This window comes from Sutcliffiella tianshenii (genome assembly GCF_016908565.1).
GTDB classification, from domain to species: domain Bacteria; phylum Bacillota; class Bacilli; order Bacillales; family Bacillaceae_I; genus Sutcliffiella_A; species Sutcliffiella_A tianshenii.
This window is the reverse complement of record NZ_JAFBED010000012.1, coordinates 1-55,901: the sequence shown is the minus strand read 5'-3', so window position 1 is coordinate 55,901 and position 55,901 is coordinate 1. Positions and strand designations below refer to the sequence as shown.

The window sequence follows — 55,901 nt, the reverse complement described above, 5'->3', positions numbered from 1 at the left end:
TGAAGCGATGGAATTGATGCAGGAGCTGAAAAATGCCGGTGTCAATATGGAATACAAAGGTCCGAAGAAGGTCCGTGCAGAAGATGTGGATTCCTATTTTGCCGGGAAAACCATCGTCCTTACAGGTAAGCTTGAGGAGATGTCCCGTAATGATGCCAAGGCTGCGATCGAACAGCTCGGCGGCAAGGTGACAGGCAGTGTAAGCAAGAATACACACCTCGTCATCGCGGGGGAAGATGCGGGCTCGAAGCTGGCAAAGGCGAATGAGCTTGGCATTGAAGTATGGAACGAGGCGCAAATGCTTGAAGAAATACAATCATAAGAGGTGTTGTAAGGTGAATAGGTTTTTGGCGATTCTCCTTGTTGTTTCTCTTGCGGCAACGGGCTGTGTTCCGGGCTTTGAGAAAGAAGAAGAAGTGATTCAAGATCCAGGCGAACAGGAAACCATGGAAAAGGCGATAGTGCCAAGATACAAAATTTCAGACGACTACTACCAGACGATCCTCCCTTTCAAAGCGGGACAGACCCGTGGACAGGTAGTGGCACGCTTGAATAGCAGAGTGGACGTCGAGCAGTTCGAAACGGGGCTCATGCGTTTATCTCAAGAGCCATTCCCTTCCGACAAGTATTTGTATCAGGAAGGGCAATACATCGACCGCACAACGGTGAGTCAATGGCTCTCGCGTAAACTGACGGATGCTCAGCTGGAGGAAAAGAAAGCGGCTGATAAAGACTATAAAACCCCTAATAATGGGCTAAACCCTGTACTGATAAAAGGGAAAACAACCGAAGAAACGAATGAAAAAAGCCCGATCTATCTGGCTCATATCATGGAGCAGAATTATCTCGTCCGTAAAGATGACGGGACCGTGGAGCTTGGCGGAGTATCAGTGGGCATCGCCCTGAATTCCGTGCACTATTACAACCTGCCGGCAGCGGATGGTGGCTACCCAAGGGAGTATCCAATCCCTGATGCCGAGCTTGAAAAGGCCGGAAAGGAAATAGCCGAAGAGGTTGTCCGCAGAATGCGTAAAATCGAGGGGCTCGGGAATGTGCCGATTGTAGTGGGGCTTTTCAAACAAAGCCCTGCAACATCCATTGTGCCAGGACATTTCATTGCAAAAGCTAACATTCCCTCAGGTGAAGGGTCTGTAAGCAAATGGGAAGAACTGAATGAGGAATATCACCTTTTCCCATCAAAGGATGCGACGGAAAAGTACCGGGACGATGCGGTCCGGTTTGATAACTTCAAGCTCGACATCGATGATTATTTTCCAAACCATACAGGGGTCATTGCAAAAGGATACTACCGTGAACAGGAGCTCCAGCAGCTCAACATCGAAGTCAATATGGACTTTTACGGAAAATCCGAACTGATCGGATTTACACAGTATGTAACGGGACTTGTCATGGAGCACTTCCCTAATTATATTAATCTACAAGTTTCCATCACTTCCATAAATGGCGAGGAAGCGCTGATCGTCAGGGACGCAGGCGCGGATGAACCGTTCGTCCATATCTATTAATAGAGAAATAGCCGCTATCTTACAGATGGCGGTTTTTTTCTATTTTTCGATAAATGGGAGCTCCATTCTGTTACATATTGGATTTTCTAAACAATATTTGAAAGACCAGAAAGGATAAGGTAGAATGAGAATTGTATGCAAGCGCTTTAGAATGCGAAGGAGGCGAATGTAATGGTATTACCTTACAAACATGAACCATTTACAGATTTCACTAACGAGGAGAACAAGCAGGCCTATCTAGAAGGCTTAAAGCTAGTAAACTCCTATTTAGGACAAGATTATGACCTGGTAATTGGAGGAGAGCGTGTTACGACGGAAGATAAAATCGTATCCGTGAACCCTGCTAATAAAGAGGAAGTTATTGGTCGTGTGTCAAAAGCTGATCGCGAATTGGCGGAAAAGGCAATGCAGGCTGCCGATGAGACGTTCAACACCTGGCGCAAAGTGAAGCCGGAAGTAAGAGCGGACATCCTGTTCCGTGCGGCTGCAATCATTCGCCGTCGCAAGCATGAATTCTCTGCATTATTAACAAAAGAAGCGGGTAAACCTTGGAATGAGGCGGATGCGGATACAGCGGAAGCAATCGATTTCCTTGAGTACTATGCTCGTCAAATGCTTAAATTAAAGGACGGTATGCCTGTTGAGAGCCGTGTGGGCGAATATAACCGTTATAACTATATTCCACTAGGTGTGGGTGTCATCATCTCCCCTTGGAACTTCCCATTTGCAATCATGGCTGGTACAGCGGTGGCTGCGATTGTGGCAGGTAACACAGTACTATTGAAACCGGCATCTACGACTCCGATCGTAGCGGCTAAATTTGTAGAAGTGATGGAAGAGGCAGGCTTACCTGCAGGCGTCCTTAACTTCGTACCTGGTAGCGGTGCGGAAGTGGGAGACTATCTTGTTGACCACCCTCGTACTCGTTTCATCTCCTTCACGGGATCTCGTGATGTAGGTCTGCGCATCTATGAGCGTGCATCCAAAGTGAACCCTGGCCAAATCTGGCTGAAGCGTGTAATCGCTGAAATGGGCGGAAAAGATACGATTGTGGTAGACAGCGAAGGCGATCTTGAATTGGCTGCTCAATCCATCGTAAAATCTGCATTCGGATTCTCCGGTCAAAAATGTTCTGCGTGCTCCCGTGCGGTAATCGTGGAAGATGTATACGACCAAGTGTTGAACCGTGCAGTAGAATTGACAAAAGAATTGACGGTTGGAGATCCTACTGACAACTCCAACTACATGGGGCCTGTCATCGATCAGGCTGCATTCGATAAGGTCATGAAATATGTCGGCATCGGTAAAGAAGAAGGACGCATCCTTGCAGGTGGAGAAGGAGACAGCTCCAAAGGCTTCTTCGTTCAGCCTACCATCGTAGCTGACGTAGATCCACAAGGCCGCTTGATGCAAGAGGAGATCTTCGGACCGGTTGTAGCATTCTCCAAAGCGAAAGATTTCGATCATGCGCTTGAGATTGCCAACAACACAGAGTACGGCTTGACTGGTGCGGTTATCACAAACAACCGTGAAAAAATAGAAAAAGCACGTGAAGACTTCCACGTTGGAAACCTTTATTTCAACCGTGGCTGCACAGGCGCGATCGTTGGATATCAGCCGTTCGGCGGATTCAACATGTCAGGGACAGACTCCAAAGCGGGCGGACCTGATTACCTGTTGCTTCACCTTCAAGCGAAGACAACATCTGAAACTTTATAAATCTAGACATACACAAAAAGCTTGGGACATTCCCAGGCTTTTTGTCTTTTATCGGATTCACGTAATTCATAGAGGTTAATTTATACAAAAATACACATAATCCCCATCTTTTCTTCCATACTAACTATTGTGCAAAATACGTTTGCATCATGAAGTGAAGGAGGAAAAAGGATGAAAAAACTTTTATTGGTTGTTGCATTTTTCACGCTGGCAATTGGAACGGTAACCGGCGTACTTGCCGCTGAAAACAGAGCGGATGCAAAGGTGCGGATCGTCCACGCATCGCCTGATGCCCCTGCTGTTGATGTGTATGTCGATGGAACGGCAGTGGTACAGGGTGCAGAATTCAAGGACGCAACAGATTATCTCCCGCTTAAAGCAGGCGAGTACAAAGTGGAAATCTATCCTGCAGGGAAAAAGGACAAGGCGGTTCTTACCCAAAAAGTGAAAGTCGAAGCAGGCAAAGCTTATACGGTTGCTGCAGCAAACAAGCTTGCCAACCTTGAATTGGTGATCGCAGAGGATTCCACAGAAGCCTCCCCAGGCAAGGCAAAGGTGCGTGTCGGCCATCTTTCCCCTGACGCTCCAACAGTGGATGTCGGTCTAAAAGGTGGGGATGCCCTATTCTCTGGAGCTTCCTTCAAGGGAATCACCGATTACAAGGAAGTTGATCCTGGAACGTATGACCTCGAAATCAGGACACCGGAAGGGAAAAAGGTATTGGACCTTACCGGAACAAAGCTCGAGGCAGATACAGTTTACACAGTTCTTGCAGTGAACACGGCAAATCAATTGGAAGTACTTGTACTGATTGATTCTGAAAAATAAGAGGAAGGGCCTTACTTTCGTTTCGTGACGGAGTAAGGCTTTTTTTATTGAGATAGCTTTTTTTAAACAAACGTTTGATTAAGCAATGGTTGGAAGTGAGGAATGGCAAAGGGTTCGGCGCTCCGTACACAAATTAGCTTTTTCAGAAATTATAGTAGAAATTATGTCCCTTTTTGTCTGAATTCTAGGGGGGATGTCGAAAATATTTTCCCGGGAAAGTATTTTTTAAACAAACGTTTGATTAATTTTTTTGCCATCTGAACTGGCACACGGGATTGAAATATTTTTAACAAATTAAATTTTAAAAAAGGAATTTTGATATAACAAAAAGGAGAGCCGTAGTGGCCCTCCTCAATAAATCATTAATCTTCTTTATTATGTTCCTCTACCATTGTCTCTTCCATTTCCGTGAATGTCTCACGGACCATCTTACGAGGGAAGTTTGTCAAGTAACTTACGATGATGACTGCAAGTGCACTTAGGAAGAACCCTGGAATCATTTCATACAAGTATTTGGTTGTCGCAATACCATTAATCTTAAAGGGACCATAGATCCAGATAAGGACGGTCAATGCCCCGACGATCATACCTGCAAGTGCTCCCCAACGGTTCATGCGTTTCCAGTAAAGACTTAGCAGTACAACCGGTCCGAATGCTGCACCAAATCCTGCCCATGCCTGTCCTACAAGATCAAGGATCGTATCGTTTGGCGTGTAGGAAAGCAAGATGGAAACAATGGCAACCAGAAGTACAGACATACGACCGATCAATACAAGTTCCTTATCTGATGCTTCGCGGCGGAAGAAAGTTTTATAGAAGTCTTCCGTCAAGGCACTGGATGTTACGAGCAACTGGGAGGAAATCGTGCTCATGATGGCTGCCAGTATTGCTGCCAGTAAGAAACCAGTGATCAATGGATGGAACAGTACCTGTGAAAAGGCGATGAAAATGGTTTCGGGATTATCCAAATCCATTCCAGTTCGGTTTACATATGCGTAACCGACAAGACCGGTAGCCATCGCACCGATGATGGATACGATCATCCAGCTCATCCCGATGCGGCGTGCAGCCTTGAAGTCACGGATCGACTTGATTGCCATAAAGCGGACAATGATATGCGGCTGTCCGAAGTAGCCAAGCCCCCATGCTAACAGGGAGATGATCCCGAGGACGGTCGTACCTGTAAAGAAGTCCAAGTGAGAAGGATCGATTGCACGGATTTCATCTAACGATGTACCAACTCCACCTAAGCTTGTAAAAGCAACGATAGGTACAAGGACCAAGGCAAGCAGCATGATGACACCTTGTGCAAAGTCAGTTAAGCTTACCGCTAAAAATCCACCGAAAAGGGTGTATGCAACAACTACCCCGGCTGTCACAAATAGTCCTGTCCGATAATCCAAGCCGAATGCACTTTCGAAAAGTGTACCACCGGAAACCATACCGGCAGAAGTGTATAGCGTAAAGAAAATGATTATAACGATTGCAGATACAAAACGAAGGATTCGAGTACCATCGTAGAAACGATTCTCGAAGTAATCTGGGATTGTGATTGAATCATTTGCCACTTCCGTATAGGTTCGAAGACGAGGTGCTACGAGAATATAGTTCAAGTATGCCCCGATGGTTAAACCGATGGCGAGCCAAATGCTTGATATACCGGTTGCATACATGGCTCCAGGCAATCCCATCAGCATCCAGCCACTCATATCGGATGCCCCTGCGGATAATGCAGTAACACCTGGACCTAATTGACGGCCACCTAGCATATATTCGGAAATGTTATCCGTGGATTTTTTATAGGCATAGTATCCAATCGCCAACATCCCGATGAAATACAAGCCTAGTGATATAAATGTTTCAAATTCCAACAAAATCAACTCCTGTTTTCTCTCTCTTTTTTCAGCAATTTCGGCGCCCCAAATTGCTCTGATACCGGTTACGAGTATCTAAGCTAACAAAGTATTTCCCTTAATTCAAGCGAATGAAACTATTTTCAATAGGAAGAAAAGAGTCGTATCCCTTGAGGCTTGGGGGATAGCGGTACATTGGGAAGAAATTAAAGTAAAACTATTCATAATTTTCAATCACGTAATATTCCTGTAATGATACTGACAATTTCAGGACTATTTCCACACGGTTATTTTCCCCAAAAACGGATGAAATACATATAAGTCCTGGAGAATTTTTTGTCTTTGTGAAGTAGCAGGGCCTCGCTATTGCTTGAGCGGGGTAAAGTTTAGTATGATTAATGGATATTGTGCAAGATTCGATATTTTGCGGAGGTGAAAGAGGATGTCCCGTATTTCAGAGGATCAAGTAAAACACGTGGCACATTTGGCCCGTCTTGCAATCAACGAAGAGGAAGCGGTCATGTTCACAAGTCAATTGGATGCAATCATTTCATTTGCAGAGCAGCTGAATGAATTAGATACAGATCATGTTCCACCTACCACTCATGTTCTTCCTATGAAGAATATCATGAGGGACGATGTACCAAAAGAAGGCCTGCCGGTGGATGAGGTATTGAAGAACGCACCTGACCACAAGAATGGCCAGATTCGCGTACCGTCAATTATAGAATAGTCAGGAGGGATACCATGTCATTGTTTGATCAAAAGCTATCGGAATTACATAGCCTTTTACATAAAAAAGAAATCTCTGTTTCAGATCTAGTCGATGAATCCTACAAACGCATAGGTGAAGTGGATGGCAAAGTGCAGGCATTTTTGACGCTTGACGAAGAGAATGCACGCAAGCAGGCCAAGGTGCTTGATGAAGCGCTTGGCAAGGAAAAAGAACATGGCCTATTATTCGGGCTTCCTGTCGGTGTGAAGGATAACATCGTCACAAAAGGGATCCGTACAACATGTGGAAGTAAGATACTTGGCGATTTCAACCCGATTTATGACGCTACCGTTGTAGAGAAGCTTAAAAAGGCAGAAACGATTACAATCGGAAAAATCAACATGGATGAGTTCGCGATGGGTTCTTCCAATGAAAACTCCGCGTTTGCTGCAACCCGCAATCCATGGGATCTGGACCGTGTTCCAGGTGGATCAAGTGGCGGCTCCGCAGCTGCAGTGGCTGCAGGCGAAGTCTTCTTCTCCCTTGGTTCTGATACAGGCGGATCGATCCGTCAGCCGGCGGCATTCTGTGGGGTAGTCGGATTAAAACCTACATATGGCCGTGTGTCCCGTTATGGTTTGGTTGCTTTTGCATCCTCCCTGGACCAGATCGGACCGATCACACGCACCGTCGAAGACAACGCCTATTTATTACAGGCGATCTCGGGTGTGGACCAAATGGATTCCACTTCTGCAAATACCGAGGTTCCTGACTTCCTATCCGGCATGACCGGGGATGTGAAGGGGCTGAAGATCGGTGTGCCAAAAGAATATCTTGGTGAGGGTGTCAGCGAAGAAGTGCGTCAATCCGTGTTGGATGCACTGAAGGTCTTGGAAGGACTCGGCGCAACTTGGGAAGAGGTGTCTCTGCCTCACTCCAAATATGCATTGGCCACTTACTATCTATTGTCTTCATCTGAAGCATCAGCCAACCTGGCCCGTTTTGACGGAGTCCGCTATGGCTATCGTACTGATAATGCGAAAAACCTTTTGGAGATGTACAAGCAGACGCGTGCAGAAGGATTCGGTCCGGAAGTGAAGCGCCGTATCATGCTTGGAACATATGCACTTAGTGCCGGACACTATGATGCATACTACATCAAAGCGCAGAAGGTCCGTACATTGATCAAGCAGGACTTTGAAAAGGTCTTTGAAAAATATGACGTTATCATCGGACCGACAACGCCGACCCCTGCATTCAAGGTGGGCGAAAAGACGAAGGACCCATTAACGATGTATGCGAACGATATCCTGACCATCCCGGTTAACCTTGCGGGCGTACCAGGGATCTCTGTCCCGGCAGGATTTGTGGATGGCTTGCCTGTTGGCTTGCAGATCATCGCGAAGCATTTTGATGAAAGCACCATCTATCGTGTTGCACATGCGTTCGAGCAGGCAACCGACCATCATACAAAAAAACCACAACTGTAAGGGGTGAGACGATGAACTTTGAAACGATAATTGGACTAGAGGTACACGTAGAGCTTAAAACAAAATCAAAAATATTCTCGGCAAGCCCGAACGAATTCGGCGCAGAACCGAACTCCAATACAAGTGTCGTGGAACTTGGGTATCCAGGAACCTTGCCTGTCCTCAACAGACAAGCGGTGGAGTATGCAATGAAAGCCGCGATGGCGTTGAACTGCGAGGTTGCGACCGACACGAAATTCGACCGAAAAAACTACTTCTATCCGGACAACCCGAAGGCTTATCAGATTTCTCAATATGACAAGCCGATCGGCGAAAACGGCTGGATCGATATCGAAGTGAACGGTGAAAAGAAACGCATCGGAATCACTCGCCTTCATCTTGAAGAGGATGCAGGGAAACTGATGCACACAGGAGACGGCTATTCCCTTGTCGACTTTAACCGCCAAGGAACACCTCTTGTCGAGATCGTATCCGAACCGGACATCAGAACTCCGGAAGAGGCGTATGCCTATCTTGAAAAATTAAAGAGCATCATCCAATATACAGGCGTATCCGATTGCAAAATGGAAGAAGGATCCCTTCGCTGTGACGCGAACATTTCCCTTCGTCCTGTTGGACAGGAGAAGTTCGGTACAAAAGCGGAGCTTAAAAACCTGAACTCCTTCAACTTCGTCCAAAAGGGCCTAGAGCATGAAGTGATCCGCCAGGAGAAGGTCCTCCTATCTGGCGGAGTGATCGAGCAGGAAACGCGCCGTTATGATGAAGCGACAAAAGAGACGATCTTGATGCGTGTAAAAGAAGGATCGGACGACTACCGCTACTTCCCGGAGCCGGACCTTGTTTCCCTTCACATCGATGACGAGTGGAAGGAGCGTGTCCGTGCAGAAATCCCTGCCCTCCCGGACGTGCGAAAACGCCGTTACGTGGAAGAGCTCGGCTTGCCTGCGTATGACGCACAAGTATTGACCGTGACAAAAGAAATGTCCGATTTCTTCGACGAGACAATCGCGGAAGGAGCGGATGCGAAGCTTGCATCCAACTGGCTGATGGGCGAGGTTTCCGCATACTTGAACTCCGAGGGGAAAGAACTCGAGGATGTAGCATTGACTCCAGCCGGACTTGCCGGCATGATCAAGCTATTGGAAAAAGGCACGATCTCTTCGAAAATAGCGAAAAAGGTATTTAAAGAGCTGATCGAAAAAGGCGGGGATGCAGAGCAAATCGTCAAGGACCAAGGTCTTGTACAGATCTCTGACGAAGGTACCCTTCGCAAAATCGTAGGCGAAACGCTTGATGCAAACCCTCAATCCATCGAGGATTTCAAAAGCGGAAAAGAACGCGCAATCGGCTTCCTTGTAGGGCAGATCATGAAAGCGACAAAAGGACAAGCAAACCCTCCAATGGTCAACAAGCTGTTGCTTGAGGAGATTAAGCAGAGATGATGTAGTGGGACTCCGGCTTTGGGCTGGGGTTCTTTTTTGTTTTAGTGGGGGCGGGCGGCTGGTATTTTGTTTAACCTGGGAGAATGGGGGGCGTCGGGTTGGATGACGGGCTTTTTTACTAAACGAGCTGGTCGAAAAGCCCATCATAAAGCCGATGAAGGGCTTTTTCACTAACTGAGCGGGGCAAAAAGCCCATCATCCTCCCAAAATCCCGACATCCACCAACCGCAACCAACCCACATCCCCATACACACAAAAATGGCAAGGCACCGCCCTCAAGCGGCACCTCGCCATTTCAACCCTAAAACTCCCGAACATCACCCATATACTCTTCCAACGTAATTCCTCTATTGAATATATCCGTTGCAATTTCCACCCCGACATATCGGTAGTGCCACGGTTCGAAGGCATATCCTGTAATGTTCGTTTTCCCTTTCGGATAGCGAAGGATGAAACCGTACTGATGGGCGTTTGTGGCGAGCCATTTGCCCTCGGCGGTGTTTTCAAAGCTTTCGACTAGCTCCAGACCTACGCTTTTGGCGGTGATGTCCATCGTGAGTCCTGTCTGGTGTTCGCTTGTTCCAGGGCGCGCGACATATAGAACGGCTTGTTCGTAGCCATAGGTGGCAATTTCATTTTTGAAAATGGATTCCTGTGTTTCGTAGGATCGGAATCCGGATCGTGCGTAGAGCTCGATGCCTTCAGAAGCAGCACCGGCAAACATCATCTCCAATGCTTCGGCAGCCTCCTGGCGCAGCTTGGCGCGGTCGCTGTTTTCGTTGCCAAATGAAAATGGTACATTCGGGCGGATCAAATCAGGTGGGCGATATCCATCCGGCAAGGCCCAGAATTTATTGACCATCACATTGATTGCTGTCGGGTTCGCGACAACCGGGATTGCTTCTTCTTCAGGAGGTGCATCCGATGGTTCCCCGGTCACGGGTTCGCTCGGCTCTTCTTCAGCTGGCTCTGCTGGTGTTTCTTCTTCGGGTTCTTCCTCCACAACCGCTACCTCCTTGTTGAAAAATCCTTCCCATTTCTCTTTAGCCGGGGAAAGGTCAGGCGATTTTGAAGCATGTCTACTGCTTATCATTACAGGTTCTTCACCGGACAAGGTTTCAAGTGGGTTGCATGCAGCAAGGAGTGCGATGCAGGATGATCCGATCAGTAATTTTTTTATCATTTTCAATGGTTTTCCCCTCTAGTTTGGTTTATTATGGAAGAGACGTGGTTAATTTTTCGTATATTCACAATAGTCTCTTATCTATTTTACACCTTCCACAAGCTTTTAAACAGTTGGTAAATAATCTTTGCCGATTTTTGAAACCTGGGAGGCGCTTCTTCCGTATAAACTATTGGAAGTACAAATGGGGGAGGAGATCAGTTGACGTGAAGTTTGGGGTGGCCTGAATGCTCTGAAGGAAAAGTGGGACAAGGAACCTGTCCCTAAAAGAAAGGACCGATTGCCTATGACGTTGTTTGGAATGGAAATGATGCAGCTTTACTTTTGGGGCCTCATTGTTTTTGGAAGCTTGACACTAATTTATATCTTGCTGTCTGATATTGTGGATGGAATCTTTGATGTAATACCTGTGGATCCGGCACTTATTTTATCATTTTTGACGGTGTTCAGTGCATCAGGCTATCTGCTGGATAAGTTTTCACCACTGACAGATTGGTTTGTGTTGGGCGCATCCACCGTTATCTCCAGTATCCTGGTCACTTTGCTGCATGTTTTCGTTTTTGTGCCTATCCGTTCTGCCGAGGCTTCACTCGGGTATTCGGATGACGACATGAAAGGGAAGCTTGCCAAGGTCATCATTTCGATACCGAAGGACGGTTTTGGGGAAGTGGTTTTGAGCATTGGCGGAAGCACGGTATCCAAATCGGCGCAGAGCTTTGAAAATGAAGCAATCCCATACGAAACGGAAGTACTGATCATCGATGTCCAAAAAGGGGTAGTTTTTGTGACCCCGTACGAAAAAGTATTAGAATCTTATAATCAATAGGGGGAAAAAGCACATGGTATTTGGAGAAATCGCCATCATTATCGCAGTCGTCGCCATCTTGATTTTTGCACTGATAGTCGTGTTTGTAGCACGCTATAAGACGGCAGGGCCGGACGAAGCACTCATTATCACTGGTAGTTATCTAGGCGGAAAAAATGTACACGTGGACGAATCAGGCAACAAGATCAAGATTGTACGAGGCGGCGGTGCGTTCATCGTGCCGGTGTTCCAGCAATCCGATCCACTAAGCTTGCTATCTATCAAACTTGATGTAAAAACTCCGGAAGTATACACAGAGCAAGGTGTACCGGTTATGGCAGACGGTACGGCAATAATCAAGATCGGCAGCTCGATCGGTGATATTGCAACAGCTGCCGAGCAATTTTTAGGAAAAGCTAAAGAAGACATGGAAAACGAAGCGCGTGAAGTACTGGAAGGTCACTTGCGTTCGATCTTGGGTTCCATGACTGTAGAAGAAATCTATAAAAATCGTGAGAAGTTCTCACAGGAAGTACAACGTGTCGCGTCTCAGGATTTGGCAAAGATGGGTCTTATCATCGTTTCCTTCACAATCAAGGATGTTCGTGACAGCAATGGATACTTAGAATCATTAGGTAAGCCACGTATTGCGCAGGTAAAGCGTGATGCGGACATTGCGACTGCAGAGGCGGATAAAGAAACACGCATCAAGCGTGCGGAAGCGGCAAAGGATGCGCAACGTGCGGAGCTTGAGCGTGCAACGGAAATCGCGGAAGCGGAAAAAGAAAATCAAATGAAAATTGCCGAATACCGCAGAGAGCAAGATATCGCAAAAGCACGTGCCGACCAGGCTTACCACCTTGAGGAAGCGCGCGCAAAGCAGGAAGTAACCGAGCAGCAGATGCAGATCCAGATCATCGAGCGTCAAAAGCAAATCGAGCTTGAAGAAAAAGAGATCCTGCGTCGTGAGCGCCAGTATGATTCCGAAGTGAAAAAGAAAGCAGACGCGGACCGTTACTCTGTTGAGCAGGGAGCGGCAGCAGACAAGGCGAAGCAAATGGCAGAAGCAGATGCAAACAAATACCGCATCGAGGCAATGGCAAGAGCCGAAGCGGAAAAGGTCCGTATCGACGGTATCGCAAAAGCCGACGCACAAAGAGCGCAAGGGGAATCCGAAGCGGAAGTCATCCGTCTGAAGGGTCTAGCAGAAGCGGAAGCGAAGGAAAAGATTGCAGAAGCATTCGAACAGTTCGGCCAAGCGGCTATTCTCGACATGATCATCAAAATGCTTCCTGAATATGCGAAGCAGGTTGCAGCTCCACTTGGAAACATCGATAAGATCACGGTTGTCGACACTGGCAGCAGCGGTGAAAACGGCGGTGCCAACAAAATCACAGGCTACGCAACGAACCTGATGTCCACGCTTCAGGAATCCCTGAAAGCATCTTCAGGCATCGACGTCAAAGAGCTGATCGAAAACTTCTCTGGCAAAGGCAACATCCGCCACAGCATCGACAGCCTGACAAACGAAATCAGCACCACAAAAAGCACCGACAAAAAAGAAACAAACGTCGAAGAGCAAAAATAAGCAGGCGGGTTGAAATAAATTAAAAAAGAGGGCCAGACCCCGGCAGGAATTTGCTACAGAATGTAGTACTCCCTGGGGTCTGGCCATTTTTGTTACAAAGTTTACGGTTCTCGCAATTTTCGTTTTTATTGCATCTGGTGTGTGGAATAGGCTAATATGTTATCTGGGGTCATTTTGAGGTTGACCCAGGCCTTATTGGAAATTATAGTTAAATTAGATTTAGAGTGACTACAAGCATGAGTGCTATCATACATCGACAGAATTTAATATAGAAGCGTTTAAATATAAATATAGGATGATGGGAAATGAAACGAGCGAGAGTTATTTATAATCCAACATCTGGTCGTGAACTGTTTAAGAAACACTTGCCAGAGGTTTTAGTGAGGTTGGAGCAGGCTGGATATGAAGCCTCCTGTCATGCTACCACTGGTCATGGAGATGCGACAGTGGCTGCAAGGCTTGCGGTTGAACGCAGATATGACCTGGTTGTCGCGGCTGGTGGAGATGGAACGATCAATGAAGTGGTCAACGGACTTGCAGAGCAGGACTACCGTCCGCAGCTTGGGATCATCCCGGTTGGGACGACCAATGATTTTGCACGCGCCCTTGACCTTCCGCGGGATGACATCATCGCGTGTGCCGATGTCATTGCTACGGGCGTACCGATGCCGGTCGATATCGGGAAAGCCAATGATCAATATTTCATGAACATTGCTGGCGGCGGGAAAATGACCGAGCTTTCCTATGAAGTGCCAAGCAAGCTGAAAACGATCATCGGGCAGCTGGCCTACTATCTGAAGGGTATGGAAATGCTGCCGTCCATCAGACCGACAAATGTACAGATCGAATATGATGGAAAGATCTTTGAAGGAGAAATCATGTTGTTCCTCGTATCCCTTTCCAACTCGGTTGGTGGATTCGAGAAGCTTGCACCTGACTCCTGCATGAACGACGGGATGTTTGATTTGATCATCTTGAAGAAGGCAAACATCGCCGACTTTATCCGTGTCGCGACACTGGCCCTTCGCGGCGAGCACGTGAAGGATCCGCATGTGATCTACACAAAAGCCAACCGTGTAAAGGTACATACGGACGAAAAGATGCAGCTGAACCTTGACGGAGAGTACGGCGGACTGTTGCCGGGCGAATTCGTCAACCTGTACCGCCACCTGGATGTATTGGTGACGGAAAAGCGCAAAGAGATCGAAATGAATAAGTGTAACTAAAAAGCAGCGGGTCATAGACCTGCTGCTTTATTACGTTACTCCACCTCGATCACATAGGTATAGGACACTTCCCCATTTTTCCACTTCGCCAGCACCTCATAGATGTACCGGCCCTTTTCAGCTGGGGTCCGGAATGTCCCTTCCTGCACTTCCATTTCTTTTACCCGTTCCTGTTCATTCCAGAGATAGGCCGTTAGTGTTGGTTCGCCGACCAGGTTGAAGGACATCTCTGTGTCTGGCGGAGCCGATATCGCTTCAAAGCTTTCTGCTATCTGATTGGGAGAAGCCGCATCTGTCTGGGTGACCTCCGTGGTTAAGCCCTTTTTCACTTCCCAATAGTAATTTCCCTTTTCCATCTTATATTCTTTCCCGTTCATTACTACAAAACCTTGTTCATCAGGCGGAAACAGCTTACTATCCGCAGAGCCGGTTTTGCCGCAGCCTGTTAAAAAAACAACAATAATGATAAATAATAAAAATCTTGATTTCATATGTCCCACTCCTTTACTCCTCTAGACGTCTTTTTCATGAAAAAGTTTCAAAGGAGGGCCTTTATCTGAGCTGCATGATGCCCGTCGTGCCTGGCAAGGTCTACAAAATAATCAAAAAGGTTGATCGTGGTGGTACCGATGGTAATCTCCTGCTCCCAATAGTGTTCCTCGATCTGCTCTATCTCCTCCATAAGCTGTCTTCTTGTAGAAAGAAAGCGGCTGATGGTCACATCTTTTTCTTCCATTCTCGCATCCCTTGCACCTAGTTCATTCACAACATTCGGATTTGGTGCTGCCGGTAATGTTTCACCAGTCAGAAAATAAGGTATTCTTTTATGTAGGACAAATTCATCCCACGGAATCAGATGGCCGATCACTTCTGCGACGGTCCATTTTTCATGTGAAATGGGAGCTCTCCATTGAGATTCAGAAAGTCCGTCGAGCGATCGGGCAAAATTCATGAATGTTTGATGGTGTTGAATGATTTCTGATTTATTCATACGTTGTCCTTCTTCCTGTATTCAGATTGGAGGATGTAGCCCTCACTATTATTCTAGTAATACGGAACTATAAATGCAAAGTTTCAAAAAATCTGAAAATAGGGAAGCTGTCACTCACTATATCAGGAAAAATATGTTAAGATTTACAGGAACGATTCTTTTGCGAAAGAGGAGGCAGTTCGATGAGTACGGTTAATTGTAAGGGCTTTATTATCAGCGTCGTCATGGCAATTCTTTTGGGCGGCTGTATTTCTGAGCCACAGACGGTCGAGCCTCTAGAAGTGAAAATTACAGACACGGCATTTTCCTTTGAAGGAAATGAGGAAAATGGGCATCAGCTTATGACATATGACATCACCATGTCCCATAGCGAGGGAATGACGATAAATGTAGATAGTGTGGAACCGTTGATAGCGGGATGGATTGAAGAGCGGATCGTGGAGCATGACATTCTGGAGCTGGAAACCTTGAAGGATAACCTCCTGAGAATTAAGGGTACTGTACTCTTTGATTCTAGTGAACTTTCAAAAAAAGAAATGCAGGAATTGGCCAGTCAGGATGAATCGGTGCAAGGAATCCTGTTCCGTACGGTAGCGGGAGCAAGCTATCAGGCGGTGAAAATCGGCTCAAAAACAGAATTGATTGAGATTGGGGATTAAATACATGCTGGCATACCCTTCACCCACTTCAAGGGAAGAGAAGATGAAGATGATCCGGACCGTTACGGATAGGTTGATGGATAGGTACGGGGAGGACATCATTGCGGTTGGCGTCTACGGATCCACAGCCTATCAAAAAGAGGGCCGTCATTCCGATATCGAGATGCACGTGGTGACAAAGGACGGCGTATCGATTCCGGTTCAAGAATTCATATATGGCAAATTCAAGCTGGAGCTCAGTTGCCGTGAGAAGAGCAAGCTTTTTGAACGGGCAGCCAGGGTCGATGATAGCTGGTCCATCTGGGCAGGGTCATTCGTCAATGTTCTGGCCATACATGATCCGGAAGGTATTTTTGAACAATTGAAGAGCGTGCCGTTTCAGGCAAAGAAGGAATCGGTGCGCGAGATGATGCGGACATTCATGATCTGGGAGCCGTATGAAACGATGGGCAAAATAAGGAACAATCATGAAAACGGCAATTTTCGGTACATCCAGATGGGGGCAAGAGACCTAGCCTGGCAGACTGCAAAATTGATTGGCCTTGCGAACCGAGCATATTACACGACAAGGGCCAGGACCTTTGAAGAGTCGCTGGATTTGGAGTCAAAGCCATCGGGATACCGGGAGCTAGTGGAGTTTCTTGAGACTGGGGATATTCGTGATAAAGAAACCCTTTATTTGCTCTGTGAAAATTTATGGACCGGACTCAATTCTTGGTTTGATGAGATGGGCATCGACTATAAGTCGCATGAGCTTCCTTTTTAGAATATTGACAATACATACCAAAGTGGATATAATCTTTTCAAATATGAAAACGTGGAAGAGGACCAGTAGGATGGTCGCGTCTATTTAGAGAGGGTGCCGATTGGTGAAAGGTGCCTATGGATGTTCATCCGAACCTGCCTCGGAGTTCTGTATCGATTGAAGATGCAGCGGTTCAAAACCGTTACCATGGAAGAGTGTAAAGCGATGCTTTGAATGAGGGTGGTACCGCCAGAAATGGTCCCTTATACGAGCGTGGCTTTTTTTATTTTAATAAAAGAGGGTGTTTGGAATGAGCAAGAAGTTTGTAGAGAGAATTACCGGTATGGATGAGGATTTCGCGCAGTGGTATACCGATGTCGTGACAAAGGCGGAGCTTGTGGACTATTCAAGTGTGCGCGGGTCGATGATCATCCGTCCTTACGGCTATGCGCTATGGGAAAATATCAGGAATGAGCTGGACCGCCGCATCAAGGAGACGGGACATGAAAATGTTTATATGCCGCTTTTCATTCCGGAGAGCCTTTTGCAAAAAGAAAAGGATCATATCGAAGGCTTTGCACCGGAAGTGGCTTGGGTGACGCATGGCGGTGACGAGAAGCTCGCGGAGCGCCTGGTTGTGCGCCCGACATCCGAGGTTCTGTTTGGCGAGCACTATAAAAACATCATCCATTCCTATCGTGATCTGCCGAAGCTGTACAACCAATGGGCGAATGTGGTGCGTTGGGAGAAGACGACCCGACCATTCCTTCGCACGCTTGAGTTCCTGTGGCAGGAGGGGCACACATGCCATGAGACAGATGAGCTTGCACAGGAGGAAACGGTGAAGATGCTCGAGGTGTATGCTGAGATTTGCGAACAGTTCCTCGCGATTCCGGTCGTGAAGGGCCAGAAAACGGAGAAGGAGAAGTTTGCCGGAGCGAAGCATACTTACACGATCGAGAGCTTGATGCATGATGGAAAGGCGCTTCAATCCGCAACATCCCACCATCTTGGTGACGGTTTTGCGAAGGCGTTCGGCATCCAGTTCCTTGACCGCGAAGGCAAGCAGCAGTATGTCCAGCAGACCTCATGGGGCTTTACGACGCGCATCATCGGCGCGATGATCATGGTCCACGGCGATGACCGCGGCTTGGTCGTCCCGCCGCGGATTGCACCGACACAGCTGATGATCGTTCCGATCGCACAGCATAAAGAGGGAGTGCTTGATTTTGCCTATGACCTGAAGGAGCGTCTGTCTGGTCATTTCCGCGTCGGCATTGATGCGAGCGACAAGAAGCCAGGGTGGAAATTCAATGAGTATGAAATGAAGGGAATCCCACTTCGCCTTGAAGCAGGCCCTCGCGATATCGAACAGAACCAGGTCGTGCTCGTGCGCCGTGATACGGGTGAGAAGCTGACTGTTGCGATGGATGGATTGGAAGAGACGATTGCCTCCTTGCTTGAGGATATCCAAAACAGCCTGCTGGAAAAAGCAAGGCAGCATCGCGAGGAGAAGACAAGTGTCGCAGTGAATTTTGACGAGTTCAAGATACAGCTCGAGGAAAAGGCTGGCTTCATCAAGGCGATGTGGTGCGGCGAGCAGAGCTGCGAGGACAAGATCAAGGAAGAAACGAGCGCAACCTCGCGCTGCATGCCGTTTGAGCAGGAACAGCTCTCCGAGGAGTGCGTGTGCTGCGGTGAGAAAGCGAAGCAAATGGTATATTGGGCGAAGGCTTACTAGGGCATGAGGAAGAATGAGGGCGACATCCCGTACTTTTTGTGTGGGAGGTCGTTTTTTTGTTGGAATAAGGTTTTAGGTAACTTTGTTTTTCGGTTTCGGGTTTAGCTTCATGCATGCGAAGGTTTGGCGGACTGTCGCACTATTTTGTGTGAGGGTTCGCTTTCTTTTTTCTAAATACGGTTTTGGGCAGCTAGGGTTTTCCATTTTTTGTATAGTTGACAGAATGATGCGAAGAGTGGATAGATTGCGGTGGGTTTTGGACAGATTACTGCATGAAGTGGATAGATTATTCATGATTTTGGATCGAATAATCCCGGTAATCGAAAGTTCAACCAAGTTCAAACCAATTAAAACCCCTTAATTACCTACTTAAAAATAATAGAAAGGTGCCCCTGTCCCCCAGGAAGCACCCTTCAAACCGCTATTGCCCATCATAAATCCGTAAATTGGCGTAGATTTTTTCCAAAGTCGGGACAGAAATCTCTTTGTTTGCCGCTATCCCAAGCAAATATCCGAAAAAGTGGTCCGCCTCAACGGATAATCCTTTTTCCATGTCACGCTGCATGGAGGATTTCATGCCGGCTTCGATGCTGTGGAGTTTGTCCCAGTTCAGCTGCACGATATTTTCCGCAATCGGTGCATCGACACTGCGCATCACGGCTGCCACTTCATGCAAGGTATCTTTTATGGTTGCAGCTCCCAGATAATCTTCCCTGATTGGCCCTATCGGGGAGCGGAACAGCGTCGTCACACCAGCCAAAGTGGCGATAAACAGATACTTATGCCACATATCCCGATTGATATTTTCGGATAGGACAAAATTACTCTTCGTTCCGTCAAACACTTCCGCAAGCTTTAACACTCGCTCGGTCTGTTCTCCAATGCGTTCCCCGAAAACGAGATCATGGATGCCGCTTGTCTGCACGATGCTGCCCTCTGAATCTAGCGTCGCTTCCACAAAGCACAGGCCACCGAGGACATTCTTTTCATCAAAAGCGGTAACCAACTTGTTCACATGTGAAATCCCGTTCAACAACGGAACAACCATCGTCTGCGGTCCGACATACGGCATGCAGTCCGCAATCGCAGCCTCCAAGTGATAAGCCTTCATGGATAACAAAATGACGTCATAGGCTTCCACTTGTTGACCGCTTGTTATGAGCGAAGGCTGCAATACTGCATCCCCATGCACGCTTTTGATGACCAGGCCGGTCGCCTCCAGCTGCTTTTTCCGCTTTTCCCTTACCAAAAACGTCACGTCTTCGCCTTTTTCCAACAGCCTGCCGCCAAAGTAGCCGCCGACTGCCCCTGCACCAACAACAAGTATTTTCATAGAGAGTTCCCCCTTCGGCATTCTATATTTACTATTGTATCAGGGAATGGGAGGAACTGTTGCAGATAAGGTTCGGAATATTTGGGTTGTTGGTAGAGATGAATGAAATCACTTATGAATAATATGGTAATATTGTTAGTGAGCACCTAACCACCTGCCATTGGAACAAAACAATAGGATGTGTGAATGAATGAAGATACATAATGTAATAGAGGAAAAAGCCAGAGAGATAGATTTTTCTGGTGTTGTATGGAGGCAGGACAAAAATGGAGTTGTATATAAATCTGTTCATGGATATGCCAACCGGTCTGATAGATTGCCAAATAAGGTGGAAACCAGATTCGGGATTGCTTCTGGCTGCAAGCTTTTTACCGCAATCGCAATAGGCCGCCTGGTCCAGGAGGGGAAGCTTTCATTCGAGACGAAGATCAGTGAAGTGCTGACGTTCAGTGATTTTCCTCATTTTGATAAGGGTATTACGGTGCATCACCTTTTAACGCATACATCGGGAATACCGGATTATTTTGAAGAAGAGGAAATGGAGGATTATGAGGATCTCTGGAAAGGCAGACCGATGTATCAGATAAGGCAAATGGAAGATTTTTTGCCGATGTTCCAGCACGGTGAAATGATGTTCACGCCTGGTGAGAGATTCCATTACAATAATGCCGGATTTGTTTTATTGGGCATGGTGGTTGAACGCGTCACCAGGGAAAGCTTTACTCGTTATGTCGAGCAGAATATTTTTCTCCCATGCGAGATGAAAGACTCCGGATATTTCTCCTTCGACCAGCTACCTGCCGATACAGCGACAGGCTATATAGATAACGAAGACGGAACCTGGAGAAGCAATATTTATTCGTTACCAGTTAAAGGTGGAGCAGATGGCGGGGCTTATATTACAGCACCTGATATGGCGAAGCTTTGGACAGCCTTGATGGAACGGGAATTATTGAATGAAGAAATCACAAGCCTGCTCCTCACTCCTCATGTAGAGGTTGGGAAAGATGAATATTACGGATACGGTATATGGATCGACAAACGAAACGATGCGATATATAAGTATCATGTGATGGGATATGATCCCGGTGTAAGCTTTGCCTCCGGTTACTATCCGGATTCAGGCAGCATATTGGTTATTTCTTCGAATAGAGGTGCAGGACCACATAAGCTGATGGCTGTCGCTGAAGAATATTTTGAAAGGGGAAAATAATGCTCAATAAAGTTTTTCTATTTTTAGTGACCGTATTTTTGTTCTTCCTTTTCTATAGTGTGGATCAATACTTCAGTTTTCTTATAATAAATCGTTTCGTTGAGCTTGTGATTTATCTTCTAGCAATCATTACAATAGTGCTGACTGTTGTTAGATTGAATAAATGGCTGAAAACGCTTCGCTATAGGTTTCGGATTGAAGTCATCGCCAGCATTCTTCTTATACTTTTCTTTGCACATGAATTCTTTGCGCCGTATTTTTATCCTGAAAATTATTTGAAAGAGGTCGGGATCGAAAAAATCGAGATGTATCACCAGCTAGCCAGCCCGGATCTTAGCGCCAAGGAACTGGAAAAGCTGGCGGAGGGTGCAGTTGTCAAGGAAATGGTTGCTCACTATATCATTACGGAATCCTACCCCAATATTGGTAGTTTGGAAAATATAGAAGTATTAGATTTCAAAAGGAACTATTCCCAGTATGAGTTGTTAATCCAAGCTGAACAACCTGAAGGGGAAAAAACGTATCAGTATACGTTTGCAAAAGAGGGATTTGACTTTAAGATAATCGGGTTTGCACAACTTGATTAGATGGCTATATTTTCCTCAAAATAAAAAGAAGGCATGTCTCCCAAACGACATGCCTTCCTTTCCGTCAGGACAATAATTTCGCCTTCGTAAATCTTTCATCTTCATCCATCCAACCTTCAAATTCCTTGGTGTTGATGCAGACTGACCTGCCGTATTTACTAGACTGAATCAGCGCCTTTACATGACCCCGTTTGTTTTCATGGTTATTCAGATCGAGCTCCTTTGAGATGTCTTCAAAAATGGATAGGATCAGTTTTTCTTCCACCTTGGTGGGATGCACAACGTTTAGCCCTATGCGACTGACCTCATCCCGATAGAACCGGAAGTTATGGTGTGTATTGGATTCCAGAAAATGATGGATGATCTCTTCGGCAGGCCGGTTGTGGCGGTTGCCCAGCAGAAGGGGGGCATACGTCCTGATCTGCGAGACGGTTCTTTCCGCATGTCCCAGCAGTAAAGGGTGAACCTGATTTTCTATAAGTGCTTGCAGTGGCTGCGCTGGATCCGCGGAAATCGACAGGTTGAAGCTTTCGCGTGCGCTGGACATAAAATAACTAACATCGCGCCAGCTTATATTCATGCCATCGTTGATGCGGTCATTCCGGACAGATGGATCAAATGGGCTTAAGGATGCCTGCTTGGCCATGACTAGCCTGCTTGCCCCGAGTGTCAAGAGTGTTCCTGCACTATGGGCCACAGTCGGGATGATAATCTCAAACTCTTTGAAATATTGCTTGATCAGATTCACTATGTTAAATGCCGTGGTTGTATCCCCGCCACCGGTCCGTAAAAAGAGTGATAGACCTTCCGATTCCTCCATAGCCTCAAGATGCCTCGCGAGCGGTTCCAGGACATCTTCATAAATGCCGCTTACCATGACAAGGATGCTTGTGCCACGCAAGCTTTCCAAGGCTTTTAAATCCCTCATAAGATTTCCCCTCCAATTCGATTGCTTGTCCCATAGCAAGAGTTAATACCTGTATATGTGAAAAAAATGGACCTTAGAACTGATATTTTCACAGAGTCTTAGTATCAATATGGTCGGATGCAAGGGAATATAAAACAGGTGGCTGGAAATATTTATTTTTATGCGGCAGAAAGCAGTCGGAACATTTGGTATATTAGAAGGAGATAAAGAAGAAAGGACTGCTCACTATGAATCTATTGGAGCATGATATATAAAAACGCAGCCGCGGACCTCCGGCGGGCTGGCCTAAACAAAGCAAACTAAAATTGGAGGTAATCCATGATAAATGACAAATCATTCATCCACTATTTAAAAGAGGCCGAACAGGATTTTTCCGGCTGGGATTTTTCCTATGTGACGGATACAGGACGTATGGCTGCAAGTCTACTATCCTGGTCTTACGGCAGCATGGCGAAAAAGTTGATCACGGAAGCGACAAGCTTGCTTGATATGGGGACAGGAGGCGGAGAGCTTCTTGCCAAACTCCAGCCGTTTCCACATTCCGTGTTCGCAACGGAAGGATACAAACCCAATTTTCCCATCTCCAAAAAGCGGCTCCATCCATTGGGGGTAACCGTGGTAGAGGTAGACGAGGACAACCTGCTGCCTTTTACAAATGGGCAGTTTGATCTTATCATCAACAAGCATGAAGCATACTCTGCACAAGAGGTGAGAAGGGTCATTTCGGAAAATGGGATTTTTCTGACGCAACAGGTAGGAGGAGCGGATTGTGCCGAGATCAATGAGGCACTCGGAATTCCGCTCAACCAGGAATATCTTCATTGGCAGCTAGATTTTGCTAAAAAAGAACTCGAGGACAACGGGTTCCGAGTAGTCTTCGCCAAAGAGGAAACCCCAGTTCAGCGCTTCTATGACGTCGGGGCATTGGTCTATTACCTGAAGGCCATTCCCTGGCAAATCCCGGACTTTGAAATGGGCGATTATATGGAACAGCTTTACGGGATCCACCGCAAGATCGAGTCAAAGGGCTATTTTGATGTTACTCAGGAGAGGTTCATTATAAAAGCTGAGCCAATTTAGGAAGAAAGGCGTCACCAGGATAAAATTACAAAATCAGGTCTACTATCATTTACAGTTCGTTTTCGATTTGGTTGATCTTGCAGCTGATTCCTTCATCTAGTTATTTAGGATAATAATAGGCGGAGAAATTCCGCTTAATTAGAAATTACTTTAAAAAAAAGCTGAAATAGGCGGAGAAATTCCGCCTATTTGCTCGAAAAATTTAAAAACGGGTGGTTTTAGTGTGCGTAAGCGGAAAAACTTCCCTTATTTCCCCTGAAACAGGCTATACTTTGCATTTAACCGGAGAAACTCCGCTTATTCTTCCTTTGCTGGTTATTCGTTAAAGGAAAGGCCTGCCTAAGTAAAAGATTCAGATGAACCGAATCATAAAACCCGCTACCACACCAAGCAGTAGCGGAGAAATCCTCACCCGCCAAAAAAGAAGTCGATCACATTCGAAGCGGTGGAGGTGTCCTTGTTATAGAATTCCGAGTAGCCGCAGTTCTTGCAGAATACGACGATGAAGCGGTTATGCTGGATATCGAACATTTTGGAAAGCCCTGTTCCGGTAGTGGCGATCTCCTTTGTTCCTGCGCTGGTGGAGCCACATTTGATACAGCCTTTTTCTTTCATGTAAAATTCCTCCTTGAATAATTTTCCCTCTGTAGTAGTTATTACGCAGAGGGTGTAAGGAGGTTTCAAACTGGATAGATAAAAAGTTAGAAAAATTGAAAAAGTTCTTGTAAAGTAAATAAATACCTGTTATGCTGATAAACAATTAAACTTACCTGTTAACTTGGAATAAAATTAAATACGAATTACTTCTTATCAAGAGAGGTGGAGGGTCTGGCCCTGCGAAACCTCAGCAACCGCAATCGAAGGATTGAATGGTGCTAATTCCAACAGAGCATGCTCTGGAAGATGAGAAGGGGATTTTTTAATGAACCCTCTTCTTATTTATTGGAAGGGGGTTTTTTTATTGGGGGGAAATGTGCATAACTTAAACCAACCAAACATATAAGTTTAATTATATTTTGATGCTCGAAAAATCGGGAGGGGTAAACAGTATGGCTACATATCAAGAGGTTCGCACGAATTTAGGGAAGGCTTTGAAAAAAGCGCCGAAACCATTCAGGAAATATCGCAATTTTGCAGATGAAGTATGGTCGGGAGGTTCACTTGATCCAAAGACCAAGGAAATCATTGCGGTGGCAGTTACTCATGTAACAAAATGTAGCTATTGTGTAGATTATCATACAAAAAAAGCAAAAGAGGCAGGAGCAAGTGTGGAAGAGCTGGTGGAAGCTGCGGTGATTTCGGCGTCGATACAGGCATACCCTTTGCCTGATGATGAAGAGCACTTACGAGAGTTTTCTTCCTTAAGTGCAGAAGAGTTCTTTACATATCCCATAAACGAAGACTGTTTCCACCTGGATGGAAAAACAAAGACATTAATAGGGTTATCCATTAGTTACGCTTTAAAAAGCCGCTACCATATCGCCTTGTTCAAGGAGCAGGCGGTAATCCGGTCCATCAGCGAAGAGGAAATCAAGGAAACAAGCCGTATCGCATCAGCCCTGTTAGCGGGTGCAGCTATCCGGCACATCGATGAAGTATTGCTTGCTTATGGTGAGTAACAGGAGGAATTCAAATGTGGAAAGGAAAAAATAGTAGATTTGTGAATCATGTTCTTCCTTGGCTGGTCCCAATGATCTTTATCGGAGTATGGCAGGTGCTCGGTCAGGCAGGTTATATCGCCAAGAACTTTTTGCCAACCCCGCTAAGTGTGGTTGAAGGGGCAATCAGACTCACCAAGTCAGGAGATCTGTTCGACTACATAGCGGTGAGTACAGGGAGGGCACTGATAGGGTTTCTGATAGGAGGCTCGATAGGACTTGTACTTGGTCTGATAAATGGAACCTTCTTGATTTTTGAAAGATTGTTCGATACTTCTATCCAAATGGTCCGGACCATCCCCCATTTGGCACTGATTCCATTGGTCATTATCTGGTATGGGATCGGGGAGGAGGCAAAAATATTTCTGGTAGCCCTTGGTGTGGCTTTTCCCATTTACTTGAATACCTTCCATGGAATCAAGAACGTGGATAAGGGACTGCTTGAAATGGGACGCATCTACCGCCTGAAGCCGTGGCAGCTGTTCACGAACATCATTCTTCCCGGAGCATTGCCTTCGATACTGGTCGGGGTGAGATATGCCCTGGGGATCATGTGGATGTCGCTGATTGTGGCGGAGACGATCGGTTCTGATTCCGGAATCGGCTATATGGCAACTTCTGCTAGGGAGTTTGTACAGATGGACATTGTGATACTGAGTATCATTTTATATGCGTTGTTAGGAAAGCTGTCAGACTACATCGCAACCTTGCTTGAACGCAGGTGGCTGCAATGGCATCCCAATTTCTTCAAAAGCAAGAAACGTTCGACAAGAAAGTTGAAAAGGAGAGCGTTATAGTGGCAGGAGTAGAGATCAATATTCAACATCTGGACAAAAGCTTTGGTTCGTTAAAAGTTCTGAAGGATATCAATTTCCATGTGAAACCAGGAGAGTTTGTAGCCATTGTGGGTAAAAGCGGCTGTGGGAAGAGCACCCTCCTTCGAACGATAGCGGGATTGGAGAGCGTAACAGGGGGAGTAATCACCTTCAACAGCAAGGAAGTAAAAGGAGTGCAGGAAACAACAAGAATGATGTTCCAGGATGCGAGGCTGCTCCCATGGAAAGACGTGCTGACCAACGTCAGGGTTGGAAATTCCGACCGCACCAAAGCGGAGCAGGCTTTGGGTAATGTGGGCCTGCTTGAAAAAAGCAGCGAGTGGCCTGGGGTTTTATCAGGCGGACAGAAGCAGAGGGTATCACTTGCCCGGGCTTTGGCAGGAGATCCGGATCTGATTCTATTTGATGAACCGCTGGGTGCACTGGATGCCTTAACAAGAATTGAAATGCAATCACTGATTGAACAGCTTTGGAAGCAGCAGCGCTTCACCTCGATATTGGTGACACATGATGTCAGTGAAGCGATCATTCTCGCTGACCGGGTCGTCCTGATAGAAGATGGAGGAATCTCCTTGGATGTGAAAATTGATTTGCAGCGTCCCCGTGTAAAGGATGCGAGGTTTACAGTTTATGAGAACATGATTCTTGAAAGAATTTTGGATAAGGGAGAAGGAGTGTAGAGATGAAGAGGATTTTATTAACATTAATTGCGATTGCAAGCTTATTGGTAGCAGTAGCGTGTGGTTCCTCGGACAGTACGGGCGGGGATGCAGCTGGTGCTGAGAAAAAGGTGATTATCGGCTATCAGAAAGGCAACACGCTGAACATTCTTAAAGCAAGGGGGAATCTGGATGACAGACTGAAGGAGGAGGGCTATGAGGTGGAATGGAAGGTCTTTTCCATCGGAACAGCCTTGTTGGAAGCTTTGCATGCAGGTCATATCGATTTTGGTCATGCTTCGGATGCGAATAGTGTCTTTTCCCAAGCTGGTGGAAAGCCGATCCAATATGCTGCTTCTGAAACGCCCTACCCTAAAGGGGTCGCCCTTGTAGCGAAGAAGGATTCAGGAATTGAGAAAGTTACAGATTTGAAAGGTAAAAAAGTAGGGGTGACAAAAGGCGGGAACATGCATTATCTTTTGTTGAAGGCACTGGAGAAAGAAGGATTATCGGAAAATGATGTAGATGTTGTCTACTATGCGGACGCCGCTGAAGGATCAGCCGCTTTTTCATCGGATAAGATCGATGTCCTGGGAACATGGGATCCTTATCTATCCATTGTTGAAAGTTTATTTGATACTAAAACAATTGTGAATGGGGAAGGGTTAACGGAGAATAGAACCTTCTATTTCGGTTCCGAAGAGATTCTGGAAGACAATCCGGAGCTTGTAAAAATCATTTTGGAGGAATTGGAGAAGTCCAACCAATGGGCAAACAAAAACAAAAAAGAGGTAGCAGAAATTCTTGCGGAAGAGCTTAATCTCGATGAGGCGCCATTGATTAACGCGAATGAAAGAAGGGACTTTGGCGTGTTGAAGGTGGATGAAAACGCCGTAAAGGTTCAGCAGGATCTGGCGGATACCTTCCATGGAATAGGACTGTTCCCGAATGGGATAAATATATCAGATGCCGTGGAACTAGATCCGGATTGGCTGCCGGAAGGGATAGAGTAAAACAAGCAAACCCACCTGAATTGCGGTGGGTTTTTTCCTGCTATTCAATCGGCACCTGCAGCTCTGTCACATACTCATTCGTATCCTCGGTCACCCAGTCGCCCTTGTGGTAGATTTCACGTACAGGTCCCATCACGTTGTACCTGTTCTCTGCAATCCACTCAAACAAGGCACGCGATGTTTCTCCGATAGTGGAAAAGGGTCCTTTATGCACCACACATGCCATCTTTTCCACGGCTGGCAGCTCGTGCACCTTCACTGTTGCATTCCCGGGAATCACTTTCGTGATCGGCTCTGCAACCTCGAGATCGATGGCAGAATCCGTGTGAACATACAAGCCTGAATGGTATATCGTCATACAGGGGATGGTCCGCTTGGCTTCTGAACGGTCAATGTGATCGTTTACCTGCCCCCACAGTCTTTCGCAAAATGCATCAAAGCTCTCTTCTTTAAACTCTTCCCTGATGGATGCCACTAATATCGGCTCCACTTTTTTGATTGAGATGTCATTCATCATCGGTACCCCTCCGTTTTTTATAAGAAAAATGTTGGTACGGAGACGTTCGAGTCTGTTGGTTTCCTGCTCGAGCAATTTTTCCAGGGACTCGGCTTTTGATTCAAGCATAGGGATGAGTTCCTTGTTGACAGGCGTGTCCAAAAGAACCTTCACGATTTCCCCAAGTGAGAATCCAGCATCCTTCAGCGCAGCGATTTTATTGATCAACACGAGCTGACCCGCGTCATAATATCGATAATTGGTATGCGGATCAACAAAGCTTGGCTCGATCAGGCCTATGCCCTCATAATGGTATAACGTATGAATGGACAAGCCACTCAGCTTTGCAAATTCCCCGATTTTAAACATGCTCTCACTCCTCCAAGCAGACTTTACAGATGTGCACCTCTGCCGTCTATCTTAAGTATAGGGTCTTGGGTAACCCAAGAGTCAACGCCTGATTTTAATTTTCCTGAAAAGGGGTATAAGTAAAGGAAAGAAACAGCGAGAGGAAGATTGTATGATACGGATTGCCGGAATGACAAAGGATCATCAATTAGATAAAGATATTTCGATAGATAACTTGGATGTGAATGCCTATAAATGGGTCTGGGTTGATTTTAATCAGCCTACAGATGCGGAGATCGGACATTTGGAGACGACATTCCATTTCCATCCCCTGGCGATTGAGGATTGTATACATAGATTGCAGCGTCCGAAGCTCGATTACTATGATGACCACACCTTTTATGTGACACATTGCATCGAGGAAAAGGATGAAGAGATCATGAAAGAGGAATTGAATTTCTTTTTGGGGGATAAATTGGTCGTCACCTTCCATCATGCCCCTTCCAAAGAGGTGGATGATGTGTGGGACAATTTGATGACGAGTCCGAAAAACGTGAAGAAATGGGATGAGCATTACGTCTTCTATGAAGTCCTGGACAATGTCGTGGATAATTATTTTCCTTTCCTATATAAAATGGAAGATCAGCTTGATAAGATCGAGGACAATACCCAGGACAAGTCGATGAACCAATTGATGGAGGAGCTGTTCGATACAAGATATGCGCTCTTGAACCTGAGGCATACGATCAATCCAATGCGCGACCTGCTCTACCGGATGCTGAATTCTCATCGTCTGAGTGGCGTCTTGAAAAGAAAGGAATATTTCTCTGATATCTATGACCACCTCCTGAAGCTATCCGAAATGGTGACGAACAACAGGGAGTTGACGGCAGATATCAGGGACAATTATCTGTCCTTGAACTCTCATCAATCAAACAATGTCATGAAGGTCCTGACCATCATCACATCCATTTTCGCTCCGTTGACCTTTATTGCAGGAATCTATGGAATGAACTTCGAGAACATGCCCGAGCTGAGATATCATTACGGATACTTTGTTGCGCTTGGTGTCATGGCGGTTATGGGAGTGAGCTTGTATATCTGGTTTAGGATGAAGGGATGGTTCAAGTGACATTTTCAGAAGGAAAAAACGGCTCTCTGTAGAATGTAATATATGGTGAAGGCTGCCTGGTAAAGGCGGTTTTTTTTTATGGAGGAGGTCACAATGAAAAATCATCATCTAATAATTATCCTATTTACTATTATTTTCATGTCAGGGTGTTCTTTCATGGAACGCAATGAGAAAATGCAGAATCTCGTAGCAGAAGACGAGAATAAATATGCCATTTTTGTAGCGGGAAAAGTCGATACCATCACATTTGATTTGCTTGAAGAGCATTCCATCCATCATGTGCAGTCCATGTGGCATGAGGAGTCGCTCAAATTTATCAGGGATGAATACGACTTTTTGGAGATTGATAGAACCCCGACCTTCGTTGTGTTCGATCATGAGAAAATCGTGTTTAGGACGCATAATCAAGACGATTTGATCGAGTTTTTAATAGATAATAAACCGAATTGATCAAATCATCATGATTTAATCAAATAGGTCCGGTTTCTGCTAAAATATACCTGTAGCAAACATCTACCAATCTACCAGAACCATGCTTTTTAAAAAAGGAGTTTTACCATGCACAGATTAATGCTTATTGAAGATGATGGGCAGCTGAGTGAGCTGATAAGCGAACACTTGGGACGGTACGGGTATGAGGTGCATGCCCCGACGGATTTCCGTAATATCGTCGCGGAATTTACGGCGGTTCAGCCGGACCTGGTTTTATTGGATATTAATCTGCCATATTATGATGGTTATTTTTTATGCAGGAGCATTCGCCAGCAGTCGAAGGTGCCGATCATCATCATTTCTGCAAGAAGCTCGGAAATGGATCAGATTATGGCGATCGAGCTTGGTGCCGATTATTATATAACAAAGCCTTTTACGTTTGAGATCCTGCATTCGAAGGTGAAAGCAGCGATACGACGTACATATGGGGAATATGCAGGACAGGAAAATGCAAATGTGTCGGTGGAATCACTGAGCGTGGATAATCACACGCTTAGCGTAAATTTCAAAGATCAGAAGCTTGATCTTAGCAAAAACGAATTCAAGCTGTTGAAAAAGCTGATGGAACAGCATCATACATATATTTCGCGGGAGAGCTTGATGGAAGAAGTGTGGGATACAGTGACGTTTGTCGATGATAATACGTTGACCGTCAACATGACGCGGATCAAGCAGAAGCTCGCATCACTCGGCTTGCCGAACGTCATCACGAGCAAAAGAGGGGTAGGCTATATGCTGAGTGTCCCTGGTGAATCCAATGGGTAAGAGCGTTTTCAAAAAATTCCTGAGGGATCGAGTTGTTCTCATTCTTTTTTATCTTTTCAATATGGTTTCCGTTGTTGCATTTTTCCACCTGAGCGAGCCTGCAAACACGGAGGTATGGTATCCGCTGTCGATAGGGGGATTCCTGCTGGCGGTCTACCTGGTAGTGGATTGGTTCCGCTATTATCAACCGAATCAGGCCCTAGAGGAGATGATCCAAAATCAACCTGCTGAATTTCAACCACACACCGAAGAACAAAAGTCGTTTCAACATTGGATCCAGAAGACAGAGCGTGAACATTCAAGCGCCGTGAACGACCTCAAGGAGCAGAACAAGGAAAGGCTCTACTTTCTTTCCCATTGGATGCACCATCTCAAGACGCCGGTGTCCGTGATGGAATTGATGATTCAGAATGAGTTGCAAACCCAGGATAATCCTGGGGTGCTGGAGAAGGTCCAGTTCGAGAACAGGAGATTACATAACTCCATCGAACAAGGCTTGACGATGATCAGGATGGACAGCTTTGAAAATGACCTGGAAGTCCAGGGGGTGGACCTGCTTTCATCCTTGCGTAAAATCATCAATAGTAGAAAAAGTGAACTTATCTATCATTCTATTTTTCCTACAATTGAATGTGAGGAGGAGGCAACATCCATTATCACGGATCCTAAATGGAATGAAGTGATGCTCGAACAGGTCATCTCAAATGCGATTAAGTATTCAAGTTTGAAGAGTGGCACCAAAAAGCTGAGGCTCGTCGTGGAGAAGGTTGGTACAGATACGCTGCTTTCCATTATCGATGAAGGGGCTGGAATCCCGCCATATGACGTGGAGCGGGTCTTTGAGTCATTCTTTACAGGTGAAAACGGGAGAACGTTCCGGAACTCTTCAGGAATCGGCCTTTACCTCTGCAGGAAAATTGCCGACAAGCTGAACCACACAATCAGCATTGAATCGGAAGTAACAAAAGGAACCGCGGTCACCATCCGATACCTTACAAAACTGTAAGGTATTTTTAGTGGGGAAAATGGTTGCCAGCCGATAAACCTAGTAGGATGAAAATAGAAAGCAGAGGGGGACATAGTAATGACAGAACCGATTTTAAAAGCTAGCAAGCTAGTTAAAATATACGGGGAATCCACTGGCGAAGGCTCCACTAAGGCAATAGATGGGGTGGACCTCTCGATAAATAAAGGTGAGTTCATCGCGATCATGGGGCCGTCGGGAAGCGGGAAGACGACACTGCTCCAATGCTTGAGCGGCATCGATAAGCCGACTTCAGGCGAGATAGAGATCAAGGGCCGCGTGATCAGTTCGATGAGCGGAGATGAATTGGCACTGTTCCGCCGCAAGAGTCTGGGATTTGTTTTTCAGGAATTCAATCTGCTCGACAGCCTGACGGTGAGGGAGAACATCATGGTTCCGATGGTGCTGGAGAAAAAAACGGCTACCGACATGGAGAAAAAAGTGAATGAGCTCGCTCACCTATTCGGGATCAATACCATTCTGAGTAAATATCCTTTCAAAATATCCGGCGGTCAGCAGCAGCGCACAGCGGTCAGCCGGGCACTTGTGAACGACCCTGGCATCATTTTCGCCGATGAGCCCACCGGCAATCTCGATTCCAAATCCTCCTCGGTCATCATGGAGTGCTTTGAAAAAATAGTGGAGGAACTGCATACGACGGTTTTGGTGGTCACCCATGATGTGTTTGCGGCGAGCTATTGTCGCAAGGTGGTATTCATTAAAGATGGCCGGATCGATTCCTATATCGTAAGAAAGGGCGACAGAAAAGAATTTTTGGACCAGATCATGGATAACCTTGCCGTGCTTGGAGGCAGAAGCCATGACCTTTAATCAGCTTGTCTGGAAGATGGCAAAGCGGAATAAGGGAAAATATATTTTCTATTATTTGTGCAATAGCTTTGCTGTCATGTTCTTTTTCATGTATGCAACGGTTTATTTTAACAAAAGGATAGTGGAGGTCAAGGAGCTGGAATCGATCCAGGACGCACTTGCCATTCCTGGAGTGGCACTTGTCGTTTTTACGGTGTTTTTCATCAACTATGCCCACAGGATCTTTACGAGAAGACGACGCAAAGAGTTCGGATTGCTGATGACCCTCGGCATGTCCAACCGTGATATCGTGAGGCTCCTGCTCGTCGAAAATGGCGTGATCGCGGCAGCTTCCATCGCAAGCGGGCTGTTGGCCGGGGCGGTCTTTTCAAGGTTATTCTTCCTTGTTTTGATGAACAGTGCCGGGATGGGGCAGGTACCGTTTCATCTTTCATCCGAGATGTTCGGATATTCCATCGCGGCATTCATGATCGTTTTTTTCATATCTGTTGGAATCACGCTTTACCTTACGCTGTTCCGATCGCTGACAGATAGCCTGAAGAGCGACCGTGTTTCCGATAAGCTCAAGCTGCGAAGCCCGTTGCTCGGTGGATTCGGGGTCGCGCTTGTCAGTCTTTCCGCATTGATGCTCTATTTCAACTATCTGAACGAGTCGAACCCAGGTGGCGATGGAATGGTTCTCCTGATATGGACGATCGCACTCTTGTTTGGCCTCTATATCGCACTCTCGCAATCGATGAGCTTCCTTATCGAGATGGCAAAGAAACATAAACCCTTCTATTATAGGAAGCTGTTATTCCTGACGAGTCTTGAGTATAAATTCAAGCAGCTCACAGCGATCCTGATGCTCGTGACGGTCATGGGGATGGTGACGATTTTCTACACGACCCTACTCCTGTTCATCTACTCGGGTACAGAAAAGCAGGTGGTCGAAAATCACCCATATGACATTGCGTATGTAGAAACGGAAACGAAAAACAACATTTCGGAGAAGGAGCTTGAAGCCATTTTTGATGCTAATCCGATAAAAGAACATCTGACTCTCCAGCTTTTCGATTACTATGAAGAGGATCCGTACTGGGAGGATCTGATCAATCGCTATACCTTCGTGCCCTTGTCTGATTTTCAACGGCTGACAGGGTCGTCCAAGGAAGTCCGAGAGGGGGAATACCTTTATTTTCATAATCAGGAGCCGGAATATGCCGGAGGGGATACCATTTACGAAAATGGCTTAACCCTTGATGAAGGGAACATCAGAATGGACTTTAAGGAATCGATTGTGAAAAAACACATTAACTACATGAACTATGTATACACGGAATATCTCGTTGTCGATGATTCGGAATATGAGAAGCTGAGGGAACGTTTATCCAAGGGGGAGAACAGCATCCACCTTGTGAACGTGGAAGACTGGAAGAAGTCAGAGGATGATGTGGAGGAGCTTGAGCAAAAACTGATGGAAAACAACCAGACAACACCACCGTTCCTAAATGAGCACTTCTCCTATCTCACTGAAGAGGAGTTGCTCGCGCCTTCATCCAAAATCGCTGATTACAATTACCAACGAAACTCAGGCGGAATCATGTTCTTCGTCTCCACCTTTATCAGCGTGCTTTTCTTTTTCGGCTCGTTCATCCTGCTGTATCTGAACGTCTTTTCCAACATCGAGCAGGATAAAGAGAAATACCGCAAGTTGTACAAAATCGGCATTACGAAAAAGGAAATCCAGCGTCTCATCGCGGGTGAACTGAAGGTGTTGTTCTTCTTTGCCCCGCTGCTCGGCACGGCGATAGCCTTCCATTACATCGTTGTCTTTGCCAAGGATGCAGGGGGAATCATGCAGAACCCAAGCTTTTTCCTTCATTTCCTTACGATTGCGGGGATCTATCTCATGATTCAGACAGGTTATTATTTTTATGCGAAGAGGAAGATGATGAGGCAGTTGGAGTTGAATTAAAAGAAAGCCGTCCTGAAATATCGGACGGCTATGTTTGTTGATGGCGCATCCAGTAGAGGGACAAAAAAAAGCCTGAGAAACAAACATTTCTCAAGCTCTCCTAACTTCCTTATCCTCAAACTGTCCCCAGTTCGTGACTTTTTCCAACACGATGGATAGTAAAACCCCCATGATCAATCCGTTTGTCAAAAACGGCTGCAGTAATACGGGCAGCGGTCCAAATACGGCCGGTGACGTATTCATCAAGCAGACTCCCAACAAGACAGGTGCTGCAAGGCGGAAGATCGTATCCGAATTGAAAGCCGCACCACGCAGGCTTCCATATGCAGTGCCGAATAGCTGCAGGTACGCCACAAACAGTACCGCATTTCCGACTGTCATCGGCATCGTCACAAGGAATGAGGTCAATGGCGGCAGTAGACCGATCACAGCAAGTAACATCCCACCTATAAAGAACGGCCGCTTATCCAAAATGCGTGTACTCTGTAAAAATCCGATGGTGGAAGTGAACGGCGTGTACGGCACGAGACCGAACAAGGATGCAACCATCGAAAACAATCCTGTAAAAAAGAACGAGTTCCGGAACTGGCCAGGCTTTGCTTTTTCCCGATATAGCTCAGCTGCCGCCTGAACGCTAGCAATCGTATTGCTCAGATTCAGCACACCTGCGAAGAATGCAACGGCGATGATGCCATATTCCAGGTTTGGTGCACCAAGCGGAAATAATTCGAATGAAAAGGCTGCGGCCGGGGCTTCCTGTCCGCTTTCAGGGAATAGAACCACATAAAGAATCCACCCCACAACAATTCCAATAAGTATCGCAAAATTCCCGATCGCTTTTGGTGCCTTTATTTTCAGTACACTGACAAAGATGACAAGGAACAGGGATAGCAGACTGACTCCTACGTTCATGGTGCCGTCGTCCGTTATTCCGAGCATTCCTTGAAAGAACACCATCATGAGCTGAAATGTCAGCAGGAATAGATAGACTGTCATTACCATCGGGGTAAATATTTTTGGAAGGATGGTGGTCCAGCCGAATAGGGCCATCAGCATCGTGACAGCGCCTGCAAGCAGAAGGCCGGTTGCAAGGCCACCACCGATTTCGGTAAAGCTCATCCCGAGTGATGAAGCGGTCAGTCCTAGATTCAGCATTACGCCCCATAATAGGCCGGAGTGACCTTCCAACAGTGGATAGCGATGGCCCAGCAAGCCTTGGAAAATGCACGCAAGGCCTGTGAACAAGAGCGACGCACTCAGCATCATTCTGCTCACTTCCGGTGAAACGTCAAAAGCCGCCCCAATCGAAAGAGGAACGACTACAGTGTTGGCGAAAATGAAAAACAGCCATTGTATGGATGAAAAGACTGTAAAAGATGATAGCAGATTTTTCATTGTAAGACTCCTCTTATATCCTTTTCCGCAAAAACCTCAATATTATGTAATGGGACCACCCGTTTTTCCGTACCTTTGGAACCCCATATATTCACAAGCATTAAAATAATGATCATTATCAAAAGAAATAGAATTGTTCGCATATATTCATCCTGCCTTTCCCCTAATATATGGTACCATATGTACAACTATATGTATGATATTTGTTTTGTTTAGGAATCATATGTAAAACGTATAGATGAGGGGGAAAGTAATGGATATCCGGCAGTTACGCTATTTTACGATTATTGCAGAAGAAAAAAACATATCACAGGCAGCCAGAAAGCTGCATATGTCCCAGCCGCCGTTGAGTCAGCAGCTGAAGCAGATGGAGGAGAATCTTGGTGTTGCACTTGTCTACCGAGAAGGCAAAAAGCTCCATCTCACAGAAGCTGGGGAGCGGTTATACCATCATGCCGTCCAGATCACCAAGCTGATGGAAGAGGGCATGGAGGAAGTGAAAGAAGTGGGACAGGGGCTGAAGGGAGCGCTGAAATTCGGTGTGAACACACTGTCTGAAACATCACTGCCACAGCTTCTTTTTGAATTCCGGGAGCAGTACCCCGCAGTCACTTATGAAATCCATCAAAATGAATCCGTGCAATTATTTCAGCTTTTGAGAGAAAGGGTAATCGACATCGCCATTATCCGTTTTCCAGTGGATTCCGAGGAGTTCTCAAGCATCATGCTAAAAAACGAACCATTCTATTTTGTAAACAGGGAGCCTTGGACCGCTGAAGTAACGCTCTCGACCATTTCTCAGGTGCCGCTTATTTTGCCAAGCACAAAGGGACAGGGCCTCCATGACTTCACCGTTCAAGCCTTTGCCAAGCAGGGACTGACTCCCAATATTGTCTGTGGGTGCTCGGATCTGAGCCTGCTTTCAAGGCTGGTTCAGCAAGGATTCGGCGCAACCATGGTACCGGAAAATGCGATGCACATCTTCGAAAAGGCCGATGTCCATTCCTATTCGTTGGAGGACGCCGACCTTGTATCGCAATATGGAATTGCCTGGATGAAGAAATATTATCTGTCTAATGTGGCGGAGCGGTTTTTGGATATGTATCGGGGGAGTGTGGGGGCTGGGGAATTTAACTCCCTTTGATTAGTTCGAAACATCAATCTACTTTTTTAACACCCCTACAAGCTCATCAGTGGATGGTCTGGAAAGAACATAGAGGGTATGAGTATCAGTGACATCCATGATAGAGCCTTTCATGTCGCCAGCCTCTTCCGGAAGCCACATAAAATATGTTTTGTCACCGAGTATTACTTTATATTGCGGATCAGCCATGTCAGCTATGCCTTGCTCCTTTTTTGCAGTTTCAAAAGCATTGGTGAATACTCCGATATCATCTTCATTAGTAAAAGTACGCAATGATTCATCCACAGTTTCCGAAAAGGAGGCCATTTCAAAGACATCCACCTGTTTAAGGTCGGATGGGAAAATGGATTTGCTGCATCCGGCGATGATGAATAGTAAAAATAGGACTGTAATTGTCTTTTTCATTATTTTCCCCCCGCTTTAATAGATATCAGGATACCTGCCACTCCGGCAATCAGGATTTTCGGGATCCAATAACTAAAGAGCCCTTCCACCACATGAACCTTCATTTTCTGAAAGAACGTCGCGCCCTGCACCCAATCGACGGACCAGCCGAAGCCGAACATGATTGGGAGGCTGAGCAGTAAATAGATGATGATAAATGTAAGGATGAATATTTTGATTTTCATGGGTTCATTCTCCTATATCTAAGTCAGTAAGTTCAAAAAAGTCGGGGTCTGGTTTCATCCTTTTTATCCCTTTATCTGACTGAAAATATATTTCTTGATCCTTTTCATAAAATACGGTGACGGTAGTATTACCGATTTCTATCAAACTTGTTTTAATACGTGGCATAGCTTTTCCGTCCCAATCGAATGACTCATTGATAAATTGCACGATAGACATAATCGTAGGCTCGTCGGTAATTTCTGTACAACCTTGATCTTCGGGATCCTGATAGATGCAGACCCGCTGATCCGGTGTATCCTCTATCCATTTTGTCGCAGTGAGAATCGGGGTTTTATCAAACGTAACCTCTGTTTGTTCGGCTACTTGATTGTAGCTGGCCGAGATCCTGAGCACACCATCGAACCCTTCCTTCGTCCAATTTGAATAAAAGCCGCTCCAATCATTTTCCGAAGTATCGTCATCAAGGGCAGAGTAGATAAATTCCGCTTTCCACCCCGATTCTGGTAGCTCATTTAAATAATATTGATAAATATCCTGCCACTGATCACCTTTAGTGACATACCGTTGATCCTTAAATTTCAAGCCATTGTAAAAAGGAATATCTTCGTGATGCTCTGGGACGATGGACATCCCTGCATATTTATCGCCTGAGGGTGTGAGATGGTGAGAGCCAAACCAGGTTACTGTGATAACAAGGATAATCGTGCCGAACAGCGACCAATTAAAATTTTCCATTTTAAAACTCCCCCACGAAATAATTTACAATTCCTAGTGAAATTACCAATCTATTGTGTTATATTTTTAAAAATTCAATTATTTACTACTGGAAGGGGTCACGATGAAACTAGATGACAAGAAGAAACGTGTTCAGGTGAAGTATCGTGAGAAGGTGAAGGCCAAGGATAGTAAGAGCCAATTAGAAATAATTGTTATTTCCATTATAATCGTTATTGCGTTGGGTTTGGGAATTTTTTACGGAATCGGTCCGTTTGTGAAGGATGAACCGAACATTATTAAGGTGGAGTAGCCATGCTGATCAAATACATCAAGTGTCAGGTAAAGGAAGAGCGTCGTGTGGATTTTTCAAGAGCCCAGGAACAATGGAGCCCGCTTGCAGATATGGAAGGGTTTCTAGGGCAGCTTGGAGGCTGGAGCGAAAAGGGGGAAGCGGTGATTCTCGGTTTTTGGGAGAGCAGCCAGTCCTATCAGCATTTTATGGAGCATATTCATGACACCATTTTTCTTGAGAATAATCAAGGGAAAACGTATCGATCCATTTCGGTCACGCTGTACGAAGGGGAACATGGGAAGTGTGGGTGGTTAGACAGGGCTGCTTCGACTGACCGCCTGTTTTTGAGTGAATCGGGGCAGGGGGATGTTGCTACATTTTTCAATGCTAAAGGTGAGTTTCTTCAGGTTTCTTTTTCTGAAAAGAAAGATGCAAGCTTCATAGAGCTGGAGCCGACATGGAAAGTAATGAAAAAGGAGAGAATGAATGTTGACAACACTAAAGACCGAACGGCTTATTCTTAGGCCGGTACATATCGATGATGCAGAACGGATCGAGGAGCTGGCAAGCGATTATGAGCTTGCAAAAACTACGCTGAATGTCCCTCATCCTTACCAGGAAGGCGGAGGTAAGGAATTTGTTGAAGTGTTCAGTAAGAAAGAAACGCTTGTACTATTCGCGATGGTGGAAAAAGAGAGTGATAGCTTGATAGGACTGATCAATATCAATCTGACTCCGGCCTATGAGCGCGGCGAGCTTGGTTATTGGGTCGGCCGACCGTATTGGGGCAAGGGCTTTGGAACAGAGGCTGCTCAGGCGGTGACGGAATATGGCTTTGAGGAACTCAAGCTGAACAAGATTTTTGCAGGGGCATACAGCGATAATCCAGGATCTTGGCGCATCATGGAGAAGCTCGGTATGACGCATGAAGGAACCTGGAGACAGCATGCGAAGCGCTTTGGACGATATATCGACCTTACTTATTATGGACTTTTGAGGGAAGACTACGAAAAAGCCAAAGCGGGTGAGTAGATGAAAAACTGGAAATATCCTTTTCTACTGCTTGCGGGCATCGGTGTCTCTTATCTCGGGAACTGGATCTACCTCATCGCTATCAATCTATCGATACTGGATCTGACCGGTTCGGCGGCTGCGGTTGCCGGGCTTTATGTCATCCGGCCGATTGCGATTCTTATTACAAATACGTGGTCTGGCAGTGTCATCGACCGCACGAATAAACGGAAGCTGATGATAGGGGTGGATGTAATCCGCGGGCTGCTCGTCTTTTTGATCCCTTTCATCGGGTCCTTGTGGGTCATCTACTTCCTACTTTTGCTGATCAATATTGTCGGCGCGTTTTTCGGCCCAAGTTCTTCTGTATACATAACGAAATTGATTCCCGCATCAGACCGGAAGCGATTCAATTCCTTGATGAGCATGACAAGCTCTGGTGCCTTCCTGTTGGGCCCAGCGCTTACAGGGGTTCTCATCATGCTTGTCGGGACAGAGCTCTGTATTTTCATCAACGCCGCGACCTTCCTGGTATGTGCGTTCTTCATCTACCTATTGCCGGATGTCGATGATTTTGTAAAAGAAAAGCGCGATCCGATCACCTGGAGCATGCTTGTTGGAGATTGGCGGATCGTGAGGCAATTTGCGGTGGGTGCCACTTTCTTCATGACCGTCTATCTTTTGTTCCAAGGGGCGATGCTGACCGGTTTTGCGCTGGATTCACAAGAGGTGACGTTCATCAAGCAGCATCTGTTGCTGACAGATCAGGAATATGGCTGGATTGTCAGTCTTACCGGTCTTGGGGCGCTTGGAGGTGCAGGAGTGGCCGCCATCGTGGCAAATCGGGTCTCACTTCGTTTTTATATCGGTGGCGGGATGCTGCTGACAAGTCTAGGCTATCTGTTGTTCTATTCTTCAATCGGTTTTTGGACGGCCACACTTTCCTTCGTGTTCCTCGGATTTTTCATGGCATTTGCGAATACTGGCTATGCGACCTTTTTCCAGCAAAGCGTACCGGTGGAAATCATGGGGAGATTCGGGAGCATCGCCGAAATGCTGCAGGCGATCGTCCAGATTGTGTTGACCTTGATCCTCGGAGTCGCGGCAGACTGGTTCACGATCCAGACTGCGTGCATCGCGTTTTGTTCAGTAGGAGTCGTCTTGGCTGCGGTGCTATTTATTACCGTGCTACTTCCTTCCAAGCAGGTTCATTTTAGCGAGGGAAAATTGGAGGCATAGTGAATGAGAGAAAAAATTAGGAGTGACTTAGTGCATTATCAACGTGCACATAGCAATAAGTGGAATCAGGTTCTACATTACTTCGCTTTCCTGTTTGCCTTCCTGGCGTGGATTTTCTTATTTTTCAACCTATACGTGACAATAGTGTTGGCGTTGCTGCATTATCTTTTTTCATGGATCGGTCATTTCTACTTTGAAGGTAACAAGCCGGCATCCTTTAAGCGGCCTTGGCTTGGATTTTATGCGGGGTTTACGTGGTTCTTTCTGCGGAGCTTTGAGCTGGTGACGGGGCGGCGGGTATTGCCGAAGTAGGGGATGGATTCTTCAATGAATGCGGGTGAGGGGGGCAAAGCTTGTGAATGATACCTCCACTCGTAGGAATCCATGGGAGAGAGGGAATCAAAAAGCTAGAATGATACCTTCGCTCGTTGAAATTCATGCGTGAGAGGGAATCAAAAAGCTAGAATGATACCTTCACTCGTTGGAATTCATGGGAGAGAGGGAATCAAAACGCTAGAATGATGCCTTCACTCGTTGGAATTCATGCGTGAGAGGGAATCAAAACGCTAGAATGATACCTTCGCTCGTTGGAATCCATGGGAGAGAGGGAATCAAAACCCCCGAATGATACCTTCACTCAATGAAATCCACCCGAGAGAGGGAATCATAACTTGTGTATGGTGGTCTCAAACTTACTACTTGGGTAAATGTCTTCCACGGGTTAAGTAAATTCTGGAAAAATGCTATAATTGTCCACAACATTAAAAAAGGAGTGGTCTTGTGATTCAACTGGAAGATTTTCATCATGTCAGCTTAAGTGTTACAGATATCGAGAAATCCAAGCACTTTTACGGGTCGGTGCTCGGGTTTGCGGAGATTGAGCGACCGGATTTTGATTTTCCGGGTGCGTGGTATCAGGTAGGGACTGCGCAGCTGCATCTGATTCAGAACAGCGGAGCGGAAACATTGCGGACAAGCGATAAGCTCGACAGCCGGGACGGGCATTTTGCGATTCGTGTGAAAAGCTATGAAGAGACTTTGAAGTATTTGAGGGAACAGGGGCTCGAGGTCAAAGCCAAGCCGGACAGCAAGAGCGGCTTCAAACAGATTTTCTGCATGGATCCGGACCGGAATCTCATTGAATTCAATGAAGAACAGTGATTTTTAACAAGGGGGAGGAATCATGAAAAAATTCTTCACTTGGGTATGTTTGTTGATGTTGGTGAGTGGTTTGGCAGCTTGTGGGGAAACCAATGAGACAAATGGGAATGCTGGTCAAAAAGAGAACTCGACTGCCACTGACAACTCAGAACATGAAGGGTCGGAAGATGTTGGCACAGAAGAAAAAGACACAAAAACCAAAACAACCGAAGGCAGTGTAAGCATCGTCTCAAGCGCCGATGCCATCGAGTATCTGAAGCATGTACTTGAGCTTGAGGACAACGGGGATATTGTCTTTGATGATATGGGCGGCACGTTGGAGAAGGATGATTCCGGTAGCTTTTATACAATCAAACTAGTATCCAAGGAGTTGCAGAAGAACGGCGGTTCGGGCACGGTTGGTGTCTATATGGTCTATGAAGACGGGACTTATATGGAGAAAATCTAACAAGATAAAAAACTAAAATATTCTATATAATGGCTTCACTCTATTCCGATAGGGGGGAGCCTTTTTAAAAAGGGAGAAGCACAAGATGACAAATCCGATATTAAAAGAGTTTCCATCAGAATTCACAACAGACAGACTATTGATCAGAATGCCGATGCCGGGGGATGGACCTGCTGTCTATGAAGCGGTTGTAGCCTCGCTAGAAGAACTGAAGCCGTGGCTGCCGTTTGCCCGATTCGAACAGACGCTTGATGGGGTAGAGACCAACCTTCGTGAGAGTCATATGAAGTTTTTGAAAAGAGAGGATCTGAGATTACTAGTTTTTGATAAAGAAACTGGAGAGTTCATTGCATCCTCGGGTCTTCACCGCATAAATTGGGATGTACCGAAGTTTGAGATCGGCTACTGGATCGATACAAGGCAGAGCGGAAAAGGCTATATGACGGAGGCGGTCGAAGGGATTACTAGATTTGCTTTTGAGGAGCTTGCTGCCAACCGGGTGGAAATCCGCTGCGACCCAAAGAACGTGAAAAGCCGTGCGGTTGCTGAGCGCTTGGGCTATACGCTTGAGGGTGTCCTTCGGAACGATGATCGTGGAGCGGATGGAGAGCTAAGGGATACTTGCGTGTTTTCGAAGGTGAGAGAGTGAAGAAGCATGCTTTGGTGATTGGCGGGTCGGGAATGCTAGCGGAAGTGTCCTTGTGGCTTGCAGGTGAAGGATACCTGGTATCTGTTGTGGGGCGTGATGCCAGGAGGATGGAGGAGCTGACTGCAAGGAGCGAGCAGATTAATCCGGTTTTGGTAGATTACAAGGATGATAAAGAGTTTCCTGCAACGTTGGAACGTGCTATCGAGAAAAATGGACCGGTCGAGCTAGTTGTCGCGTGGATACATTCTGTTGCTCCGCGGGCCTTGGGGCATGTGATTTCAGCGGTCGGTAAAAACAGTGGGGACTGGTCGCTGTTTCATATACTCGGGAGCAGTTCGGACTTGGAAGAGATAAAAGCTGCGGCAAAAACGCCCCTTGGATGTAGCTATCATCAGGTTCAGCTAGGATTTGTACTAGAAGGTGCAGGTTCACGCTGGCTAAGAAATGATGAAATAGCTAGGGGAGTAACCAATGCGATTTCTTCAAGGCCGGAAGTAAGTGTAGTAGGGGTACTGAAACCGTGGGGGAAACGTCCGCAATGGTGAACCAAGGCACTGCTTGAGCCATTGGGAAAACGTCTAATGAAAGGTGGAAATCAAATGTTTATCAAACCAAAAAAATTGCAGCCAGGAGATATTGTTGCAACAGTAAGCCCTTCCTGGGGAGGTGCAGGTGAGCCAGAATTAAGATGGCGATATGAGCAGGGTGTAAAGAGATTAGAAGAGGTTTTCTGTCTTAAGGTAATCCCGATGCCGAATAGTTTGAAGGGTGGAGACTATGTTTATGAGAATCCGCAGGCGCGTGCGGAGGATTTGGTGGCTGCATTTAAAGATGAGCGTATAAAGGGGATCATTACAAATATCGGCGGGGATGATAGTATCCGCCTGCTTCCCTATATGGATTTTGATGTGATACGTGATAATCCGAAAATTTTCATGGGTTATTCCGATGTGACGATTTCACATCTGTTTTGTCTGAAAGCAGGAATTTCAACTTTTTATGGTCCGGCCATTTTAACCGATTTTGCTGAAAACGTGGAGATGGATCCGTACACCATTGAAATGGTGAACCGAACGCTCTTTTCCAATGAAATCATAGGGGAGATCCAACCGGCTGAAGAATGGACGAGTGAACGTTTAGAATGGATAGAAGAGAATAAGGACCGCCGTCGGACAATGAGGAAAAACTCAGGTTACGAGGTCCTACAAGGCGCAGGTGTAGCAAAAGGACAGTTGATCGGCGGCTGCATAGAAGTACTTGAGCTTGCAAAAGGAACAGAGCTTTGGCCGGAGAGTGAATATTGGGAGAATAGCATACTTTTCTTTGAAACATCCGAAGAAAAGCCACAACCAGAGTATATAAGATATTGGTTGCGGAATTATGCTGCACAAGGGATATTGCAGAAAGCGAATGGAATCATTTTTGGTAAACCACAGGACGAGAAGTATTATGACGAGTATAAAGTAGAGATACAAAGAGTAATGAAGGAATATGGTCTGGGGGATTTGCCGATTCTTTATAACTTGAACTTCGGTCATACCGAACCGAAATTCATTTTGCCATATGGTGCAATGGCAGAAATCGATTGTGATCAGGGGACCTTCACGATTTTAGAAAGTGGAGTGGAATAACTATTAACAAGGGGCGGATCTATATGCTAAAAGAAGCGACAATATCGGAAGTAAAAGAAGCTGCTCAGCTTGCTTTACTGCTTTGGCCAGATCACACATTAGAGGAATTTGTACAAGAGATGAAGAATTTTATTTCTCAGCCTGACGCAAAGGTTATACTGGCTTATCACGATAATGAGGCAATCGGATTTGCACAATGCCAACTGCGATATGATTATGTGGAAGGGACAAGTTCAAGTCCGGTTGGATATCTAGAAGGGCTTTACGTGAAAGAATCCTTCCGTAGACAGGGCATTGCCAAGCAACTAGTTCAAGCCTGTGAGGATTGGGCTAAGGAAAAAGGGTGTAGCGAGTTTGCCAGTGACTGTGAATTAGAAAATGAAGAAAGCTTGGCCATGCACCTTAAATTAGGATTCAGTGAAGCGAATCGTATAATTTGTTTTAAGAAGGTTTTATAAAGCTTTCTTTAATACGGTTTGCGGGCACTTTGCTTGAGAGGTGGTTATAGAACCATGCAAAAAGAAACGTCATGTGGCGTGATCATATATCAAGGCAAACCAGACATTCGGTATCTACTTGTAAAAAGTAGAGCTAATGGTCACTGGGGGTTCCCGAAAGGACACATGGAAGAGGACGAAACTGAGATCGATGCAGCAAGAAGAGAAGTGAAGGAAGAGACAGGTCTGGATGTTGTGATCCTAGAGGATTTTAAGATAAGTATGGAATATAAGATTTCTGAAACTGTTAAAAAAGAAGTTATCTTATTTTTAGGAAGACCCAATAGTACCTCTGTAACGATACAAGAAAGTGAAATCGAGATGTATAGATGGGCTGCGTTTCCAGATGCATTTAAATTGCTTGTGTATGACAGTCAAAAGCAGATTCTAAAACAAGCCCATGAGTTTTTAAAACAGTAATTAGAAATGCTTCCCCACATTAAAGGTAAGTTCAAGCAATTAGAAAGAACGGACGTGAAAGAAAAATGAAACGATTCCTAGTAGGGGCAATACTTCTGCTGATCCTTTCAGGCTGCCAATCCTATGAAACAATGAGTCTATTAGATGAATCCGTCGAGACGGTGAATGTATCGGAATCCCAGGGACGTGGCGACATGAACCAGGAGATTCTCCATTCCTTCAACAAGGAAAAAGAGCTTAAGTTCTGGGAGCGGGCAATCACCAATGCGAGGCTGCAGAGCGGCGGGGAAGCTCTGGACAATCCCGACTATGATGTGATGGTAGAATACAAGGCGGAAGACGCTGCCAGGCTGCCGACCCATGCGATCCACCTCTGGCTCGGAAAAGAAGGCGAAAAGAGTTACTTTATGTACATAGAGGGCGACGGCGTGTATGAGACATCTGCTAAGGTGACGAAGGAGATGCGGGAGTATCTGTTGAGCGGGGAGTAGTGGGTCTAGATTATACCTAAACAAGTGTCAATCAGCTCCTCCATCCCAAATCCTCAACAACTTTAGAAGGAGAATGGTCATTTTAGTCGAAAAGAAGAAGTATACATTTTCTAGGAGGCGATGAACATGATGAAAAAACACATGGTACTTAACGAACATATCATCATAAATATCGATGTAGCGGAGGAGAACAGTGGTAAACGCAAATATGATCAAAGGAAGCAAAATAAGTCTTAAACCTATTGAGATAAAGGATATCCCGATCCTATGGAATCTGATTTACAGGGAAGAAATGCCGGAGTTCAAGAAATGGGATGCGCCGTATTTTCCGTGGAAGCGGGTTGATTATGAGCCGTATCGGTCTGTGATGCTCGAGCGGATCGAGCAAGGCTTAGATACTCAGTGGCTCATCATGGCGGAAGATCAGATCATCGGCAGTGTCTTCTATTATTGGGAGTATGAGCCGACGAATTGGATGGAGATGGGCATCACCATCTATTCGCCTGATCACTGGAACGGCGGGTTTGGCACAGAGGCAATCAAAATCTGGACGTCGCATCTGTTCCGGAGGTTCCCGGATATCCCGCGGCTCGGGTATACAACCTGGTCGGGGAACATGCGGATGATCCAGGTCGGATTGAAGCTTGGCATGCAGGAGGAGGCGCGCATCCGTAAGGCGCGTTCCTATAATGGCGAGTATTATGATTCTGTGAAGCTTGGCGTGCTGCGTGAGGAATGGGAAGAGATGTACGGGAAGTAAAACAAAGAATGCACACATCCGGTAATGCTGGTGTGTGCATTTTTTAATAATACGAAACCTTTACTTCCAATATGACGTATTACAGTAAAACATATACAGGAGGACAACGCTCATGACCCAAACCAAATGCCCAAAATGCAGCCACACCGAATTTGCGGAAGGAACAGATTATATGCGGGTAAAACCGTTGAATAATAAGCTTGGCAAAAGCTCAGAGAAAATCTATACATTCTGCCTGGGCTGCGGCGAGGTGGTATCGACCCGCATCGAGAATCCGGCCATCTTTCGAAAGTAGCTTGCGGGCTCTCTGTACTGTACAGAATGTAGATCTTAAATAGGATTTTGATCGCCTGGCCGATATGGGAGGCATCTAAATAAAGGTTGCTGTCTTCGCTGAAGTAGATGGTGTTGACCTATAGTTCGGTGCCGAAGACTATAAAAGCTTGGCAGGTTCAGGAACAGGGCTCGATGTTTTCGGAGGATAGAATGGCGATTACCTGGTCGAGGTCTGTTGAATCTACATACACATTAGTTTTCTCGCCGATATAGATCGACCGTACTTCCACCTTGCACCAGAGTGCGGAATAGATGTCGTCAATCTGACCGGCACGACCTGCACGGAGGCGGATGATCTGGATCACCTGTTTTTCCTGGAACCGTATCTTCAAACTGCGCAAGATGCGGCGAACCGATTGTAGCTCAATTGGAGCCTCAGCCTCACTGCTACCGACCACCAGTCTGACATAATTGGTGTCATTGCCCTTTAACTGGGCGAAGGCGTTGATGTTTATTTTCTGATCGGCAATACCTTTTAACAAGTTTGCCAGCGCCGGGTCGTCGGCCGTAAAAGAGAACTGCGTCCGCAGCAGATAGTCAAAGGAATCATTATTATTAGTGGTCATCGGGGCACAACTCCCTTTTGAAGGTATTACCTTAATGTATGCAAAAGGAGGATAGTCCGTTGCGTATCAGAAGATGGAACTGAAGGGGGAATTGCCATGAAAAAGGCAGAATATCTCATCGTGCTTGTGGTATTGGCTGTCTATATGTGTATCGGTTACATATTCAATATAGATTTCTTGAAAATCTTTATTGTCGATAGTGATGAGTACAATATTAGTTTGGTTGGCATCGTTATCTGGTATAGCACGGTGAAATTCATTCAATATATAAGAAAAACCCGCCCCGAATGAGGCGAGTTTGAATTTACCCTTTCGAAATCTCCACAATATCCTCTTCCTTCAACCCCACTTCGCCATGCTTGTTCAGCTTCACTTTTTCATTATCATGCAGATTTGTGAAAATGATCGGCGTCATGATTGATGGCGCATTCTGCTTCAGGAAATCGATATCAAAGCGGAGCAGCTCCTGACCTTTTGTGACCTTATCACCCTGCGCGACAAGCGCTTCAAAGCCCTGTCCCTTCAGGTTGACGGTATCGATACCGACATGAATCAGAATCTCGCGGCCGCCATCCGATTGGATACCGATCGCATGCTTGGTCGGGAACAGGTTGACGATTTCGCCGTCGACAGGGGAGACCACGACACCTTCAGTAGGTAAAATCGCGAAGCCGTCACCCATCATTTTTCCTGAGAAGACCTGATCTGGTACTTCATCGAGCGGCTTGATTTCACCTTTGATCGGGCAGAGGAAGCCTTCCGATTCGGAGTGAGTCTGCAAGGCATCCGGGTTGACCTCCTCGATCTGCTGTTCGACTTCTTTTTCAGGTACGGTTTTCACAGGACGCGGCGTTTTGCCGTCCATGATGTCTTTGATTTGTGATTTGAGCGTGTCCGATTTAGGTCCAAAGATCGCCTGGATGTTGTTGCCGACCTCGAGCACACCGGATGCACCAAGCTTTTTCAAGCGATTCTTGTCCACCTGGCTGATTTCATTGACCTGAACACGGAGTCTCGTGATACATGCATCAAGATGGCCGATGTTCTCTTTTCCGCCCATCGCCTCGAGCACGTCAAATGGCAGGTCGCCGGCAGTGGAAGTGCTTGTCCCGTCCTCCTCTTCGTCGACATCCTCACGACCCGGAGTCTGCAGATTGAACTTCTGGATCGCAAAGCGGAAACCGAAGTAGTAGATGACAGAGAAGCAGAGACCGACCGGGATGACGAGCCACCAGGCTGTCCGGTTCGGCACGACCCCGAATAGGAGATAGTCGATGACCCCTCCGGAGAACGTCATCCCGATTTTTACATCTAGCATATGCATAACCATGAACGATAGTCCCGCAAATATCGTATGGATCCCAAACAGTACAGGTGCGACAAACAGGAACGAGAACTCGATCGGCTCCGTGATCCCTGTTAAAAAGGAAGTAAGAGCAGCAGAGGCCATGATCCCTCCGACGACCTTCTTCTTCTCAGGACGTGCCGTGTGATAGATCGCCAGTGCTGCAGCAGGCAGACCGAACATCATGAACGGGAATTTACCTGTCATGAATGTCCCGGCAGTCGGCTTAATGCCGTCGCGCAGCTGGGCAAAGAAAATCGCCTGATCCCCGCGGACAACCTGGCCGGCTTCGTTTGTATAGGACCCGAACTCAAACCAGAACGGCGAGTAGAAAATATGATGCAATCCAAACGGGATCAAGGCACGCTCAATGACCCCGAAGATGAAGGCTGACAAAGTCAGGTTCGTGTTGATCATGCTTTCTGACAGGGTATTTAAGCCGCCCTGGATCGGTGGCCAGATGAACGTCATCAATATCCCGAGAACAACGGCAGAGGCAGCGGTTGCAATCGGAACGAACCGCTTCCCGGCAAAGAATCCGAGATACGACGGCAATTCGATATTATAGTATTTGTTGTACATAAAGGCACCGAGTATCCCGACGATAACCCCGCCGAACACCCCGGTCTGAAGCGTATTGACCCCAAGCACATTGGCGTAGGCCGGATCCTTGAGCATCCCTTCCTCGACGCCGAGCACAACACCCATCGTCGCATTCATGATGAGGTAGCCGATGATCGCAGCAAGCGCGGCAACCCCTTCCCCGCCAGCAAGTCCGACAGCGACACCGACGGCAAAAAGCACAGGCAGGTTACTGAACACAATTCCACCGGCAGCATCCATGACTGACGCAACCATCTGCACCCAGTCCGCTGCGAGGAACGGCATCAGCTCAATCAGATTTTCTTCTTTCAAGGCATTACCAAGGGCAAGCAGGATACCGGCAGCAGGCAACAGCGCCACCGGAAGCATCAACGCTTTCCCGACTTTTTGAAGGACACCGAATATTCGTTTCAAGTATAAGACCCTCCTAAATATGTAGAATTGAAATTGGTTTTAACTTCCCCTAAAACCTACATTTTAAACAAACTGGAAAAATGAAACTTATCGGTACATATACTCGTAGAATAAAGTAGAAATGTTACGGAATGGAGGAAACAAAATGGACGCATCAATTGTTGGAGTCGGATTCGGCACCATCATCCTGTTAATCTGGATCTTAAGCATTGTCGCTGTCATATGGGTCTATTCCGATGCCAAGGAAAAACAGGGCACCAATCTCGGCTGCCTTTGGGCGCTTGTCGTATTTGCTGCCGGCCCGATCGGCTTGATCGCCTATTTGATTGTACGAAACAAATAGATAAGGGGTGACGCACCATGGAAGCAATCTTCGGTTTACTCTGGTTTGCGATTGGCATCATCGCCCTGTTCTGGGTGTACAGTGACGCTTCAGAAAAAAGGGGATCGAACATCGGGTGTCTCTGGGCCCTCGTCGTCTTTTTGCTCGGCCCGATCGGCTTCATCATCTATCTTGTTGTACGGAATTCTGACTAGCAAAGGCGCGACCTTCTTCATAGAGGGTCGCTTTTTTGATGGAGGGGAATGCCCTGCGGATTTTCCTGACATAGCATTTTTTAAACAAACGTTTGATTAAAAAATTCGCGAGCTCTTGTGGCCCAAGGGATTGAAAAAAATTTGAAATATTAACTTTTAAAAAAGGATTTCTAGAAAAGGTTTTCGCAATAAATATTTCGAAAAGTGAAACAAATAGACGGTCAAACTCGTACTAATAAGTAGGGAGACAAAAGGGGGCCAAATATGAAAGCAGCAGAATGTCCGAAATGCGGTGCGAAGGAATTGGGGGTGGGGAAGCATAGTGGATATGGAGTGATGTTCCCGAAAAATAAAATGAGTTTGGGATCAGAGGTCGAGTACATCATCTGCACGGAATGTGGTTATATCATTGAAGGGTATGTGAAAAAGCCGGCAAAATTTAAAAATACCCTATATTAGAAAAGTCGGAAGAGTTCCAGATAGTAAAGGTGCTTTTAGCTCGATTATCCAACAAGTGAAGAGGCCCTCAGCGCTTTAACGGGCCGAGGACCTGCTCCTGCTACTTCTTATAGACCGTCAGCTTAGCTTCTGCTGGTGTTCGCGTTCTCTGCGGGGGGACTGTCTCAAAATAACCCATGTGCAGGAACCCGGCAATTTTCTCTCCAGGCTTGACGCCTAATAGGTCGCGCACTTTTGGGTCATAGATTTGAGTGTTTGTTTTCCAGACCACGCCAAGTTTTTGCTCCCAAGCAAGCAGCTGGAAGTTTTGGATAAGCGAGCTGACCGCACCGAAATTCTCTTCCCATTGTTTTTGTCTCGGGTCTTCCGCCATCACGACGATGAGGAAAGCTGCAGGTTGGCTAAAGTAATTACGTCGGTTTTCCTGCATATCCGGAGGAAACGTTTTGACGAGATCCTCCACAAAGCCTTGCTTCTCGGCTGATGAGACAAAAATAAAGCGCCAAGGCTCCCGCAATCCATGGTTCGGTGCCCAGATGGCATCATTCAACAATGTAAGAACGGTCTCCTGAGTTACTTCCTTATCGGTGTAACCAGCCTTGACCGAACGGCGTTCCCGAATGATCTCGGCTAATCTTGATTTTGCATGCTCCATCGTAGAATCTCCTTTTCAAATGTATTAATAAAGTCAATGTGAAATACACACGTTTGAATTTGATAATCATTCTCACTTAGTTAGTTTAATACATATTTCAATATAAATCCATGTTTATGAGGGGAAGAAGGAAGTATTCATACAATTGGATTTGGTCTTTTGAAATAGCATATTTTAAACAAACGTTTGATTAAATAATCCAAGAGTCGTTGTGGCCCAAGTGATTGAAAAATATTATAGAAATTAACTTTTAAAAAAGGATTTTTAGAAAAGTAATGAAGTGCATAAAAGGATGTGGAAGGTTTGAAAAAAATAGCTTTTATTATGTTACTGGCGGGAATCCTGCTCGTGTTTGGTGCTTGTTCCAAGTCAACGGAAAGCGGTGGACAGGCTTCCGTGGATAAACAGGAAGTTAGTAAAGAAAAGGAACCACCAAAAAAGGAAACCGAGTCAGAAGAGGTGAAAGACACTCCGTCAAATGAGACAGAGACTAGTCCCCCTACTTTTGACATGGAAAAATACTTGAATGAGAAATACGCGATGGATAACGTCCATTATGTGGCGGAAAAATGGGAAACTGAGAACACTGGCCGGACAGATTATACAGTCAAGATCCTTCCTGATACGAAAGAATATAGTGACGAGATGGATGCGAAGTTCAAGAAGGGTCATGTAAAAGTATATGAAGAAATTGAAGCGTTGAGTGAGACGGCGAAAAAGATCATGGAGGAATTGCCGCAGGTCGAGAAGGATATCCATATCGATTCGGTAAGTTGGGTCTCCTACGATGGGGAGTTCTCCGTATTGCTGATACAGGATTTTGAAAATAGTGACCTGAAGACAGACAATAAAGGGGATATGTCCGGGTATACTGCTAAGCAGATCGAATATGCCCGCGTCTGGCTTCAACTTGGTCCCAATCAAGAGCTCGACGAATTGAATGCACATCTAATTCCAGCAGGCACGCCTATCAATCCGAATGACGACACCAGCTCCCTCTATCCTGAGGACGTCATCCAGCTTGCAGGCAGCCGTCTTGTAGATGGATCGGTCACCTATAGCGGCAATGGAGATGGCACGATTAACGTGTACAACGTACCATTACGCTGGGAAACCAATGTCCCTGATGACCTGCCTGAAAACTATATGCAGAAATTAACAGAGGAAATCATCGAAACCACAGAGCTCGTGTACGTGGATCCGGGTGACAATGAAAAGATAATTGAGTTGATTAAGTTGTTGAAGGTTCATTAAAAAGTGCAAGGGGACGGTTCTCTGCTTCCGAAGCAGAGAACCGTCCCCTTGCTTTGTCTTCTGATGCCTCTGGGTATTTTCTGGAAAAACAATTCTCGGTATGCTAAAATTGAACTAATCTGAAAGGAGTGATTTAAAATATGATTAGAAATCGGGAAAAAATCAAAGAGCAAGATGAGATAAATGAAGAACTAAAGAAAGGCATTGTTGTTGGACCTTCCTTCGAGTTTCTATTTGAAGAGGAAAATAACAATTATGATGAAAAATATGCAGATCACATCTGATATTAAGATTTGGCAAATGTTATTGAAATGTGTAAATTAGTATATTAATATCCCAACGTAACAAATCCACTATTAAAACTCCTACTAACTTCTAAAAATACCTCGAGAGTAAGTTACTACAATTTGAATCCATACTATATTAATTAAATCAGATTTAGTGAGCAGCTTCTAATATTAAGATCATACAATTCATTCCGATGAGAGAACCGTCCCCTTGCTTTCCCCGCACCCCTTCATATGGTACAATCGGAAAAGCATGTTAACGTGAAGGAAGAGAATAACTATGACAGATATACCTGTACAAAAAAATGAATTCTACGATGTCACTGTCCAGGATTTGACGCATGACGGTGCCGGAGTAGCAAAAATAGACGGCTTTCCGATTTTTATCCAGAACGCCCTCCCGGATGAGGAAGTAAAGGTAAAAGTCATCAAGGTCAAGAAAGGCTATGCATTCGGTCGCTTGGAGGAAATCAAAAAGCCAAGCGCGCACCGTGTGGATGCCCCATGCCCGATCTACAAGCAATGCGGCGGCTGCCAGCTTCAACATCTGAGCTATGAGGGTCAGCTTATCGCAAAAAGAAAGCAGGTCCAGGACGTCCTTGAGCGCATAGGACACCTAAAGGACATACCGGTTCACCCCGTACTCGGCATGGACCACAATCCATGGCGCTACCGCAACAAAGCCCAGGTTCCGATCGGCGAACGCGAAGGCGGCCTGATCGCCGGCTTCTATCAGCAGCGCAGCCACGAGATCATCGACATGAAGGAATGCCTCATCCAGCAGGAAATCAACGACACGGTCGTACAAACCGTCCGTGAAATTTGTGAAAAGCATGGCGTCCGGGCTTACAATGAAAAAACACACAAAGGAACTCTAAGACATGTGATGGCGCGCTATGGCCTTGTCACTGGGGAAGTGATGGTCGTGCTGATCACCCGCACCCCGGACATCCCAAACCGAAAAGCAATCGTGGAAGAGATCGCCGCGGCATTGCCTGAAGTGAAATCAGTCGTGCAAAACGTGAACCCGAAGAAAACCAACGTCATCTTTGGCGACGAAACCCGCGTCCTTTGGGGCAACGAGTATATTTACGACTTTATCGGAGATATCAAGTTCGCCATTTCTGCTAGATCCTTCTACCAGGTCAACCCGGAACAGACGAAGGTCCTTTATGAAAAGGCGCTCGAATATGCAGGGCTGACAGGCGAGGAAAGTGTCATCGACGCTTACTGTGGCATCGGAACCATCTCCTTATTCCTTGCCAAAAAAGCCCGAAAAGTCTTCGGAGTCGAAATTGTCCCTGAAGCCATCGAAGATGCCAAACGAAACGCGGAACTGAACGAGATCAATAACGCAGAATTTGCAGTCGGCGAAGCAGAAGTCGTCATCCCGAAATGGTACAAACAAGGAAACACAGCCGACGTCCTCGTGGTCGACCCACCAAGAAAAGGCTGTGACGAAGCATTACTGCAGACCATCATCGAAATGAAACCGAAGCGAGTGGTATATGTATCCTGTAATCCCGCAACACTTGCACGTGATCTGCGAGTGCTTGAAGAGGGAGGATATAAGACAGTTGAAGTGCAGCCGGTGGATATGTTTCCGCATACGGTACATTGTGAAGCTGTGGCGAGGATTGAACGTATTTAATAGATACACTACGACGACTTTCGGAGCAATAATGAAAGGTGTTGTAGTGTTTATTTTTTTGACTGTTAGACCACGGGGACACGTTCCCTAATTCAATTTGACTCAATAATAGCCAAAAGTTTTATTAGTGAAAACTATGCTTGTCGCACTCATATCCATTATAATGAAAGAGGAGGTGATAACGTGGAAAAGCAAATACTTGAGCTACTCATTGGGCTCAGTACTGAAGTGAAAGGTATGAGAGGAGACATCAATGACCTAAAAACAGAATCGAAAAGTATGCGAGCAGACATTAATGACCTTAAATCGGAAACAAGTGGCTTAAGGGTAGAGATGAACGAAATGAAATTGGACATGACTGAGATGAAGTCAGATATGGTTGTCATGAAGGCAGACATGACTGAGATGAAGTCAGATATGGTTGTCATGAAGGCAGACATGACTGA

65 protein-coding genes, 1 riboswitch and 1 other annotated feature (1 of these 67 running past the window's edge) are annotated in these 55,901 nt (G+C 46.0%); of the genes, 50 read left to right on the top strand and 15 right to left on the bottom strand.

The features are described from left to right. From ligA to JOC95_RS18795, 4 genes are all read left to right on the top strand, one after another. Positions 1-322, top strand: the final stretch of a protein-coding gene (ligA, locus tag JOC95_RS18810; RefSeq protein WP_204419070.1) for an NAD-dependent DNA ligase LigA. 1,685 nt of this gene lie to the left of the window's left edge; only the last 322 of its 2,007 coding nucleotides appear in the window; its start codon lies off the left edge, out of view; it ends in the stop codon at positions 320-322. Positions 323-335: 13 nt separating this feature from the next. Then, on the top strand, positions 336-1,526 hold the full coding sequence (locus tag JOC95_RS18805; RefSeq protein ID WP_224841357.1) for a CamS family sex pheromone protein: 1,191 nt from the start codon (positions 336-338) through the stop codon (positions 1,524-1,526). A 171-nt stretch (positions 1,527-1,697) separates the two neighbouring features. Next, positions 1,698-3,245, top strand: coding sequence for an L-glutamate gamma-semialdehyde dehydrogenase (gene pruA, locus JOC95_RS18800; RefSeq protein WP_204419066.1), 1,548 nt, complete (start codon positions 1,698-1,700; stop codon positions 3,243-3,245). A 171-nt stretch (positions 3,246-3,416) separates the two neighbouring features. After that, entirely contained in the window at positions 3,417-4,073 is a 657-nt protein-coding gene (locus JOC95_RS18795) for a DUF4397 domain-containing protein (protein ID WP_204419064.1), read from the top strand. Between the two features lie 362 nt (positions 4,074-4,435). On the opposite strand, the gene putP is transcribed toward JOC95_RS18795, so the two are convergent. Then, entirely contained in the window at positions 4,436-5,944 is a 1,509-nt protein-coding gene (putP, locus tag JOC95_RS18790; RefSeq protein WP_204419062.1) for a sodium/proline symporter PutP, read from the bottom strand. Positions 5,945-6,368: 424 nt separating this feature from the next. Here putP and gatC point away from each other — a divergent pair, with 424 nt between their 5' ends. From gatC to gatB, 3 genes are read left to right on the top strand one after another with little or no spacing between them, the layout of a single operon-like run. Continuing rightward, complete coding sequence (gene gatC / locus JOC95_RS18785; RefSeq protein WP_204419059.1) at positions 6,369-6,659, top strand: Asp-tRNA(Asn)/Glu-tRNA(Gln) amidotransferase subunit GatC; 291 nt, start codon at positions 6,369-6,371, stop codon at positions 6,657-6,659. Between the two features lie 14 nt (positions 6,660-6,673). Further along, positions 6,674-8,131, top strand: a complete 1,458-nt coding sequence (gatA, locus tag JOC95_RS18780) for an Asp-tRNA(Asn)/Glu-tRNA(Gln) amidotransferase subunit GatA (protein ID WP_204419057.1) — start codon at positions 6,674-6,676, stop codon at positions 8,129-8,131. 11 nt (positions 8,132-8,142) lie between these two features. Next, entirely contained in the window at positions 8,143-9,573 is a 1,431-nt protein-coding gene (gene gatB / locus JOC95_RS18775; RefSeq protein ID WP_204419055.1) for an Asp-tRNA(Asn)/Glu-tRNA(Gln) amidotransferase subunit GatB, read from the top strand. Between the two features lie 301 nt (positions 9,574-9,874). Here the strand turns inward: gatB and JOC95_RS18770 are convergent, their stop codons facing one another. Beyond that, positions 9,875-10,756, bottom strand: coding sequence for a M15 family metallopeptidase (locus JOC95_RS18770; RefSeq protein ID WP_239583014.1), 882 nt, complete (start codon positions 10,754-10,756; stop codon positions 9,875-9,877). A gap of 286 nt (positions 10,757-11,042) precedes the next feature. Here JOC95_RS18770 and JOC95_RS18765 point away from each other — a divergent pair, with 286 nt between their 5' ends. From JOC95_RS18765 to JOC95_RS18755, 3 genes are all read left to right on the top strand, one after another. Then, positions 11,043-11,582 (top strand): NfeD family membrane protein, encoded by a 540-nt coding sequence (locus tag JOC95_RS18765; RefSeq protein ID WP_204419053.1) that lies wholly within the window; start codon positions 11,043-11,045, stop codon positions 11,580-11,582. Positions 11,583-11,595: 13 nt separating this feature from the next. After that, positions 11,596-13,149, top strand: coding sequence for a flotillin family protein (locus tag JOC95_RS18760; RefSeq protein ID WP_204419051.1), 1,554 nt, complete (start codon positions 11,596-11,598; stop codon positions 13,147-13,149). 305 nt (positions 13,150-13,454) lie between these two features. Continuing rightward, positions 13,455-14,375: a diacylglycerol kinase gene (locus JOC95_RS18755; protein WP_204419048.1), complete on the top strand. Its 921-nt coding sequence runs from the start codon at positions 13,455-13,457 to the stop codon at positions 14,373-14,375. A 35-nt stretch (positions 14,376-14,410) separates the two neighbouring features. Here JOC95_RS18755 and JOC95_RS18750 read toward each other — a convergent pair whose 3' ends face one another. Then, the gene (locus JOC95_RS18750; protein ID WP_204419046.1) at positions 14,411-14,866 is read right to left on the bottom strand and encodes a hypothetical protein; all 456 of its coding nucleotides are present in this window, start codon (positions 14,864-14,866) and stop codon (positions 14,411-14,413) included. A 47-nt stretch (positions 14,867-14,913) separates the two neighbouring features. Then, positions 14,914-15,366, bottom strand: coding sequence for a DinB family protein (locus tag JOC95_RS18745; RefSeq protein WP_204419044.1), 453 nt, complete (start codon positions 15,364-15,366; stop codon positions 14,914-14,916). 182 nt (positions 15,367-15,548) lie between these two features. On the opposite strand from JOC95_RS18745, the gene JOC95_RS18740 reads away from it, so the two are divergent. The 3 genes from JOC95_RS18740 (at position 15,549) to proS (ending at position 18,511) form a co-directional block, all read left to right on the top strand. Then, positions 15,549-16,025, top strand: a complete 477-nt coding sequence (locus JOC95_RS18740) for a hypothetical protein (protein WP_204419042.1) — start codon at positions 15,549-15,551, stop codon at positions 16,023-16,025. A 4-nt stretch (positions 16,026-16,029) separates the two neighbouring features. Beyond that, the gene (locus tag JOC95_RS18735; RefSeq protein WP_204419040.1) at positions 16,030-16,791 is read left to right on the top strand and encodes a kanamycin nucleotidyltransferase C-terminal domain-containing protein; all 762 of its coding nucleotides are present in this window, start codon (positions 16,030-16,032) and stop codon (positions 16,789-16,791) included. A 43-nt stretch (positions 16,792-16,834) separates the two neighbouring features. After that, positions 16,835-17,037, top strand: a binding site (T-box leader). A 43-nt stretch (positions 17,038-17,080) separates the two neighbouring features. Continuing rightward, positions 17,081-18,511, top strand: a complete 1,431-nt coding sequence (gene proS / locus JOC95_RS18730; protein WP_204419038.1) for a proline--tRNA ligase — start codon at positions 17,081-17,083, stop codon at positions 18,509-18,511. Positions 18,512-18,932: 421 nt separating this feature from the next. Here the strand turns inward: proS and JOC95_RS18725 are convergent, their stop codons facing one another. Further along, positions 18,933-19,844 (bottom strand): ketopantoate reductase family protein, encoded by a 912-nt coding sequence (locus JOC95_RS18725; protein WP_204419035.1) that lies wholly within the window; start codon positions 19,842-19,844, stop codon positions 18,933-18,935. A 190-nt stretch (positions 19,845-20,034) separates the two neighbouring features. Between JOC95_RS18725 and JOC95_RS18720 the strand changes: the two genes are divergently transcribed. Together JOC95_RS18720 and JOC95_RS18715 are read left to right on the top strand one after the other, a co-directional pair. Beyond that, positions 20,035-21,057, top strand: a complete 1,023-nt coding sequence (locus JOC95_RS18720) for a serine hydrolase domain-containing protein (protein ID WP_204419032.1) — start codon at positions 20,035-20,037, stop codon at positions 21,055-21,057. Next, positions 21,057-21,644, top strand: a complete 588-nt coding sequence (locus tag JOC95_RS18715; RefSeq protein ID WP_204419030.1) for a hypothetical protein — start codon at positions 21,057-21,059, stop codon at positions 21,642-21,644. Before JOC95_RS18720 ends, JOC95_RS18715 begins: the two co-directional genes overlap by 1 nt. A 64-nt stretch (positions 21,645-21,708) precedes the next feature. Here JOC95_RS18715 and JOC95_RS18710 read toward each other — a convergent pair whose 3' ends face one another. Next, positions 21,709-22,572: an SDH family Clp fold serine proteinase gene (locus tag JOC95_RS18710; protein WP_204419027.1), complete on the bottom strand. Its 864-nt coding sequence runs from the start codon at positions 22,570-22,572 to the stop codon at positions 21,709-21,711. A 318-nt stretch (positions 22,573-22,890) separates the two neighbouring features. On the opposite strand from JOC95_RS18710, the gene JOC95_RS18705 reads away from it, so the two are divergent. Then, on the top strand, positions 22,891-23,652 hold the full coding sequence (locus JOC95_RS18705; protein WP_204419024.1) for a class I SAM-dependent methyltransferase: 762 nt from the start codon (positions 22,891-22,893) through the stop codon (positions 23,650-23,652). Between the two features lie 408 nt (positions 23,653-24,060). Here JOC95_RS18705 and JOC95_RS18700 read toward each other — a convergent pair whose 3' ends face one another. After that, positions 24,061-24,267: a zinc ribbon domain-containing protein gene (locus tag JOC95_RS18700; RefSeq protein WP_204419021.1), complete on the bottom strand. Its 207-nt coding sequence runs from the start codon at positions 24,265-24,267 to the stop codon at positions 24,061-24,063. 189 nt (positions 24,268-24,456) lie between these two features. Beyond that, positions 24,457-24,562, top strand: a riboswitch (SAM riboswitch). 139 nt (positions 24,563-24,701) lie between these two features. Between JOC95_RS18700 and JOC95_RS18695 the strand changes: the two genes are divergently transcribed. From JOC95_RS18695 to JOC95_RS18680, 4 genes are read left to right on the top strand one after another with little or no spacing between them, the layout of a single operon-like run. Continuing rightward, positions 24,702-25,271 (top strand): carboxymuconolactone decarboxylase family protein, encoded by a 570-nt coding sequence (locus tag JOC95_RS18695; protein WP_204419018.1) that lies wholly within the window; start codon positions 24,702-24,704, stop codon positions 25,269-25,271. Positions 25,272-25,285: 14 nt separating this feature from the next. After that, on the top strand, positions 25,286-26,107 hold the full coding sequence (locus tag JOC95_RS18690; protein WP_204419016.1) for an ABC transporter permease subunit: 822 nt from the start codon (positions 25,286-25,288) through the stop codon (positions 26,105-26,107). After that, positions 26,107-26,826 (top strand): ATP-binding cassette domain-containing protein, encoded by a 720-nt coding sequence (locus JOC95_RS18685; RefSeq protein ID WP_338083124.1) that lies wholly within the window; start codon positions 26,107-26,109, stop codon positions 26,824-26,826. The genes JOC95_RS18690 and JOC95_RS18685 overlap by 1 nt, the downstream gene beginning before the upstream one ends. 2 nt (positions 26,827-26,828) lie before the next feature. Then, positions 26,829-27,818 (top strand): aliphatic sulfonate ABC transporter substrate-binding protein, encoded by a 990-nt coding sequence (locus JOC95_RS18680; protein WP_204419012.1) that lies wholly within the window; start codon positions 26,829-26,831, stop codon positions 27,816-27,818. 40 nt (positions 27,819-27,858) lie between these two features. Here JOC95_RS18680 and JOC95_RS18675 read toward each other — a convergent pair whose 3' ends face one another. After that, entirely contained in the window at positions 27,859-28,683 is an 825-nt protein-coding gene (locus tag JOC95_RS18675) for a MerR family transcriptional regulator (RefSeq protein ID WP_204419010.1), read from the bottom strand. Positions 28,684-28,834: 151 nt separating this feature from the next. Here JOC95_RS18675 and corA point away from each other — a divergent pair, with 151 nt between their 5' ends. From corA to JOC95_RS18645, 6 genes are all read left to right on the top strand, one after another. Further along, on the top strand, positions 28,835-29,794 hold the full coding sequence (gene corA / locus JOC95_RS18670) for a magnesium/cobalt transporter CorA (protein WP_204419008.1): 960 nt from the start codon (positions 28,835-28,837) through the stop codon (positions 29,792-29,794). Positions 29,795-29,950: 156 nt separating this feature from the next. Then, the gene (locus tag JOC95_RS18665; protein ID WP_204419005.1) at positions 29,951-30,244 is read left to right on the top strand and encodes a hypothetical protein; all 294 of its coding nucleotides are present in this window, start codon (positions 29,951-29,953) and stop codon (positions 30,242-30,244) included. A gap of 108 nt (positions 30,245-30,352) precedes the next feature. Next, positions 30,353-31,051, top strand: coding sequence for a response regulator transcription factor (locus tag JOC95_RS18660; RefSeq protein ID WP_204419003.1), 699 nt, complete (start codon positions 30,353-30,355; stop codon positions 31,049-31,051). Continuing rightward, complete coding sequence (locus JOC95_RS18655) at positions 31,044-32,057, top strand: sensor histidine kinase (RefSeq protein WP_204419001.1); 1,014 nt, start codon at positions 31,044-31,046, stop codon at positions 32,055-32,057. The genes JOC95_RS18660 and JOC95_RS18655 overlap by 8 nt, the downstream gene beginning before the upstream one ends. Positions 32,058-32,135: 78 nt before the next feature. After that, positions 32,136-32,906 carry an ABC transporter ATP-binding protein gene (locus JOC95_RS18650; RefSeq protein WP_204418999.1) on the top strand — a complete coding sequence of 257 codons (771 nt, stop codon included), beginning with the start codon at positions 32,136-32,138 and terminating at the stop codon, positions 32,904-32,906. Continuing rightward, entirely contained in the window at positions 32,896-34,863 is a 1,968-nt protein-coding gene (locus JOC95_RS18645; RefSeq protein ID WP_204418997.1) for an ABC transporter permease, read from the top strand. The genes JOC95_RS18650 and JOC95_RS18645 overlap by 11 nt, the downstream gene beginning before the upstream one ends. A 90-nt stretch (positions 34,864-34,953) precedes the next feature. Here the strand turns inward: JOC95_RS18645 and JOC95_RS18640 are convergent, their stop codons facing one another. Next, on the bottom strand, positions 34,954-36,258 hold the full coding sequence (locus JOC95_RS18640; RefSeq protein ID WP_204418994.1) for a uracil/xanthine transporter: 1,305 nt from the start codon (positions 36,256-36,258) through the stop codon (positions 34,954-34,956). 253 nt (positions 36,259-36,511) lie between these two features. Between JOC95_RS18640 and JOC95_RS18635 the strand changes: the two genes are divergently transcribed. Next, positions 36,512-37,402, top strand: a complete 891-nt coding sequence (locus JOC95_RS18635; protein WP_204418992.1) for a LysR family transcriptional regulator — start codon at positions 36,512-36,514, stop codon at positions 37,400-37,402. 18 nt (positions 37,403-37,420) lie between these two features. Here the strand turns inward: JOC95_RS18635 and JOC95_RS18630 are convergent, their stop codons facing one another. From JOC95_RS18630 to JOC95_RS18620, 3 genes are read right to left on the bottom strand one after another with little or no spacing between them, the layout of a single operon-like run. Continuing rightward, positions 37,421-37,807: a YhfM domain-containing protein gene (locus JOC95_RS18630; protein ID WP_204418990.1), complete on the bottom strand. Its 387-nt coding sequence runs from the start codon at positions 37,805-37,807 to the stop codon at positions 37,421-37,423. Next, entirely contained in the window at positions 37,807-38,031 is a 225-nt protein-coding gene (locus JOC95_RS18625; RefSeq protein WP_204418988.1) for a hypothetical protein, read from the bottom strand. Before JOC95_RS18625 ends, JOC95_RS18630 begins: the two co-directional genes overlap by 1 nt. 4 nt (positions 38,032-38,035) lie before the next feature. Next, positions 38,036-38,767: a hypothetical protein gene (locus JOC95_RS18620; protein WP_204418986.1), complete on the bottom strand. Its 732-nt coding sequence runs from the start codon at positions 38,765-38,767 to the stop codon at positions 38,036-38,038. Between the two features lie 103 nt (positions 38,768-38,870). Here JOC95_RS18620 and JOC95_RS18615 point away from each other — a divergent pair, with 103 nt between their 5' ends. The 15 genes from JOC95_RS18615 to JOC95_RS18545 all read left to right on the top strand — a co-directional run bounded on the left by JOC95_RS18615 (position 38,871) and on the right by JOC95_RS18545 (position 47,643). Next, positions 38,871-39,059 carry a hypothetical protein gene (locus JOC95_RS18615; protein ID WP_204418984.1) on the top strand — a complete coding sequence of 63 codons (189 nt, stop codon included), beginning with the start codon at positions 38,871-38,873 and terminating at the stop codon, positions 39,057-39,059. A gap of 2 nt (positions 39,060-39,061) precedes the next feature. Beyond that, entirely contained in the window at positions 39,062-39,565 is a 504-nt protein-coding gene (locus JOC95_RS18610) for a YdbC family protein (RefSeq protein ID WP_204418982.1), read from the top strand. Then, complete coding sequence (locus JOC95_RS18605; protein ID WP_338083123.1) at positions 39,528-40,073, top strand: GNAT family N-acetyltransferase; 546 nt, start codon at positions 39,528-39,530, stop codon at positions 40,071-40,073. The genes JOC95_RS18610 and JOC95_RS18605 overlap by 38 nt, the downstream gene beginning before the upstream one ends. Next, positions 40,074-41,291, top strand: a complete 1,218-nt coding sequence (locus JOC95_RS18600) for an MFS transporter (protein WP_204418979.1) — start codon at positions 40,074-40,076, stop codon at positions 41,289-41,291. It abuts the gene before it with no gap. Between the two features lie 3 nt (positions 41,292-41,294). Then, positions 41,295-41,603, top strand: coding sequence for a DUF962 domain-containing protein (locus tag JOC95_RS18595; protein WP_204418977.1), 309 nt, complete (start codon positions 41,295-41,297; stop codon positions 41,601-41,603). Between the two features lie 468 nt (positions 41,604-42,071). Further along, a complete protein-coding gene (locus tag JOC95_RS18590) occupies positions 42,072-42,452 on the top strand; it encodes a VOC family protein (protein ID WP_204418974.1) in 381 nt (126 codons plus the stop codon). Between the two features lie 22 nt (positions 42,453-42,474). Further along, positions 42,475-42,900: an LptM family lipoprotein gene (locus JOC95_RS18585; protein WP_204418972.1), complete on the top strand. Its 426-nt coding sequence runs from the start codon at positions 42,475-42,477 to the stop codon at positions 42,898-42,900. 85 nt (positions 42,901-42,985) lie between these two features. Then, on the top strand, positions 42,986-43,549 hold the full coding sequence (locus tag JOC95_RS18580; RefSeq protein ID WP_204418970.1) for a GNAT family N-acetyltransferase: 564 nt from the start codon (positions 42,986-42,988) through the stop codon (positions 43,547-43,549). Further along, on the top strand, positions 43,546-44,094 hold the full coding sequence (locus JOC95_RS18575) for a short-chain dehydrogenase (protein ID WP_338083122.1): 549 nt from the start codon (positions 43,546-43,548) through the stop codon (positions 44,092-44,094). The genes JOC95_RS18580 and JOC95_RS18575 overlap by 4 nt, the downstream gene beginning before the upstream one ends. 54 nt (positions 44,095-44,148) lie before the next feature. Further along, entirely contained in the window at positions 44,149-45,180 is a 1,032-nt protein-coding gene (locus JOC95_RS18570) for a S66 family peptidase (RefSeq protein ID WP_204418968.1), read from the top strand. 23 nt (positions 45,181-45,203) lie between these two features. Next, positions 45,204-45,638 carry an aminoglycoside 6'-N-acetyltransferase gene (aac(6'), locus tag JOC95_RS18565; protein WP_204418966.1) on the top strand — a complete coding sequence of 145 codons (435 nt, stop codon included), beginning with the start codon at positions 45,204-45,206 and terminating at the stop codon, positions 45,636-45,638. Between the two features lie 54 nt (positions 45,639-45,692). Further along, positions 45,693-46,097 (top strand): bis(5'-nucleosyl)-tetraphosphatase, encoded by a 405-nt coding sequence (locus tag JOC95_RS18560; RefSeq protein ID WP_204418964.1) that lies wholly within the window; start codon positions 45,693-45,695, stop codon positions 46,095-46,097. Positions 46,098-46,162: 65 nt separating this feature from the next. After that, positions 46,163-46,588: a membrane lipoprotein lipid attachment site-containing protein gene (locus JOC95_RS18555; protein WP_204418962.1), complete on the top strand. Its 426-nt coding sequence runs from the start codon at positions 46,163-46,165 to the stop codon at positions 46,586-46,588. Between the two features lie 193 nt (positions 46,589-46,781). Then, positions 46,782-47,348 carry a GNAT family N-acetyltransferase gene (locus tag JOC95_RS18550; protein WP_338083121.1) on the top strand — a complete coding sequence of 189 codons (567 nt, stop codon included), beginning with the start codon at positions 46,782-46,784 and terminating at the stop codon, positions 47,346-47,348. 112 nt (positions 47,349-47,460) lie between these two features. Next, entirely contained in the window at positions 47,461-47,643 is a 183-nt protein-coding gene (locus JOC95_RS18545; protein ID WP_204418961.1) for a hypothetical protein, read from the top strand. A gap of 157 nt (positions 47,644-47,800) precedes the next feature. Here the strand turns inward: JOC95_RS18545 and JOC95_RS18540 are convergent, their stop codons facing one another. Further along, positions 47,801-48,250, bottom strand: a complete 450-nt coding sequence (locus JOC95_RS18540) for a hypothetical protein (RefSeq protein WP_204418959.1) — start codon at positions 48,248-48,250, stop codon at positions 47,801-47,803. A 96-nt stretch (positions 48,251-48,346) separates the two neighbouring features. Between JOC95_RS18540 and JOC95_RS18535 the strand changes: the two genes are divergently transcribed. Beyond that, complete coding sequence (locus JOC95_RS18535; RefSeq protein WP_204418957.1) at positions 48,347-48,541, top strand: hypothetical protein; 195 nt, start codon at positions 48,347-48,349, stop codon at positions 48,539-48,541. Positions 48,542-48,554: 13 nt separating this feature from the next. Here the strand turns inward: JOC95_RS18535 and ptsG are convergent, their stop codons facing one another. Then, positions 48,555-50,567 (bottom strand): glucose-specific PTS transporter subunit IIBC, encoded by a 2,013-nt coding sequence (gene ptsG, locus JOC95_RS18530; protein ID WP_239583011.1) that lies wholly within the window; start codon positions 50,565-50,567, stop codon positions 48,555-48,557. Between the two features lie 190 nt (positions 50,568-50,757). Here ptsG and JOC95_RS18525 point away from each other — a divergent pair, with 190 nt between their 5' ends. The 3 genes from JOC95_RS18525 (at position 50,758) to JOC95_RS18515 (ending at position 51,608) form a co-directional block, all read left to right on the top strand. Further along, positions 50,758-50,955, top strand: coding sequence for a hypothetical protein (locus JOC95_RS18525; RefSeq protein ID WP_204418953.1), 198 nt, complete (start codon positions 50,758-50,760; stop codon positions 50,953-50,955). A gap of 17 nt (positions 50,956-50,972) precedes the next feature. Then, positions 50,973-51,149 carry a hypothetical protein gene (locus tag JOC95_RS18520; protein WP_204418951.1) on the top strand — a complete coding sequence of 59 codons (177 nt, stop codon included), beginning with the start codon at positions 50,973-50,975 and terminating at the stop codon, positions 51,147-51,149. Positions 51,150-51,413: 264 nt separating this feature from the next. Further along, positions 51,414-51,608, top strand: a complete 195-nt coding sequence (locus JOC95_RS18515) for a transcription initiation factor TFIIIB (protein WP_204418949.1) — start codon at positions 51,414-51,416, stop codon at positions 51,606-51,608. A 100-nt stretch (positions 51,609-51,708) separates the two neighbouring features. On the opposite strand, the gene JOC95_RS18510 is transcribed toward JOC95_RS18515, so the two are convergent. Next, positions 51,709-52,263 carry a nitroreductase family protein gene (locus JOC95_RS18510; RefSeq protein WP_204418947.1) on the bottom strand — a complete coding sequence of 185 codons (555 nt, stop codon included), beginning with the start codon at positions 52,261-52,263 and terminating at the stop codon, positions 51,709-51,711. A 303-nt stretch (positions 52,264-52,566) separates the two neighbouring features. Here JOC95_RS18510 and JOC95_RS21710 point away from each other — a divergent pair, with 303 nt between their 5' ends. The 4 genes from JOC95_RS21710 to JOC95_RS18490 all read left to right on the top strand — a co-directional run. Further along, positions 52,567-53,517 carry a hypothetical protein gene (locus JOC95_RS21710; RefSeq protein ID WP_419096270.1) on the top strand — a complete coding sequence of 317 codons (951 nt, stop codon included), beginning with the start codon at positions 52,567-52,569 and terminating at the stop codon, positions 53,515-53,517. Between the two features lie 140 nt (positions 53,518-53,657). Further along, on the top strand, positions 53,658-53,801 hold the full coding sequence (locus JOC95_RS18500) for a hypothetical protein (protein WP_204418945.1): 144 nt from the start codon (positions 53,658-53,660) through the stop codon (positions 53,799-53,801). A gap of 283 nt (positions 53,802-54,084) precedes the next feature. Then, positions 54,085-55,455, top strand: coding sequence for a 23S rRNA (uracil(1939)-C(5))-methyltransferase RlmD (rlmD, locus tag JOC95_RS18495; protein WP_204418944.1), 1,371 nt, complete (start codon positions 54,085-54,087; stop codon positions 55,453-55,455). A 183-nt stretch (positions 55,456-55,638) separates the two neighbouring features. Further along, positions 55,639-55,901 (top strand): hypothetical protein (locus tag JOC95_RS18490; RefSeq protein ID WP_419096269.1); only part of this gene is annotated, 263 nt, incomplete at its 3' end.

Bases quoted from the DNA above. Each gene is read 5' to 3' on its own strand.
- pruA (WP_204419066.1), top strand. From the start codon at position 1,698: ATGGTATTACCTTACAAACATGAACCATTTACAGATTTCACTAACGAG.
- JOC95_RS18795 (WP_204419064.1), top strand. From the start codon at position 3,417: ATGAAAAAACTTTTATTGGTTGTTGCATTTTTCACGCTGGCAATTGGA.
- gatC (WP_204419059.1), top strand. From the start codon at position 6,369: ATGTCCCGTATTTCAGAGGATCAAGTAAAACACGTGGCACATTTGGCC.
- gatA (WP_204419057.1), top strand. From the start codon at position 6,674: ATGTCATTGTTTGATCAAAAGCTATCGGAATTACATAGCCTTTTACAT.
- gatB (WP_204419055.1), top strand. From the start codon at position 8,143: ATGAACTTTGAAACGATAATTGGACTAGAGGTACACGTAGAGCTTAAA.
- JOC95_RS18770 (WP_239583014.1), bottom strand. From the start codon at position 10,756: ATGATAAAAAAATTACTGATCGGATCATCCTGCATCGCACTCCTTGCT.
- JOC95_RS18765 (WP_204419053.1), top strand. From the start codon at position 11,043: ATGACGTTGTTTGGAATGGAAATGATGCAGCTTTACTTTTGGGGCCTC.
- JOC95_RS18760 (WP_204419051.1), top strand. From the start codon at position 11,596: ATGGTATTTGGAGAAATCGCCATCATTATCGCAGTCGTCGCCATCTTG.
- JOC95_RS18755 (WP_204419048.1), top strand. From the start codon at position 13,455: ATGAAACGAGCGAGAGTTATTTATAATCCAACATCTGGTCGTGAACTG.
- JOC95_RS18750 (WP_204419046.1), bottom strand. From the start codon at position 14,866: ATGAAATCAAGATTTTTATTATTTATCATTATTGTTGTTTTTTTAACA.
- JOC95_RS18745 (WP_204419044.1), bottom strand. From the start codon at position 15,366: ATGAATAAATCAGAAATCATTCAACACCATCAAACATTCATGAATTTT.
- JOC95_RS18740 (WP_204419042.1), top strand. From the start codon at position 15,549: ATGAGTACGGTTAATTGTAAGGGCTTTATTATCAGCGTCGTCATGGCA.
- JOC95_RS18735 (WP_204419040.1), top strand. From the start codon at position 16,030: ATGCTGGCATACCCTTCACCCACTTCAAGGGAAGAGAAGATGAAGATG.
- proS (WP_204419038.1), top strand. From the start codon at position 17,081: ATGAGCAAGAAGTTTGTAGAGAGAATTACCGGTATGGATGAGGATTTC.
- JOC95_RS18725 (WP_204419035.1), bottom strand. From the start codon at position 19,844: ATGAAAATACTTGTTGTTGGTGCAGGGGCAGTCGGCGGCTACTTTGGC.
- JOC95_RS18720 (WP_204419032.1), top strand. From the start codon at position 20,035: ATGAAGATACATAATGTAATAGAGGAAAAAGCCAGAGAGATAGATTTT.
- JOC95_RS18715 (WP_204419030.1), top strand. From the start codon at position 21,057: ATGCTCAATAAAGTTTTTCTATTTTTAGTGACCGTATTTTTGTTCTTC.
- JOC95_RS18710 (WP_204419027.1), bottom strand. From the start codon at position 22,572: ATGAGGGATTTAAAAGCCTTGGAAAGCTTGCGTGGCACAAGCATCCTT.
- JOC95_RS18705 (WP_204419024.1), top strand. From the start codon at position 22,891: ATGATAAATGACAAATCATTCATCCACTATTTAAAAGAGGCCGAACAG.
- JOC95_RS18700 (WP_204419021.1), bottom strand. From the start codon at position 24,267: ATGAAAGAAAAAGGCTGTATCAAATGTGGCTCCACCAGCGCAGGAACA.
- JOC95_RS18695 (WP_204419018.1), top strand. From the start codon at position 24,702: ATGGCTACATATCAAGAGGTTCGCACGAATTTAGGGAAGGCTTTGAAA.
- JOC95_RS18690 (WP_204419016.1), top strand. From the start codon at position 25,286: ATGTGGAAAGGAAAAAATAGTAGATTTGTGAATCATGTTCTTCCTTGG.
- JOC95_RS18680 (WP_204419012.1), top strand. From the start codon at position 26,829: ATGAAGAGGATTTTATTAACATTAATTGCGATTGCAAGCTTATTGGTA.
- JOC95_RS18675 (WP_204419010.1), bottom strand. From the start codon at position 28,683: ATGTTTAAAATCGGGGAATTTGCAAAGCTGAGTGGCTTGTCCATTCAT.
- corA (WP_204419008.1), top strand. From the start codon at position 28,835: ATGATACGGATTGCCGGAATGACAAAGGATCATCAATTAGATAAAGAT.
- JOC95_RS18665 (WP_204419005.1), top strand. From the start codon at position 29,951: ATGGAACGCAATGAGAAAATGCAGAATCTCGTAGCAGAAGACGAGAAT.
- JOC95_RS18660 (WP_204419003.1), top strand. From the start codon at position 30,353: ATGCACAGATTAATGCTTATTGAAGATGATGGGCAGCTGAGTGAGCTG.
- JOC95_RS18655 (WP_204419001.1), top strand. From the start codon at position 31,044: ATGGGTAAGAGCGTTTTCAAAAAATTCCTGAGGGATCGAGTTGTTCTC.
- JOC95_RS18650 (WP_204418999.1), top strand. From the start codon at position 32,136: ATGACAGAACCGATTTTAAAAGCTAGCAAGCTAGTTAAAATATACGGG.
- JOC95_RS18645 (WP_204418997.1), top strand. From the start codon at position 32,896: ATGACCTTTAATCAGCTTGTCTGGAAGATGGCAAAGCGGAATAAGGGA.
- JOC95_RS18640 (WP_204418994.1), bottom strand. From the start codon at position 36,258: ATGAAAAATCTGCTATCATCTTTTACAGTCTTTTCATCCATACAATGG.
- JOC95_RS18635 (WP_204418992.1), top strand. From the start codon at position 36,512: ATGGATATCCGGCAGTTACGCTATTTTACGATTATTGCAGAAGAAAAA.
- JOC95_RS18630 (WP_204418990.1), bottom strand. From the start codon at position 37,807: ATGAAAAAGACAATTACAGTCCTATTTTTACTATTCATCATCGCCGGA.
- JOC95_RS18625 (WP_204418988.1), bottom strand. From the start codon at position 38,031: ATGAAAATCAAAATATTCATCCTTACATTTATCATCATCTATTTACTG.
- JOC95_RS18620 (WP_204418986.1), bottom strand. From the start codon at position 38,767: ATGGAAAATTTTAATTGGTCGCTGTTCGGCACGATTATCCTTGTTATC.
- JOC95_RS18615 (WP_204418984.1), top strand. From the start codon at position 38,871: ATGAAACTAGATGACAAGAAGAAACGTGTTCAGGTGAAGTATCGTGAG.
- JOC95_RS18610 (WP_204418982.1), top strand. From the start codon at position 39,062: ATGCTGATCAAATACATCAAGTGTCAGGTAAAGGAAGAGCGTCGTGTG.
- JOC95_RS18605 (WP_338083123.1), top strand. From the start codon at position 39,528: ATGTTGACAACACTAAAGACCGAACGGCTTATTCTTAGGCCGGTACAT.
- JOC95_RS18600 (WP_204418979.1), top strand. From the start codon at position 40,074: ATGAAAAACTGGAAATATCCTTTTCTACTGCTTGCGGGCATCGGTGTC.
- JOC95_RS18595 (WP_204418977.1), top strand. From the start codon at position 41,295: ATGAGAGAAAAAATTAGGAGTGACTTAGTGCATTATCAACGTGCACAT.
- JOC95_RS18585 (WP_204418972.1), top strand. From the start codon at position 42,475: ATGAAAAAATTCTTCACTTGGGTATGTTTGTTGATGTTGGTGAGTGGT.
- JOC95_RS18580 (WP_204418970.1), top strand. From the start codon at position 42,986: ATGACAAATCCGATATTAAAAGAGTTTCCATCAGAATTCACAACAGAC.
- JOC95_RS18570 (WP_204418968.1), top strand. From the start codon at position 44,149: ATGTTTATCAAACCAAAAAAATTGCAGCCAGGAGATATTGTTGCAACA.
- JOC95_RS18560 (WP_204418964.1), top strand. From the start codon at position 45,693: ATGCAAAAAGAAACGTCATGTGGCGTGATCATATATCAAGGCAAACCA.
- JOC95_RS18555 (WP_204418962.1), top strand. From the start codon at position 46,163: ATGAAACGATTCCTAGTAGGGGCAATACTTCTGCTGATCCTTTCAGGC.
- JOC95_RS18545 (WP_204418961.1), top strand. From the start codon at position 47,461: ATGACCCAAACCAAATGCCCAAAATGCAGCCACACCGAATTTGCGGAA.
- JOC95_RS18540 (WP_204418959.1), bottom strand. From the start codon at position 48,250: ATGACCACTAATAATAATGATTCCTTTGACTATCTGCTGCGGACGCAG.
- JOC95_RS18535 (WP_204418957.1), top strand. From the start codon at position 48,347: ATGAAAAAGGCAGAATATCTCATCGTGCTTGTGGTATTGGCTGTCTAT.
- ptsG (WP_239583011.1), bottom strand. From the start codon at position 50,567: ATGCTTCCGGTGGCGCTGTTGCCTGCTGCCGGTATCCTGCTTGCCCTT.
- JOC95_RS18525 (WP_204418953.1), top strand. From the start codon at position 50,758: ATGGACGCATCAATTGTTGGAGTCGGATTCGGCACCATCATCCTGTTA.
- JOC95_RS18520 (WP_204418951.1), top strand. From the start codon at position 50,973: ATGGAAGCAATCTTCGGTTTACTCTGGTTTGCGATTGGCATCATCGCC.
- JOC95_RS18515 (WP_204418949.1), top strand. From the start codon at position 51,414: ATGAAAGCAGCAGAATGTCCGAAATGCGGTGCGAAGGAATTGGGGGTG.
- JOC95_RS18510 (WP_204418947.1), bottom strand. From the start codon at position 52,263: ATGGAGCATGCAAAATCAAGATTAGCCGAGATCATTCGGGAACGCCGT.
- JOC95_RS18500 (WP_204418945.1), top strand. From the start codon at position 53,658: ATGATTAGAAATCGGGAAAAAATCAAAGAGCAAGATGAGATAAATGAA.
- rlmD (WP_204418944.1), top strand. From the start codon at position 54,085: ATGACAGATATACCTGTACAAAAAAATGAATTCTACGATGTCACTGTC.